This is a genomic window from Paraburkholderia sp. OAS925, assembly GCF_040543975.1.
In the GTDB taxonomy this organism is placed as follows: domain Bacteria; phylum Pseudomonadota; class Gammaproteobacteria; order Burkholderiales; family Burkholderiaceae; genus Paraburkholderia; species Paraburkholderia graminis.
This window is the reverse complement of the sequence record NZ_JBEUNO010000001.1, coordinates 749731-805628: the sequence shown is the minus strand read 5'-3', so window position 1 is coordinate 805628 and position 55898 is coordinate 749731. Positions and strand designations below refer to the sequence as shown.

Genomic DNA, 55898 nt, shown 5'->3' with positions numbered 1-55898 from the left:
CGGATTTTGTCTGTCATTGTTTTCTTGACTTATCGACTGGCTGCCCAATACGAGATGTACTTCCCCAGGCAACGCCAATCCATTTTTTGTTCGCCGCGCCGGCCCGGCGCGACGTCCACTTGTAGCTATCGGTGCGTTAACGGCCTTCGGTGTGCGTCTCCGACACCACGCCATGCTCGACCGCAAACCGGAACAGTTCCGCGTCGCTATTTAACGAAAGCTTGCGCATGGCCGTACATTTCTGAGCGCTGATCGTCTTGACGCTGCGCCCGAGCCGGCCCGCAATTTCGGTGACGCCGAGCCCCGACGCGTACTGAGTGAATACTTCCAGCTCGCGCCGCGACAACACCGAACGCACGAAGTCGAGCCGCTGCATCGCCGCTGCCTTGGTAATGAGCGTGCGCACCGCCGGTCCCAGATAGCATTCGCCCGCGAGCGCCGTGACGATTGCCACGTGGATCAGATCGATACGGTCGCGCTTGCTGATCAGCGCGTCCACGCCGAGCGAGATCACGCTTTGCAGCGCTGCGGCCTCGGTCTCCATGGTGAGCACGATGAGCGCGACGTCAGGATAGCGCCTCCTGAACTGCCGCACGGCCTCGACTCCGCTGCCGTCTGCGCCGCCTGGCATGTACAGATCCATGAGCACGAGGTCACAGCCTGTGCGGTCGACCTCGGCAAAGAGCTCGGTCGCGTCGGCCGCGCGGCCGACGACCTCCATGCTCGGGTAGCCGCCTATCAGATTTTCGATCGCCAGCAGGACGAGCGGATGATCGTCCGCGATGATCGCCCGGACCGGTGTGCTTATTGCAGCGGTGTCGCCCATCGTCTACCTCTTCTCCATGTTCTGACTCCCGTCACCGTGTCCCGCGCAACCGGTCCCGCTTGATCATCAAGCATTACGATGGCCTTAAACATAAGATCGGTCCGAAACAACTTCAAAAACCGGATCGATTAATTGCTTAGCTATGCGATCCACTCTTAAGAATTTCGCTGGACCTGATGCACGAGAATAAACCAGGATCGTTAGTAACGCCAAGTTTTGTCATTGCTTCACGCTTTCGCCGAATAACAGTGCGGCGATGACATCCGAGAGCAGCGGCAATTTCCGCAATTGAGTGGCCTTCTACGAACATCCTGACGACCGTCGTCTGCATTCCCGACAGCGGAAGCGCCATCTTCCGATCGCAACCCGTCTCCGGTCTTGCGAGAAGTCTCGCAATCGAACTTCCGATATATCGCGCGCCGCTTGCAGGTTCGTCGATCGCGCGCCACAGTTCGCGCGTCGACTCGCTCTTGCTTAGCAAGCTCACAGCGCCGTCCGCTGCAAGCGCGTGGAGAAGCGCAGGGTTGGTTGTCGTCGACATGACGACGATGCGCAGGCCCGGCCACTCGGCCTGGATATGGCGGATGAGGTGCAATTCATCTTCGATGAGGCCGGCGGGATCGGGCATCGACAGATCCGTAACCAGCACGTCGCACGGCGTGCGCCGCAGCAGTTCGATCAATGTCGTGGGACTGCCAGCCTGCCCGACGATCGCGACGCCGGCACGCGTCTCAAGCATGCTTCTGACACCAAGCAGAACGAACGGATGATCGTCGGCAAGAACAATTCGAATGTTCACTAGGATTTTCTCGCGCTGAATGTAGGAATAGTTATCAGATACGCAGAACAGATTAAGACGCTCCACGCGTGTCCCGCCGCGGACACATTTGAATGTGAGCGCGCGGCACGACCATAAAATCACCACCCCGCGCAAAACTAAAATCGGAGCGCTCCTAATCCTGTAGTGAATCGAACCGCCAAAGGCTTAAATACCCAAAGTGAATAATTCGCGAAGGTCTACGCGGGGGAGATTGGCGCGCAAACCAGGCGCCATTAACACCGTCTTGCACACCGGCTTGCGCGGCGTCCAGATAAACGTCGCGCGAAATGGAAATACGCTGTGTGAAAATTCTTAACCCACGTCAACAGGTTTGCGTCACGCGCGCCGAATCCATGCGCGCAGCGCGCGGGAAAACCGGCAGCGCGAGCAACGCGCTCACACTCGCGACCGCCCACACCATCGGCCACGATCCGAGCGAGAGCAGCGGCGGAATCGCAAGCGGCGTCAGAAAAAAGCGTGAGGAAAACGCAGGTATTGCCGATCGCGAGCGCAGTACCTGCGCGGTTCGTGCCGGCGAGCGTCGCGAGCTCGGTGAACGCGACGCCATGCCATGCGGACGCGCTCACGCCGCCGAGCACGATCATCGACGCGAGGATCAGCGTGACCGGCATGGTCGCGGCGTGCTGCATGCCGGCGACGCTGGTCGCGAGGGCAAGCGCGGCGAACAGTACGGCCGTCAGCAGACTGCAGCCGCGCATGTAGGCGCGGCGATTGCCGCGCCGATCCGTCCATCTGCCGCTGCAGACGCGCGCGATCGCCGCGCCGGCCTGCACCGCCGCCATCGCCACGCTGATCGTCAGAACGTCGGCGTGACCGAAGTCATGCAGAAACACGGTTCCGAACGTGACGACGGCAAGCTGCGGCACGCAAAGCGCGCCCGCTCCGAGCGCGACGCGCCAGATGCCGATTTCGCGCAGCGGCGAGGGTGTTTTGGTTTGGCTGGCGTTGGCACCGTTTGCGTTGGCGCCGTTGGTGTTGGCATGCACGGCACGTCCGCCGCCCGCCGCATCGGCTGCTCGTACTGCACGTCCGCCACGCACCGCACGCGCACCTTGCGCGGCACCGTCAGCACGTACGATACCCACCGCGTCTACGGCACGCTGACCATTCGCATCGCCCGCAGCCTCTGCCGCATCCTCTGTCCTCGCACGATGCGCCGCGCCTCCATACGCCGCGCCCGCATCGCCGTCCACAACATGCGCCGGTTCATGCAGCCATCGCCATGCGAACCCCGCCGTTATCGCGCAACCCAGCGCCAGCACCGCATAAACGCTCACGAAGCCGAACCTCGACGCCAGCGCCGGCAACAGCAGCGCGCCAAGTCCACCGCCCGCCGGCACCGCCGTTTGACGAATGCTCATGGCCAGTCCGCGCTCGCCTTCACGAAACCACGCCATCACCGCGCGGCCGCTCGATCCGTTGACGCTGCCGCCGAGCAGGCCGACCAGCAGCAAGCCGACCGCCAGCGTCGTGACGTGAGGCACATGCGAGCCGAACGGCGCCGCGAAGAGCGCAAGGCCGGCGAGCGCCGCCGCAGTGGACAACAGTCCCAGCAACAGCACGCGACGGTCGCCCCAGCGGTCCGTCAAGAGCCCCCACGGCAGTTCGCTGACCGCGATGCCCAAACCGAGCATGCCAAGGACGAGGCCGAGTCCCTCGTTGCCGAGGTGATAACCCGAGCGCAAATAAACAGCCGTCGTAGGAATGCCCGAGAAAGCCGCCGAAAAGCTCGCGTTCGCCGCGAAACCGACGCCCAGCACCTTCCATTTATGGCTCGCCGCACGTCCGCCGATGACCAAGCCGCTTGCCGATAACCCGTTTGCCATGATTCCTCCGCGATGATTTCGGAGGTATCCTACGGCGACGGCTTCCATCGGAAAAGCCGGAAATACAGATGCCATCAATCGGAACAAACGAAACATGAGCCAGCGCGGATTCGACCTGACGCAACTGCGCACCTTCGTCGCCGTCGCGGAATCGGGCAGCGTGTCGGCAGGGGCGGAGCGCGTTTTCCTGTCGCAATCGTCGGTTAGCGAGCAGCTGAAAAAACTCGAGGAACGCGTCGGCCAGCCGCTCTTCGTACGCAGCAAGCAAGGCGTGAGCGCGACGCCTGCGGGCAGCCGCCTGCTCGAACACGCGCGGCGCATCATCGCAATGAGCGAAGCGGCGTTCGAAGACCTGCAAGGCCGCTCGCTTGACGGCGAGTTGCGCATCGCGATCACCGACTATTACCGCCCGCACGACATCGCCCGCATCCTCAAGACGTTTTCCGAGCAGCATCCGCGTCTGAAGCTGCATGTCACCGTCTTGCCGAGCGCCGTGATCGACAGCCACGCCGCCGACGACGCCTCGTTCGACATCGGCCTCTCGTTGCGGCTCGTCACCGGCAACTCGCGAGCGGGCGTCCGGCGCGGCGCTGCACAAAGTACCGTGGTCAGGCGTGAGAAGCTGCTGTGGGTCAGCGCCGCCGATGCGAGTCCGCGGCCCGCCTCGCCGTATCAACTGGTGCTGCTGCCGTCGAGTTGCCAGTTGCAGCGCTTCGTCGTCAAACTGCTCGACGAAAACAAGGTGCCCTATGTGGTGTCCCACTCGGCTTCGGGCGTGGCCGGATTGCAGCTCGCGTTAAAGGCGGGGCTCGGCATCTCGTGCCTGAATGAATCGTCGATTGGCGCGGGCGTGATCGCGTGCCCGCCCGGCATCGGCTTGCCCGCATTGCCTGCCGTCGAATTCCATCTATTGCCGGGCCGAATTGGCGAAAGCGAACGCGTGAGCAATGCGCGCCTAGCCTTGATGCGGCTCTTCAGTTAAGCACATCCGACTGTCACATTCGCCCGCTGTGGAATTTGCGTGCAGTGCGAATTGAAGCATTGAAAGCGCTTTGAAGCGCATCTATGATGGTCAGAGACGAATCAACGAGCCGCCGTCTTCGGCACATACACGCGCTTGCTTGATTTGAATCAAGCAATTGCATCGCAATGGCGAATCAACTTTATTGTCCAGAATAAGCTTCCCTTCGCAGTCTGTGCTGTCGTAAGAGAGAAAGTGATAGACCCGCTGTGCGTGGCCATAGGCAGACTGGAAAGCAGCCCAGTCGCGAATGCGGGCGAAGCAAGCCGACAAAAAAACGTTTCCCAGCGAGGCCCGACGTGCATCGTAGAGCTTGGGGATTTGCCATTGTGTTTATGCTCCATCTCTTATGGAGCGGCGCCGCGCTAGCGGCCGGCAATGCAGCCGGCGCAATGCCTTCGGCCATGGACGAGCGCGTGCGCGCCTGCACCTCTTGTCATGGCGTGCAAGGTCAGGGCCTCAATAACGACTACTTCCCGCGCATCGCCGGCAAGCCCGCCGACTATCTGTTCAATCAACTCATCGCATTCCGCGACGGCGGCCGTACCTATCCGCCGATGGGTTACCTGGTCGCATTTCTGCCCGACGAGTATTTGCACAAGATCAGCGAGTACTTCGCCGATCTTCAGCCGCCCTATCCGAATGCCGATCACTCCGACGTCTCGCCCGCGGTGCTCGCCGCCGGTCAGCGGCTCGTGACGCAAGGCGATCCGGCGCGCAAGATTCCCGCGTGCATCGCGTGTCATGGCGCGCGCATGACCGGCCAGCAGCCGGGCATTCCCGGCCTGCTCGGTTTGCACGCGAGCTATATCGCGGGGCAGATGGGCACCTGGCGTTCGGGCACACGCCACGCGCTCGCGCCGGATTGCATGCACTCGATCGCCGTGAAGCTGACCGACAAGGACATCACCGCAGTATCCACGTGGCTCGCGCGCCAACCGCGTCCAGCCGATCCGCGGCCCGCGCCGGCATCGGCGGAGCGCTTGCCTCTCGCATGCGGGAGCCAACCGCAATGAAACCGACACTTCGTCCGCCTCGCACGCCGATGCGCCGCCGTTTCGCGCTGCTCGCCGCCGCGGCGCTCGTGTGCGGCAGCGCGATGCTTGCGCGCATGGCCGTGCCGTTGCCGCTCGTCGTCGCCGAAGCTCGTGCCGCGGAAAGCGCAGCAGTTCAACCCGGCGCAGCCGCCGACACGCGTCCCGACATCGTCAAGCGCGGCGAATACCTGGCGCGCGCGGGCGACTGCGTGGCCTGCCACACGGCGCCGCGCGGCAGGCTGTTTGCGGGCGGCCTCGCGATGGAAACGCCGTTCGGCACGCTCTATTCGCCGAACATCACGCCGGACGCGCAATACGGCATCGGCACATGGAGCGAGGACGCGTTCTTCCGGATGATGCGCACCGGCATCACGCCCGAAGGCAAGCTGCTTTATCCGGCGATGCCGATTGCGCAGTACACCAAAGTCACGCGCGAGGACTCGGACGCGATCTTCGCTTATCTGAAGTCCGTCGAACCGGTGCGCGAGGCGAACCACAAGCACACGCTGCGCTTTCCGTTCAATCAGCGCAAATTGCTATACGGCTGGCGCACGCTGTATTTCCGCGAAGGCGAGTTCAAGCCGGATCCGACTCGTTCGGTCGAATGGAATCGCGGCGCGTATCTGGTCGAAGGACTCGGGCACTGCACGATGTGCCACACCAAGATCAACATGCTCGGCGGCTCGTCGCAAAGCGAGCAGTTTGCCGGCGGGCTGATTCCGGTGCAGAACTGGTATGCGCCCTCGCTCACCTCCGACAAGGACGGCGGCCTCGGCGACTGGAGCATCAAGGACATCGTCGATCTGCTGCAAGCGGGTATCTCGGACCGCGGCGCGGTGTATGGCCCGATGGCCGAGGTCACCTACCACAGCCTGCAATACATGACCGACGAAGACGCCAAGGCCATGGCCGCGTATCTGAAGACGCTGCCGGACAATCGCGGCCGCAAGTCGGGGCCGTCGGCGGCGACCAACACCAACGTATTCGCGCTCGGCGAAAAGATCTACGCCGACAAGTGCGCGCTGTGCCACGGCGCAAAAGGCGAAGGCAAGCTGCAGCACTATCCGCCGCTCGCTGCGAACCAGTCGATCGAAATGGACTCCGCGGTGAACCCGATCCGCATCGTGCTGAACGGCGGCTTCCCGCCTGGCACGCGACGCAACCCGGAGCCCTACGGCATGCCGCCTTTCGCGCAGGAGTTGAACGACACCGAAGCCGCCGCCGTCGTGACGTATATCCGCACCGCGTGGGGCAACCACGGCAAGCCCGTGACCGCACGCGAAGTCAACGAACTGCGCAAGGCGCCGCTGCATTAGCGCGGCATGTCCCGTAGCGGCAGCAGCCGCGATTGAACCGCCGCATCGGAAACTGGAGAAGCCCTTGATGGAAGCGAACGATACCCGCACCGCGGGCCCATCCACGGATGAAGACGTCGAACGCGTGGTGGCCGCCGGTCCGCACGGCGCCGTTGCGGTGGCGGGCGTGGCTACGCTGATCGTGATGGCGATCTGGTTCGGCTTCTACTTCCTCGTGTTTCTGCCGCGCGGCGTCGTGCACTGATCATGTCCACCGAACCGCAACCTCAACATCCACCAGGCAGCGGCCACGCGATCGCGCTGCGCGCCGAACGCCGCTGGGCGATCTTCGTCAGCGCGCTGATCGTACTCATGCTCGCCGTGATCGTGTACTCCGGACTGCATTGGGCGATGATGCCGCCGTCGCGCGTGGAAACCATCGACCCGTCACGCCTGCAACTCTCGGGAGAATTCGTCGAAAACAATCTCGGCAGCGCGGTCGAGCCGGACGGCTCCGTGATCGTGCGTTTCATCGCGCAGCAGTATTCGTTCACGCCGCAGTGCCTGCTTGTGCCCGCGGACACGCCGATCACGATTCGCACGACAAGCGCCGACGTCGTGCACGGCCTGCTCGTCACCGATACCAACATCAACACGATGGTCGTACCCGGCTACGTGGCGACGCTGAACACGCGCTTCGACGCGCCCGCCGATCACACCATGCCCTGTCACGAGTTCTGCGGCTTCGGTCATCAGGCGATGTGGGCGCATGTGAAGGTGATCGACAAAGCGGCCTTCTTCGAGCAGGCCCGACAAACACGGAGGCTGAGCTGTGTTTCACGCTAAGCGACTCGTTCTCGCGCATTTCTGGCTCGCCTTTATCGCGTTCATCATTGCGCTCTTTCTCGGCGCCTGGCAGATGCTGGTGCGCAGCCCGCTCGCGCCTTGGATCGGCGACCCGGAACTCTACTACCGCTCGGTGACCGCGCACGGGTCCGTCATGGCCTACGTGCTGCCGACGCTGGTGTCGATGGGCTTCGGTTATGCCATCGTCGAGCTTGCGCTCGCGCAGCGCCTCGCCGGCCTCAAGTGGGCATGGGCCGCGTTCATCATGCTGGCGGTCGGCGCGGTGATGGCGATGGTGCCCGTGGCACTCGGCAAAGCCTCGGTGCTCTACACCTTCTATCCGCCGATGATCGGCAGCCCTTTCTATTACCTCGGCGTCGTGCTGGTCGTGGTCGGCTCATGGATCTGGGTCGCGCTGATGCACGTGAATCTGCGCATCTGGAGGCGCGCGAACCCCGGCAAACCGGTGCCGCTTGCGATGTTCGCCAACGTTGCGGGCGCGTACCTGTGGGCGTGGACCGCGGTCGGCGCGGCGCTCGAAATCCTCTTTCAGATTCTGCCGGTCGCGCTCGGCCTCACCAATACGATCGACGCCGGCCTCTCACGCATCCTGTTCTCGTGGACGCTGCACGCGATCGTCTACTTCTGGCTGATTCCCGCATACATCGCGTACTACACGCTGGTGCCGCGAGCCATCGGCGGGCGGCTTTATAGCGATTCGATGGCGCGCGTGTCGTTCATTCTGTTTCTCGTCTTCGCGATGCCGATCGGCATTCACCATCTGTTTGTCGATCCGCAGGTCGGCTCGGGCTTCAAGTTTCTGCACGCGGTGTTCACCGGAATGGTGTCGGTGCCCACGCTGCTGACGGTGTTCACGATTTGCGCGTCGGTGGAAATTGCCGGCAGGCTGCGCGGCGGCAAAGGCGCGTTCGGCTGGCTCACGGCATTGCCCTGGCAGAATCCGATGATGCTCGTCATCGCGTTCTCGTTCGTGATGCTTGGGCTCGGCGGCGCGGGCGGCCTTATCAACATGAGCTATCAGTTGAACTCGACGGTGCACAACACGCAGTGGGTCACCGGCCACTTCCATCTGATTTTCGGCGGCGCGATCGTCATCATGTACTTCGCGATCGCTTATGAATTGTGGCCGCAACTGACGAGCCGCGCGATCGTGTCGGTGAAGCTCGTACGCACGCAGTTGTGGCTATGGTTCATCGGGATGCTGGTGGTCACGCTGCCGTGGCATTACGTCGGCCTGCTCGGCGCGCCGCGCCGCATGGCTTACTACGACTACAAGATGCCGGGTCTCGAATCGCAGGCGTTCTGGGTCGGTGTGTCGGCAGTGGGCGGCCTGATTCTCGCGGTATCGGGCGCGCTCTTCATCTACATTCTCGCGAAGTCGCAGTTCGGGCCCGCGGTTGAGCAGCAACGCTTCCGCTTCGCGAGCGCGGTTCATCCGGTGGAACGCGTGCCGGCCGCGCTGAATACCTTCGGCTTGTGGGTCGCCTTGATGATCGGCCTGACCGTCGTCAATTACAGCGTGCCCATCGTTCAATTGCTCAAACTGCCGCAGACTTCGGTGCCCGCGGTCGTCGTCGGAGCCCAGCGATGAATCAGGAACGCGTCTTCAGCTTGCGCAACCCGTGGTTCACGGTGAGCGTCGGCGGCACGCTCGCGATTGCCGTCATCGCGATACTGATCGGCTTTGTCTGGCTGCCTTCGGCGAATAGCGCGTTCGCGGGCGGCGGCTTGTGGGCAACCATCTGCGGCGCGGCGGGCGCGCCGTCGAGCTGGTATGGCGGCGCGAACGTGGCGGGCCCGGCGCCGAGCGACGTGGTCGTGCTGCCGCCGTTGCGGCGCGTGCGGGCCGACGCGGATTCGATCGGGCGCGGCGCGACGATCGCGACGCAGAACTGCTCGATGTGCCACGGCGTGCTCGGCACCGTGCAGGTCACGGCGCCCGCATTGGCGGGTCAATACGCTGATGTGGTCTACAAGGAGTTGCGCGATTATCAGGAAGGCGTGCGGCAAAACTCGATCATGCAGCCGATCGTCGCGGCCCGCAGCGATCAGGATCTGCACGATCTCGCCGCTTACTATGCGTCGCTGCCGCGAGGTCCGGCGGCGGAAGTCTCGCCCACCGGCAGCACGCCCGATGCGAACGCGGTGCGGCTCGCGATGCAGGGCGATCCGCAGCGCAATATCGCGCCGTGCGCGGCGTGCCACGGACAGCTCGACCGCAAAGGCTCGGCGCCGTGGCTCGGCGGGCAGTCGTCGATTTATCTGGCCGCGCAAATGCGGGCGTTTGCTTCAGGCGCGCGTCGCAACGACATCAATGAGCAGATGCGCAATGTGACGCGGCAGATGACGTCGGCGGAGATAGATAGTCTTGCGAAGTATTATGCGGCTATGCAGTAAGGCGGGCTTGAGAGGACGTGCGTTGTTCGCGGTGCGTTGCTGGCGGTGCGTTGCTGGCGGTGCGTTGTTCGCCGTGCGGTACGGCTCAGCGCGCCGCCACCTGACGCACCCGACCGCGCCTCGCCTCACCCGCCAAACCGCTCACAAACGCATCAAGCCGTGGCGAACTCATCCGCCTCGCTTGCGGCAAACTGAGCCGCAACGCCGTTACCGTTACCGCGCCCCAACGCCGCCGTGACCCGCGACGACGAACCACCCTCCGTCTGAAACACAGCCACCGCCGACGTCAGCCTTCTCGCCTGCTCCTCCAGCGAACTCGCGGCCGCCGCGGCTTGCTCGACGAGCGCGGCATTCTGCTGCGTGACTTCATCCATTTGCGCGACGGCGAGATTCACCTGGTCGATACCCGCGCTCTGCTCGGTTGCCGCTGCCGCGATCTCGCCCATGATCGAGCTCACACGCGAGATCGCCTGCACGATTTCGCTCATCGTCGAGCCCGAGCGCTCGACCAGTTGCGAGCCGTTTTCGACGCGCGCCGTCGACGCGTCGATCAGCGCCTTGATCTCCTTCGCAGCCGCGGCGCTTCGCTGTGCCAACGAACGCACCTCGCTCGCGACGACCGCAAAACCGCGGCCCTGCTCACCGGCACGCGCCGCCTCGACGGCCGCGTTCAGCGCGAGAATGTTGGTCTGGAAAGCGATCCCTTCGATCACGCCGACAATGTCGGCAATGCGCCGCGAGTCGTCGACGATCTCGTGCATCGTGCCGACCACCTTGTCCGCCAGCTCGCCGCCCTGAGCAGCGAGCGTCGATGCGCCTTGGGCGAGCGAACTCGCCTGCTTCGCGTTGTCCGCCGTTTGCTTGACCGTCGACGTAAGCTCTTCGATGCTCGCCGCCGTTTCCTCGAGCGACGCAGCCTGTTCTTCCGTGCGTTGCGACAAATCCGTATTGCCGGCGGCGATTTCGCTCACGCCGCTGTCGATGGATTCCGTGCCTTGCCGCACTGACGTCACCGTCGCGATCAGCGATTCCTGCATCTTGCGCAGCGCCGCGGCGAGGCGCCCCATTTCGTTATTGCTCGTCACGACGATACGGCCGGTCAGGTCGCCATTCGCGATCCGCTGGAACTGCGCGATGGTCGCATCGACCGGAGTCACGATTGCGCGCACCAGCACCGCGCGGCCGATCAGCGAACCGAGCAGCGACACGACGATGCCGACCGCCACCGTCACGCAGATCGCGTAAAACAGGTCTTGTGCGCTCTGATAGCGCTGCGCGCCGTGATCGAGTTGCAACTGTTCGAGCGCGAGCATCGCTTTTTCATAGGCGCTGTACAGCGACGGCAGCTTGCGCGCCTGCAATTGCTGGAACGTGGGATGGTCGCCCGCCTTCAACGCGGCGAACGCCGGTTCCACGCCTTCGTGCAGGAACGTGTCGCGCTTCGTCTGCATGTCCTTGATCAGCCGCTGCTCGGTTTCGTCGGCGCTAGCGCGGCTCAAATAGTGGGCGAGGCGTTCGTCGGACGCTTTCTGGTATTGATCGAAGCGCTTGAGTACGGCGTTCGCGCCGTCCTGGTCGTTCAGATCCACCAGCGACGAATAAGTGGCCAGCGCGAGACGCAGCCGCAGCAACTGGCCGGCACTGCCTTCAAGATCGGCGACGGCGGGCGTATCCACGGTGTACATCTGCTGCAGCGACGCGTTGCTCGAGCGCAGCGACAGAAGCCCGGCCGCGGCGCCCAGCAGCAGCGCGGCGGCAAAGAAGGCGATCATCAAGGTAAGGCAACTGCGAATCGACAGATTTTTCAGCATCGGGCTAGTCTCCATTTGGGCTGCCTGACCGAATACTCAGTGAAAATGTGCCCGGCCACGCGTGCTGCGCCCAAGCCCGTTCGGCATGGTCCGCAACTTTTGTCAGAATTTAAGCGAATGCCACAGATAGGGACTACGGCGAAATAACTGGAAACTTTATGGTGATGACGCAAGCGTTTGCGTCGCATCAAAAATTCCGACGACGGCAAACAGCCTCGAAGCGCCGCATGGCGGGCCCGCCGGGTTCGTGGCACGCTAGCCGGATGCCGCCTGTCGACGCGAGCGCCACTGGGAGCACTTTTATGTCGGAAATAGGCTCGGCTCTGCTGGTTTTCGTTCTGCTGCTGGTGGCGACGGGGTTCGGCGTGTGGCTGCGGCCGCTGCTGCCCGAGGAGCACAAGGCGCACGAAACGGTGCAACTCGTGCAACTAGTGATCGGCATGCTGGTGACGTTCGCGGCGCTGGTGCTCGGTCTGATGACGGCATCGGCGAAATCGAGCTTCGACACAGCCGCGAACGATTTGCGCACCTACGCCGCCGACATCATCGAACTGGACACGACGCTCAGGGAGTACGGCAGCGACACGGACGCGGCGCGCAAGCTGTTGCGCGTCTACACGGCGGCGGCCGTTGCATCGACATGGCCGCGCGAGCCGGCGCCGGCCGGCGATTACCCGAAAAACCTCGGCTCGCCCGACAACTCGCAGAAACTGGAAAACGTGCGGCTCGGAGATTTGCTGACGTCGGTGGGCCGCCAATTGCGGCAACTGCGCGCGCATGACCCGCTGCAACAACACGCACTCGACGACAGCCTCACGCAGTTTCGCCGCGTCGTGGACGCGCGCTGGAAAATTATCGAGGAAGCGCATAGCTCGATTTCGCAGCCGTTCTTCAAGACGCTGACGTTCTGGCTTTGCGTGATCTTCCTGAGCTTCGGGTTGATCGCGCCGCGCAATGCACTGGCGCTAGTGACGATTACGCTCGGGGCTGTGTCGATTGCGTCGGCTATTTATGTGATCGTGGATCTCGATACGCCGCTGACCGGGCCGATCATGATTTCGAGTGCGCCGATGCGGGATGCGTTGGCGCATTTGGGGCGGTGACGACGGCTGAAAAGAAAAAACCCCGCTGAGGAAGCGGGGTTTTGCTGGCTTTGCGCTACGGGCCGATCAGAACGGAATATCGTCATCCATCTCATCGAACCCACCGCCGGCCGGCGCGCTCGGACGGCTGGAACCACCACCGCCGCCGCCAGCACCAGCGCCACCGCCGCTGCCGCCACGCGAACCGCCGCCCGACATCGCACGGCCGCCGCCACCGCCACCACCGCTGCGCTCCGACGGCTCGCCGCGGCTATAGCCGCCTTCATCGCCGCCACCCATCGAGCCGCCGCGGCCGCCCAGCATTTGCATCTGCTCGGCGACGATTTCCGTCGAGTAACGGTCGGTGCCGTCCTGCGCCTGCCACTTGCGGGTGCGAATACGTCCTTCCAGATAGACCGACGAGCCTTTCTTCAAATATTCGGACACGATCTCCGCGAGGCGGCCGAAGAACGACACGCGATGCCATTCGGTGGCTTCCTTCATCTCGCCGGATGCCTTGTCCTTGTACCGATCCGTCGTGGCAAGGCGGATATTCGCCACTGCGTCGCCGCTCGGAAGATAACGGACTTCCGGATCGGCTCCGAGATTGCCGACGAGAATGACCTTGTTCACGGATGCCATGAGTTTCTCCTGTTGATTCCATGTCGGGCGGCGCGGCAATTCGCGGTTCGCGTCTCATGGCCTGCGGGCCGTGGATCGGAATGCGCCTCTGCCCGCCGCCGGGTGAGTTCTGGGTGATGCCGGGATAGGCCCCGAATATGCTGCGTGCGCCGCGAAATTCTTCAGGCCTTGCGCGGCGGCTGTTTCATCTTTGCGGCGATTATAAGCCAGCATAAGACGAGCCCCGAGCACGCAAAAAACACCGTGCTGGGGCCATCCACTTTCAACAGCCAGCCGCCGATCATGCCGCCCAACGCGAGACCGATGGACTGCGTCGTGTTGTACACGCCGGCAGCCGCGCCCTTGCGGTTGCCCGGCGCCAGTTTCGACACCAGCGAAGGCTGCGACGCCTCGAGAATATTAAAGCCGAGAAAGTACACAAAGAGGATGGCCGCCACACTCAGAATCGTATGCGGAGCGACGCCCAATAACAACTGTCCGAACAGGATAAGAGCGATCGCAGAGAGCAGCACGGTTTTCATCTGTCCGCGCTTTTCCGCGGCGATGATCGCCGGCACCATCATCACGAACGACAGTCCCATGACCGGCAAATACACCTTCCAGTGCGACGCGACCGGCAGGCCGCCGGCTTCCAGAATGCGCGGCACGACGAGGAACAATGCCGTTTGAGTGGCGTGCAAAACGAGCACGCCGAAATTCAGGCGCAGCAGTTCGACGTTGTGCAGCACTTCGGCGAACGGCGCGCGCACATGCACGGGCTTCGGCGCATCGGGCACGACCCACAGCACGACGCCCACGGCCAGGATCGAAAACACGCCGACCAGCGTGAACAGCCCGCTCATGCCGACCCAATGAAAGACGATCGGCGCGCCGACAATCGCGACCGCGAACGACATGCCGATGCTGCCGCCGACCATCGCCATCGCCTTCGTGCGGTGCTCTTCGGCGGTGAGGTCGGCGATAAAAGCAATCACCGCCGACGACACCGCGCCCATGCCCTGAATCACCCGGCCGACGATGATCCACGTCATGTCGTGCGCGCCCGCCGCGACGAAGCTGCCAAGCGCGAAGATCAGGAGCCCCGTCGCGATGACCGGCTTGCGGCCCACCTTGTCGGAGACCCAGCCGTAGAAGATATACAGCATCGACTGCGTGACGCCGTACGCGCCGAGCGCGATGCCGACGAGCAGCACGTTGTCACCGCCGGGAATCGTCTTCGCGTAGATGGAGAACACCGGCATGATCATGAAGAGACCGAGCATGCGCAGCGCGAAGATGGCGGCAAGCGACACGGTCGCGCGCAGTTCAGGCGCGCTCATGCGTGAAGATGTGGCGGACGGATTGGACATCGGAAGCGTTCTTTGAATGAGCTGGTCGCGGACCGGGCAGCACGGCCGGACGGCTTTCCCGGGAGACGCCTTGCACTGACGGAAAACGGCCCCAGTTAGATTTTTGCCGCAGCGCCTGGCCGCAGTCTTACAGCACGCCTAAGGTCTTGTTGAGGCCGTCAGGAAGCCGTAACGGCGGCCTTGAAAAGTCGTTATAGTAGCAGGTTTAGCCTCTTCCTCTTTCCGCAGTTCATGGAATAAATCCGTGGAACAAATCCGTATTCGTGGGGCTCGCACCCACAACCTGAAGAACGTCAATCTCGACCTACCACGTCACAAGCTCGTCGTTATTACCGGTCTTTCCGGCTCGGGGAAATCGTCGCTCGCGTTCGACACGCTCTACGCGGAAGGACAGCGGCGCTACGTCGAAAGCCTGTCGGCCTACGCGCGTCAATTCCTGCAATTGATGGAAAAGCCCGATGTCGATCTGATCGAGGGCCTGTCGCCGGCCATCTCGATCGAGCAGAAGGCCACCTCGCATAACCCGCGTTCGACGGTCGGCACCGTCACCGAGATTCACGACTACCTGCGGCTATTGTTCGCACGCGTCGGCACGCCCTATTGCCCGGACCACGAAATCCCGCTCGAGGCGCAAAGCGTGTCGCAAATGGTCGACGCGGCGCTCGCGTTGCCCGACGAAACGAAGCTGATGATCCTCGCGCCGGTCGTGGCCGACCGCAAGGGCGAGCACGTCGAACTGTTCGAGGAAATGCAGGCGCAGGGCTTCATCCGTTTCCGTGTGCGCTCGGGCGGCGGCACGGCCAACGAAGGCGCCGCGAAGATCTACGACGTCGACTCGCTGCCGAAGCTGAAGAAGAACGACAAGCACACCATCGACGTGGTCGTGGACCGCCTGAAGGTGCGTCCCGACATGAAGCAGCGTCTCGCGGAATCGTTCGAAACCGCGCTGCGTCTCGCCGACGGCCGCGCGATCGCGCTCGAAATGGACACGGACAAGCAGCATCTGTTCAGTTCCAAGTTCGCGTGCCCGATCTGCTCGTATTCGCTTCAGGAACTGGAGCCGCGGCTCTTCTCGTTCAACAATCCGATGGGCGCGTGCCCCGAATGCGACGGCCTCGGCCAGATTACTTTCTTCGATCCGAAGCGGGTGGTCGCGCATCCGTCGCTGTCGCTTGCGGCTGGCGCGGTGAAGGGCTGGGACCGGCGCAACCAGTTCTACTTCCAGATGCTGCAAAGCCTCGCGGCGTTCTACGATTTCGACATCGACACTGCCGTCGAAGACCTGCCGGAAAAGGTCCGCAAGATCCTGCTGTTCGGCTCGGGCAAGCAGGAAATTCCGTTCTCGTACATCAACGAGCGCGGGCGCGCGTCGGTCCGCGAGCATGTGTTCGAAGGCATCATTCCGAATCTGGAGCGGCGTTACCGCGAAACGGATTCGGCCGCGGTGCGCGAGGAACTCGCCAAGTACCAGAACAATCAGCCCTGCCCCGCGTGCGCGGGCACGCGGCTGCGCCGCGAAGCGCGCTTCGTGCGGATCGGCGCGGACGGCGACGCGCGCGGCATCTACGAAATCAGCGGTTGGCCGTTGCGCGATGCGCTCGGCTACTTCCAGACGCTGCGCCTCGAAGGCTCGAAGCGCGAGATCGCCGACAAGGTCATCAAGGAAATCGTCGCGCGGCTCATGTTCCTGAACAACGTCGGGCTCGATTATCTGTCGCTCGAACGCAGCGCCGAAACGCTGTCGGGCGGCGAGGCGCAGCGCATTCGCCTCGCGTCGCAGATCGGCTCCGGCCTCACCGGCGTGATGTACGTGCTCGACGAGCCGTCCATCGGACTGCATCAGCGCGACAACGACCGGCTGATCTCCACGCTCAAGCATCTGCGCGATCTGGGCAACTCGGTGATCGTGGTCGAGCACGACGAAGACATGATCCGCATGGCCGACTACGTGGTCGACATGGGTCCGGGCGCGGGCGAGCATGGCGGCATGGTGATCGCCGAGGGCACGCCGAAGCAGGTGCAGGCCAATGCGGCTTCGATGACGGGGCAGTACATGTCCGGCGCGCGCACCATCGAGTATCCGGACGAGCGCAAGGACCCGGACGAGCGGCATCTGCGCATCGTCGAGGCGCACGGCAACAATCTGCGGCACGTCACGCTCGATCTGCCGGTCGGGCTGCTGACGTGCGTGACCGGCGTGTCGGGCTCGGGCAAGTCGACGCTCATCAACGACACGCTGTATCAGGCGGTCGCGCATCACCTTTATGGGTCGTCCACGGAGCCTGCGCCGTACGAGTCGATCGAGGGACTGGAGCATTTCGACAAGGTGATCAACGTCGACCAGTCGCCGATCGGCCGCACGCCGCGCTCCAATCCGGCCACTTACACGGGCCTCTTCACGCCGATCCGCGAACTGTTCGCGGGCGTCCCCGCCGCCAAGGAGCGCGGCTACGACCCGGGGCGTTTCTCGTTCAACGTGAAGGGCGGCCGCTGCGAGTCCTGTCAGGGCGATGGCGTGCTGAAGGTCGAAATGCACTTTCTGCCGGACGTGTACGTGCCTTGCGACGTCTGCCACGGCAAGCGCTACAACCGCGAAACGCTCGACGTGCAGTACAAAGGCAAGAACATCAGCGAAGTGCTCGACATGACCGTCGAGCACGCGTACGAGTTCTTCAGGCCGGTGCCGGTCGTCGCGCGCAAGCTGAAAACCTTGCTCGACGTGGGCCTCGGCTATATCCGGCTGGGGCAGTCCGCGACCACGCTGTCGGGCGGCGAGGCGCAGCGCGTCAAACTATCCCTGGAACTGAGCAAGCGTGATACCGGTCGCACGCTATACATTCTCGACGAACCCACGACCGGGTTGCACTTTCATGACATTGCGCTGCTGCTGGAAGTTATTCATCGGTTACGCGACCAGGGTAATACCGTCGTGATCATCGAGCATAATCTCGATGTAATCAAAACTGCCGACTGGGTCATCGACATGGGTCCGGAAGGCGGCGCGGGCGGCGGCCAGATCATCGCGCAAGGCACGCCCGAGCAGATCGCGAAGTCCAAAGCAAGTTTTACCGGTAGATACCTGGCGCCTTTGCTGAAACGCGCGGCCAGTAAAAAGTAACGCTGCACAACACGGGTTGGAGACGGATAAGCCATGGCCAAGCGGAATCAGGCGAGCGAAGAAGGGCAAGTGCAGGACCTGCGCCCACGCCCGGTCAGGCTGACCAGCAATATGAGCCTGCCGAAACTCTCGGCGGTCGAGATCGGCAGCTATGTGCTGATGCTGTTCGGCATGTGGGCGGTGATCCAGCTCCGGCTGCTCGGCGCGCTGCTCGCCGGGCTGCTGGTGTTCCAGCTCGTGCATACCATCGCGCCGCGCATCGAGCGGCATATGTCGAGCGGGCGGGCGCGCTGGCTGGCGGTCGTGATTCTCTCGACGGTGATCGTGGGCGCGCTCACGGGCCTGACGCTCGGCGTCATCGAGCACTTCGAGAACGACGTGCCGAGCGTGCAGAAGCTGCTCGACCAGGCGATGCAACTGATCGATCAGGCGCGCGGCCGGATTCCGCAATTCATCGCGAGCTCTCTGCCGGTCGACACCGAGCAGATGAAAGCCAAGGCCGGCGAACTCATGCAGACGCACGCGAACATGCTGCAACAAAGCGGCAAGACGGCGGCGCGCGCGTTCACGCACATTCTGATCGGCATGATCATCGGCGCGATTATCGCGGTCAGCGCGCAGAAGCATATGCAGCGGCTGCCGCTGTCCACGGCGTTCGTCACGCGCGTGACGCGTTTCGCCGACGCGTTTCGCCGCATTGTTTTCGCGCAAGTGAAAATCTCCGCGATCAACGCGGTATTCACCGGCATCTTCCTGCTGGTCGTGCTGCCGATGTTTCACGACCAGTTGCCGCTGTCGAAAACGCTGGTGCTGATTACGTTCATCGTCGGCTTGCTGCCGGTCATCGGCAATCTGATTTCGAACACGATTATCGTGGCGGTCGCGCTGTCGGTCAGCTTTCCTGCCGCGGTCATGTCGCTCGCGTTTCTGATCCTGATCCACAAGCTCGAGTACTTCCTGAACGCGCGGATCGTCGGCGGACAGATCGAGGCGCGCGCGTGGGAACTGCTCGTGGCGATGCTCGTCATGGAAGCCGCGTTCGGTCTGCCGGGCGTGGTCGCCGCGCCGATCTTCTATGCGTATATCAAGCGTGAGCTGATTTATCTGAGGCTGGTTTAGGTTCGTTGCGCGCCGCTCGGCTCGCAGGCAAGGAAAACGGCACCGCGGTGCCGTTTTTTTTCATCGTCAGAAGTCGATGCGCGCGTTCAGTGACAGCGTGCGCGGATCGCCCGGCGTCACGTAATCCGCGTACTGGTATTCCCAGTAACGGCGGTTGAGCAGGTTGTCGATGGCCGCGCGGAACGTCACGTCATAGCCGCCGATTCGCGTCGCATAGCTCGCGCCGAGGTTCACGAGCATATAGCCCGGCGCGTTCAGATTCGACGACGGCCGCACGTTCGTATTGCCCGTGAACTTGGCGTCCGCGCCGATGCGCAGACCCGGCACGTACGGCACCGAGTAAGTCGCATGACCGGCGACGACGAACTGCGGCGCGCCCGCCACGCGATTGCCGTTGTTGGCCGCGCCACGCTCGTACTTCGTATTGATCCACATGAGATCGCCGCCGACATTCCAGTGGCTGCCGAGACGCACGTCGCCGCCCATCTCGATGCCCTGGAAGATCGACTCGCCGTCCTGCGTGTAGACGTTCGCGCTGTTCGCGTAAGCCGCGCCGCGTTCGATGCGGAACAGCGCGGCCGTCGCGCTCCAGCGTCCCTGCTCCGTCTTGATGCCGACTTCGTACTGCTTGCTGCGCAACGGCTTGAGCAGCTCGCCGCGGTTTGCATACGTGTCGCCGACCACCGTGCCCGCTTCCAGTGACTCCACGTAGCTCGTGTAAAGCGTCGTGGTCGGCGCGAGCTTGAACATCACCGCGACGGTCGGCGTGACCACGCCGTTCTGGCTGTACGTCGACGTTGTGGCGCCGCTGGTCGAGTAGCCGTGCTGCTCGTAGTTCGTGTACCGCACGCCGCCGAGCACCGACCAACGCTGCGTCAACTGGATGGTGTCGCTCGCGAACAGCGCCTTCTGCGTGATGTCGCTGTCGCGATACGTGTAGTAGTTCGACGCGCCGCCGAACGTGTTCGTATTCGGCTGATAGATGTTGCCCGTGCCGATCTGCCCGAAGAAGCTGTTCGCGCCGTAGTCGTTCGTCTGCCGCTGATACGCGGCGCCGAATACGAGTTGATGCTGCAGCGGTCCGGTCTTCACCTGGCCTTCCGCGGACACCTGCCACAAGCTCAGCTGATGCCCTTCCTTGCCGGCGAAACGGCTGTCGGTGTAATCGCCCGCGCCGTTCAGCAGGTAGTACGTGCTTTCGTTGCGATCGCGCGAGCTCTTGCTGTAGCTGTAGCTCGCATTGAGCGTCCAGTTCTCGCCGAGGTTGTACTGAAGCCCCGCCGTGTAGAGCTGCAGGTTCGTATTCAGATGCTGGTCGGGACCGGACAGGTCGCCGGTGCCGCCGCTGATCGTATGCGGGAGCGACGTGCCGGTGTATTGCGCCGTCGAAATCGAACCGGTGATGCCGGTGGAATGGCGCTCCTGATACAGCGCGCCGAAGGTGGCCTTGAGGTCGCGCGTGATGCGGGCGTCGAGCGCGACCGAAACCGAATCGCGCCGCACGTTGCCGTCGTTATAGGTTTTGCCTTCCTCGTGCGTCGCGTTCAGGCGATAGCCGAACATACCGTTGGGGCCGACGCGGCCGCCGAGGTCCGCGTGCTCGGTCCAGACGCCGTCCGTGTAATAGCCGACGTCGACGCTGCGCACGGGCGTCGTCGAGACCGGCGGCTTCTTCGTCACGTAGTTGACGACGCCGCCCGGCGCGCCGAAGCCGTACATGAAGCCGGTCAGGCCTTTCAGCAACTCGACTTTTTCGAGCTGCTCGTACGGCATCGTGATGCCATAGCTGTTGAACGGCATGCCGTCGATTTTGAAACCCGACTGCCAGTCGAGCTGCATGCCGCGCACCGTCAGATACGTGGCCCACGCGTTGTACGCGTTGCCGTTGTCGGACACGGAGGCGTCGGTGGCGAACACGTCGCCGAGTTTCGACGGCTGGCGATCCTGCAACTCCTCGCTCGTCACGACGGTCGTCGAAAACGGCGTATCGAGTTGCGAACGCGTGCCGAGCGCTCCGCTGCCGACGTCCTCTTTCAGATGCTGCGTGGTGTCCTGCGCCGCAGTGACTTTGACCGTCGGCAGCGCCTTGTCTTCGCTATCCGCCGATGCCGATGGCGACGCTGGTGTCGACGCCGGCGGCACTGACTGTGCGAGCGCCGCCTGAGTGGCCGTCAGCGCCAGGCACGCGGCCCAGTGCAATCGACGCTTCGTGCGCGTTTTCTGTGGACGCGCTTCCCCGTTATGTTTGTTCATTCCCTTTCCCGTCGTCGGTGATTCACTTAACGAATGAGAATCATTCCCATTACACGGGACGGGATGATGCCGAAAAACTATGCGGATTGTAAGCCCCTTCATGCGACATTTTGCCGCACTTGGCACGCGCGGACGGTGGGCCAAGCCTTATGCAGCGGGACTTCAACGGGTTTTGACGCGTCGCAGCAACTATCGCCTTAGCAAACCTTTCAGAGAACTTGCCGCCGACAACGTGCGTCGCTTAAGATGCGAACAATTCCCATTTACGCGCCGACTCTCGCAGTGACACGTCCCCCGGATTTTTTCTTGCTTTCGTTGGCCCGCTCATGAGGCGCCAGTTCGTTCGCCTGCATCGCTGGTTCGGCGTGGCCACGGCGCTGTTCCTGTTCGTCGCGGGATTGACCGGCGCGGTGATCGCGTGGGATCACGAACTCGACGCCGCGCTCAACCCGTCCTTCTTCGAGGCGCGCACGCCAGGGCCGGCGTTGTCGGGGCTGGAACTCGCGCGGCGCGTCGAGGCTGCCGATCCGCGCGTGCAAGTGACGTATCTGCCGCTCGCGGCCGAGCCCGGCCATACGTTGCAGATGATGGTGCTGCCGCGCATCGACCCGGCCACGCGAGCGCCGTACAAGCTGGACTTCAACCAGATCGCCGTCGATCCGGCCACCGGCGACGTGCAGGGGCGCCGCGAATGGGGCGCCTTTTCCCTGTCGCGCATCAACCTGATTCCGTTCATTTACAAGCTGCACTACACGCTGCATTTGCCGTTTACCGGCGGCGTCGATGCCGGCGTCTGGCTGATGGGCGTGGTCGGCATCGTCTGGCTGTTCGACAGCGTCATTGCGCTCGGCCTGTCGTTTCCGAGTCTCAAGGCGTGGCGCAAGTCGCTCGCGTTCCGCTTCGGGCGCGGCGGCTATGCGCTCACCTTCGACCTGCATCGCTCGGGCGGCGTGTGGATCTGGGGCCTGCTCATGATCGTCGCGCTGACGTCGGTGTCGATGAACCTCGCCGCACCCGTTGTGCGCCCCATCGTGTCGATGTTTTCGACGCTGACGCCGGACCCGATCAACAACCCGGAGATCGTCCGCGCGCCCAAGCCCAGCCACGGCGTGCTGAGTCGCGAGCGCATCGTGCAACTCGCCGAAGAAGCCGGCAAGGCGCAGCACATCGCCGTGCCGCCGGGCGGCATGTACTACGCGGAGTTCCTGCACACCTACGGCGTGGGCTTCTACGAGACGGGCAACGATCACGGCGACATGGGCCTCGGCAACCCGTGGATGTACTGGGACGCGGCCACCGGCAAACTGCTCGGCAAGCAGATTCCCGGCAAGGGCACGGCCGGCGACATCTTCATGCAGGTTCAATTTCCGCTGCACTCGGGTCGTATTCTCGGTGTCGGCGGACGGATATTGATTAGCGCGGTCGGCATCGCAGTGGCCGTGCTGAGCGCGACTGGATTGCTGATCTGGCTAAGGAAGCTGAATGCGCGCCGAGGGGCGGCGGTAAAGGCGAGGAAGGCTCAGAGCGTGGAGGAAACTCAGAGAGCGCCAGTCGCGCGCAACGCCGACCGGATGCCGGAGCGGTCACGGGAAGAGGTGGCGTCGGAATAAGGCGGCGGGAGGAGAGCAATTCATCGCGGCGGCATCTTCAAGCGCCACGCCTTGGCACTGCGCATCGTTAACACGTTCGTACGCATTGTGCGAAACGCACCGGCTTCATTTGAATTACAACGAAGGTGCGCCGCCGCGACGCTCAACATCACGCCGAGCCGCGGCAGCGGCCCCAACCTCCTACCGAAACACCACCGTCTTACTCCCGTTCAACACCACCCGATGCTCGACGTGCCACTTCACCGCGCGCGCGAGCGTCACGCATTCGACGTCGCGGCCAATCGCCGTCAACTGCTCCGGCGTCATGCTGTGGTCCACGCGCTCCACTTCCTGCTCGATGATCGGACCTTCGTCCAGATCGGTCGTCACGTAGTGCGCGGTTGCGCCGATCAGCTTCACGCCGCGGTCGAACGCCTGGTAATACGGCTTCGCGCCCTTGAAGCTCGGCAGGAACGAGTGATGAATGTTGATCGCGCGTCCGGCGAGCGCTTCGCACAGCTTCGGCGACAAAATCTGCATGTAGCGCGCGAGCACGACGAGATCCGCCTGATGCTCGTCGATCACTTCGAGCGCGCGCGCTTCCTGCGCCGCCTTGGCCTCGGGCGTGCCGCCCAGCAGCGGAAAATGATGGAACGGAATGTCGTAGCTGGCGGCGAGCTGATAGAACTCCTTGTGATTCGAGATGATCGCCGGAATCTCGATGTTCAACTGACCGGTGCGGTAGCGGAACAGCAGGTCGTTCAGGCAATGGCCGATCTTCGACACCATTATCACGACGCGCGGCTTCACCGATGCATCGTGCAACTCCCAGTTCATACCGAAGTGCTCGGCAAGCGCCGCGAATGACACGCGCAATGCGTCGAGCCCCGGATCGCCGCCCACCTGCTGGAAATGCACGCGCATGAAGAACTCGCCGGTGCGGCTGTCGCCGAACTGCGCGGAGTCGAGAATATTGCTGCCGCGCTCGAACAGAAAGCCCGACACGGCGTGGACGATGCCGGGCCGATCGGCGCACGACAGTTTGAGGATAAAGCTGTGATCGGTCGACATGACCTGGGTGACTCCCTTCTTCAATGCGTGGTTTGTTCGGTGTAGCTGGTTTCAACGTTAGGCATCTCGCGCCGCGCTGCTATCACCCGCCGCTGTCAACCAGTTACGGGCGGCGTAAACAGCGCCTCTATTCCCTGGCACGCCTCTTCGTCGATCCAGCGGCGACGCAGCAGGCAATCGAGCGTGGCGAGACTCGCGTCGACGGTCATCGCACCTTCCTCGATCCAGCGCGCCACTTCGTCGATGCGGGCAAGGCGATGCTCACCGACTTCGCCGTCCTGATTACGCGGCGCAAAATCGGCCGGCAGCGCGAGGTCGTAGATGAAAATCTGCTCGGCCTGCGTGCCTTCCGGCAACGATTGCAGCACATAAGCGGTGCGCCCCGCCACGGCGCGCACGGCGATTTCCTCGGGAATGCCGGCTTCTTCCCAGCATTCCTTGACGATCGTCGTCTCGACGCTGAAACCCCAACCGATTCCGCCCGCCACGACATTGTCGAGCATGCCCGGATCGGTCGCCTTGGTGTCGCTGCGGCGCGCGATCCACAATCCCGGCGCGCCGCCGTCCGCATATTCTACGACGCCGTTCAGATGCACCGCGTACGTCGTCGTGCCGAAGAAGCGCGACGCCGCGCGCTCGATGTACGCGAGCGGCCGCGCGTCGAACGCGTTGCGGATCGCGTAGGTCTCGTTGCGCCAGCCTGGAATGCGCCCGTCGGCGGCAAGAGCGCCGATCACCGAACCGAGCGCCGCGCTGCGCAGATCGACTGTGTTGAAGGCCGGCGCGAGCTTCACGCGCGCATCGTCGATCTCGAACACGTCGGGCCAGCGCGCGAGCAAACGTACGTCGTCCGAACGAATCCAGCCGACCTGCTCGGCGTCGATCCAGAGCGGCAGATGCGCGTGAGCATCGAAGCGGCGCGCGGCAACGAGGCAAGGCAAACTCATTCGACACTCCACATTTTTTCCAGCGAGGCTGGACGACAAGTGCGGCACGTCGTCAGCCGCGTAGCTGATTAGTCGCGCAACGTGACGCGAATTCCCAGTGCAATAAACGTAGCGCCCGCAAGACGGTCGAGCCACACACCCACGCGCGGCCGCCGCCTCAGCCATCCGCCGATCATTCCCGCGCACACGCCGAACAGCGAAAACACCACGAGCGTCTGCAACATGAAAAGCGCGCCGAGTTCCAGCATCTGCACCGTGACGCTTTGTGCACCGTTTTGTGCACCGCCGGTCTGCACGAATTGCGGCAGGAACACGACAAAGAACAGCGTCACTTTCGGATTGAGCAGATTGCCGAGCACGCTTTGACGGAACACGGTCATCAACGGTTGCGGCGCGCGTTCGTGAGCGGTCGCGAGGCCCTGGCTGCGCAGCGCCTTGATGCCGATCCACACGAGATACGCGGCGCCGGCCAGTTTGATGGCCTCAAACGCGAGCGGCGACGAGCGCAGCAACGCAGCCACGCCGAGCGCGGCCAGTGTCGTGTGGAACGTGATGCCCGTCGCAAAGCCGAGCGCCGCGACGAGACCCGCGGCGCGGCCCTGCGAGATGCCGCGCGCGAGCACTTGCAGATTGTCGGGACCGGGCGCCATCGTGATCGCAATCGATGTGGCGAGGAACAAGGCGAAGTTGGGCATCGTTCTTACCTACCTTTCTTTATGCGGACAGCAAGGCGCACACAGCGGCGTGGCGCCGCGCTCAATGACCGTCGAAACTCGTCACGGTATAAAGCGGCAGGCCGCCGCCCGCGAGCAGCTTCGAGCCGCCAAGCTCGGGCAAGTCGATAATCGCCGCGCCTTCAACGACCACTGCGCCGAGCCGCTCGAGCAGAATCTTGCCGGCCATCATCGTGCCGCCGGTCGCGATCAGATCGTCGACGATCAACACGCGGTCGCCCGGCTTGCACGCGTCCTCGTGAATTTCCACGGTGGCCGTGCCGTATTCGAGCTCGTACGATTGCGACGCGCGCTTGTAGGGCAGTTTGCCCTCCTTACGGATCGGAATGAAGCCGAGGTTCAGCTCGTACGCGAGAATCGGCCCGATGATGAAACCGCGCGCGTCGAGCCCGGCGATGTAGTCGAGCTTCGCATCGATATAACGCTGCACGAAGAGGTCGATCAGCACCCGCAGCGACCTCGGCTCACGCAACAGCGGCGTGATGTCGCGAAACTGCACGCCGGCCTGCGGCCAGTCCTGAACCGTGCGAATGTGGCTCTTGATGTAGTCGGCCGCGTCGAGCGGCGCGCTCGCAAGCGCGTTTGACATGATGTCTCCGGATGGACCGCGTAAGGCCCAATGAAAAGCTGAATCGATGCTGGACGCGCGGACCGTGCCGCGCATTCGCTATGCCGCGGCGGCGCCCGCGCGGCGGTGTTTCGAGAGCCGCTCCTCGGCCTGCGCCAGTTGCTCCGGCAAGCCGCGCAACACGACGATGTCGCTCGCGCGCAGCTTGGTCGACGGATCGGGCTCCACACCGCGAATGCCGTGCCGGCGAATCGCCGTGACTTCGACACCGAGTTCGTAAAGGCCCAGCTCCGCCAGCGTGCGGCCGACCGCGTCGGCATTCGTATCGACCGGGACCGATTGTAGCCGCACCTGTTCGTGACCGTCGTCGTCGTCCATGTCGTCGGCGCCGTGGAAATAGCCGCGCAGCAGCGCATAGCGCTCGTCGCGCATTTCCTCGACGCGGCGCACCACGCGGCGCATCGGCACGCCCATCACCACCAGCGTGTGCGATGCGAGCATCAGACTGCCTTCGACAATCTCCGGAATCACCTCGGTTGCGCCTGCGGCCAGCAGCTTTTCCAGATCGGCGTCGTCGACGGTACGAACGATGACCGGCAAGGTCGGCTCAAGTTCATGAATGTTGTGCAGCACGCGCAATGCCGACGGCGTGTTCGCATACGTGATCGCGATCGCCGCGGCGCGGTGAATGCCGGCCGCGAGCAGCGACTCGCGCCGCCCGGCATCGCCGAACACGACCGATTCGCCCGCCGTCGCCGCCGCTTGCACGCGATCCGGGTCGAGGTCCAGCGCGACGTACGAAAGACCTTCATGTTCGAGCATGCGCGCAAGGTTCTGCCCCGCGCGGCCGTAGCCGCAAATGATCACGTGGCCGCTTTGCTTCAGGCTCTGCGTGGCGATGCGCGTCATCTGCAGCGACTGCATCATCCATTCGGTCGAAGACAGGCGCAGCACGATGCGGTCCGCGTTCTGGATCAGGAACGGCGCGGCGAGCATCGAGAGCAACATCGCGGCGAGAATGGCCTGCAACAGCGTGGCGTCGACGAGATGTTTGTCGAGAATCAGATTCAGCAGCACGAAGCCGAATTCGCCGGCTTGCGCGAGGCCGAGACCCGTGCGCATGGCGACGCCCGGCGACGCGCCGAACAGACGCGAAAGCCCGGTGATCATCACCGCCTTCAGCAAGGTCGGCCCGATCAGGAAGCCGAGCACGATCAGCGGATGCTCCCAGATCACACGCGGATTCAGCAGCATGCCGGTCGTGACGAAGAAGAGCCCGAGCAGCACGTCGCGAAACGGCTTGATGTCTTCTTCCACCTGATGACGATACGGCGTCTCCGCGATCAGCATGCCGGCGATAAACGCGCCGAGCGCAAGCGAAAGACCGAACTTGTCCGTGATGAACGCGGAGCCGAGCGTGACGAGCAACAGATTGAGAATGAACAGTTCCTGCGAGCGCCGCCGCGCGACCACGTTGAACCAGCGCGTCATGAACTTCTGACCGACGATCAACAGCAGCGACAACGCGACGACGATCTTGATCGCCGCGATGCCGAGCGCGTTCATCAGGTCTTTCGAATCGCCGCCCAGCGCCGAGATGATGATGAGGAGCGGCACCACCGCGAGATCCTGAAACAGCAGCACGCCGAAGATATTGCGGCCGTGCTCGGTCTCGATCTCGAGGCGCTCCGCGAGCATCTTGCTGACAATGGCCGTCGACGACATCGCGAGCGCGCCGCCGAGTGCAATGCTCGCCTGCCACTTGATATGCACCCAGCGCTCGAACGCGAAACCGAGCGAGACCGCGACCACGATCGTGCCGAGCACCTGCAACAGGCCGAGCCCGAAGACGAGGCGGCGCATCGAGCGCAGCTTCGCAAGCGAGAACTCGAGGCCGATGGAAAACATCAGGAACACGACGCCGAATTCGGCGAGATTCTGCGCGCCGACCGAATCGGGAACGAGACCGAGCGCATTCGGCCCGACAAGAATGCCGACGGTCAGATAGCCGAGCATCGGCGGAAGATTCAGAAAGCGAAAAACCACCACGCCCGCCACTGATGCCAGCAGCAGGAACAGCGTCATCTCCAGCGGGGAAATCATCGGCAAAAACGCATGGGTAAAGCGTCCTCGTTCGTCAGCGGAACCGCGCACGGAACACGCCGTGCGACAAGGTTGAGGGGCCGTTATACAGGGCGATAAAGCGGGCAATGGAGGCAGCGGCTTTGCACAGCAGGCCCGGCGCGGCGAACAGGCGCCTTTGCTATACTTCGCGAATGATAGCGAAAATCAATGGCGACCGGGCACTCGCGCTCGCTCGCGACGTGCTCGACATCGAAGCGGACGCCGTGCGCGCGCTTCGCGATCAGCTCGACGACGCGTTCGTCGGCGCGGTCGACTTCATCCTGGGTTGCCGTGGGCGCGTGGTGGTCTCGGGCATCGGCAAGTCGGGACATGTGGCGCGCAAGCTCGCGGCCACGCTCGCGAGCACGGGTACGCCGGCTTTCTTCGTGCATCCGGCAGAAGCAAGCCACGGCGATCTCGGCATGGTCACCGCCGACGACGTCTTCCTCGCGCTGTCCAATTCCGGTGAAACCGAAGAACTCGTGGCGATTCTGCCGCTCATCAAACGGATCGGCGCGAAGCTGATTGCGATGACCGGCCGGCCGTCGTCGAGTCTGGCGAAACTGGCCGACGTGCATCTGAATTCCGGCGTCGCGAAAGAAGCGTGTCCGATGAATCTTGCGCCCACCGCGAGCACCACCGCAGCGCTTGCGCTCGGCGACGCGCTCGCCGTCGCGGTGCTCGACGCGCGGGGTTTCGGCCGCGACGATTTCGCGCGCTCGCATCCGGGCGGCGCGCTCGGCCGCCGCCTGCTCACGTATGTCAGCGACGTCATGCGCACCGGCGACCAGGTGCCGAAGGTCACGCCTGAAGCCACCGTGCGCGACGCGCTGTTCCAGTTGACCGCGAAGCGCATGGGCATGACCGCGATTGTCGATCAGGAAGACCGCGTAAAAGGCATTTTCACCGACGGCGATTTGCGCCGCGTGCTGGAGCGCGACGGCGATTTCCGCGCGCTGTCCATCGCCGCCGTCATGACCGCCGATCCGCGCACCATCGGTCCAGATCATCTCGCGGTCGAAGCCGTGGAACTGATGGAGCGCCATCGCATCAATCAGATGCTGGTCGTCGACGAAGCGGGCAAGCTGATCGGCGCGCTCAACATGCACGACCTGTTCTCGAAGAAGGTGATCTGATGGCCGTCGCGCCCCCTACCGCTACCGAACGCGCGAGCCGCGTGAAGCTGATGATTTTCGACGTCGACGGCGTGCTGACCGACGGCGGCCTGCTTTTCACGGCGGAAGGCGACACGATGAAAGCCTTCAATTCCATGGACGGCCACGGCATGAAGCTGCTGCGCCAGGCCGGCATTGAAACGGCGATCATCACCGGCCGCAAGTCGGGCATCGTCGCGGCGCGCGCGAAGGAAATGCACATCACGCATGTGTATCAGGGCATCGACAACAAGCCGCAGGCATTCGCCGATCTGCTCGAAGCAACCGGCATGAGCGCCGACGAATGCGGCTACATGGGCGACGACTGGGTCGATCTCGGCGTGATGCTGAAGGTCGGCTTCGCGGCGGCGCCCGCCAATTCGCATCCTGAAGTGATCGCGCGGGCGCATTGGGTCAGCGAGGCGCGCGGCGGTCACGGCGCGGCACGCGAAGTCTGCGACACCCTACTGCGCGCCCAGCACAAGTACGAGGCGCTGCTCGCGGCCGCCTGCAGCGGCGAAACGCGAGGCCTCGTGGGATGAACAACCAGTTTCGCCTGACTTCGCTGATTCCGCTCGTCGCGATGGCCGCGCTCGCGGGCATCACGTGGTGGCTTTTGCAGGCCACGTTGCCGCGGCAAAACGAAGGCGTGGTGCGTCCCAAGGAGCACACGCCGGACTACTTCGCCGACAACTTCTCGGTGTCCGAACTCGACCAGTCGGGCTCGACGCAATATCGCCTGACCGCGCAGTCGCTGATTCATTACGAAGACGACGAACTGAGCGATCTCGTGAAGCCCGCGATGCGCGCGTTCCAGCCCGGCAAGCCGGTTGTGACCGCGACCGGCGACACGGGCAAGGTGAACGGCGACGCGTCCATCGTCGATCTGTACGGCAACGCCCGCATTCTGCGCTCCGCAGGCTACGGCGATCCGCAGATGCAGGCCGATTCCGAGCATTTCCGCGTGCTCGTCAACGACGATGTGATCGAGACAGAAAAGCCGGTTAAACTTCAGCGCGGCGTGTCCGTGATGACCGCCAGCGGCATGAACTACAACAACGTCACCCGGGTGATGAAGCTCTTCGGCAACGTAAAAGGCGCGATCGCCGCGTCCGACGCCGGCGGCAGCTCGCCCAAGCAACCCGGGTAAATCCATTCCAGGCGTGACTGCATGAACGAATCGTTCCCCCGTTTTGATACCGGCCGCTCGCGCGCCGTGTCGGCGTGCCGCGCCGGACTCGCTGCGCTCCTGGTCGCCTTGCCGCTCGCCGGCTTCGCGCCGCTCGCGCACGCGGACCGCGCCGACAAGGACAAGCCGCTCAACATCGAAGCGGACAACATGACTTACGACGACCTGAAGCAGGTCAACATCTTCACCGGCCATGTGGTCGCCACCAAGGGCACGATCGTGATCAAGGCCGATCGCGTCGAAGTGACGCAAGACCCGCAGGGCTATCAGTACGCGACCGGCACGTCGAGCGGCGGCAATCTGTCGTACTTCCGCCAGAAGCGCGAAGGTCTGGACGAATACATCGAAGGCACGGCTATTCGTATCGACTACGACGGCAAGCAGGATCTGACCACGCTTACCACGAATGCGACCGTCAAGCGCCTGCAGGGTCTGTCCACCGTGATCGATCAGGTGCACGGCAGCGTCATCACGTATGACGGCCAGAAAGACTTCTATACCGCGAAGGCGGGCAAGGACGTCGCCGGCCCGGGCAATCCGAGCGGCCGCGTGCGCGCGATGCTGTCGCCGCGCAACGGCGGCGCTGCGCCGCTGAACGGCGCATCGGCCACGCTCGCGCCGTCCACCACGATTCAGGGAGCGCCGAATCAGTGAGCACCTCCGCGTCCCTACCCAATCGCAAGCCCGCAGGTACGAGTAGTTCGCTGGTCGTACGGAATCTGAAAAAGCGCTACGGTTCGCGCACGGTCGTCAAAGACGTTTCGCTCGATGTGAAAAGCGGCGAAGTGGTCGGCCTGCTCGGTCCGAACGGCGCGGGCAAGACCACGTCGTTCTATATGATCGTCGGCCTCGTGCCGCTCGATGCCGGCGAAATCGACCTGGACGGCAAGTCGATCAGCCTCTTGCCCATCCACAAGCGCGCTTCGCTCGGGCTGTCGTATCTGCCGCAGGAAGCCTCGGTGTTCCGCAAGCTTTCCGTCGAGGAAAATATTCGCGCGGTGCTCGAACTGCAGCACGAGGACAACGGCAAGCGCCTGTCCAAAGACGCCATCACGAACCGCACTGAAGCGCTGCTGGACGAACTGCAAATCGCGCATTTGCGTGAAAATCCGGCGCTTTCGCTGTCGGGCGGCGAGCGCCGCCGCGTGGAAATCGCGCGGGCGCTCGCCACGAATCCGAGCTTTATTCTGCTCGACGAACCGTTCGCGGGCGTCGACCCGATCGCGGTGCTGGAAATCCAGAAGATCGTTAAATTTCTGAAGCAGCGCAATATTGGCGTGCTAATCACCGATCACAACGTGCGTGAAACGCTCGGCATCTGCGACCACGCTTACATCATCAGCGACGGCAGCGTGCTCGCCGCCGGCGCGCCAAGCGAAATCATCGAAAACGAAAGCGTGCGGCGCGTCTATCTGGGCGAGCATTTCCGCATGTAAAGGCGCAGGGAACCGGCGGCGCCGCGCGCGTTGTCGGCCCCTTGCGTTGTTTCCGGCTCGTTTTCGAGCTGGGCGGCTCGCGTCGGGCGCCGTCGAAAGCGGACGCATTGGTAATTGCGAATTCGCAAGGTATCGCGGTCGTGGCAAACTCTCTACAATGAATCTGAACTTGCCATGAAAGCCAGCCTCCAACTCCGCCTATCGCAGCATCTTGCGTTGACCCCGCAACTGCAGCAGTCCATCCGGCTGCTTCAGCTGTCCACGCTCGAACTGCAGCAGGAAGTGGCAACGGCGATCTCGCAGAATCCGCTCCTCGAGAACGAGGACGACTGGATCGCGAGCCCGCTGCGCGTGGCGTCCGACGGCTCTCTGATCACGCAGGCGCCCAGTTCGTCCGCGCCGCCCGAGCAGATGGGCGGCAATGGCTCGTCGTCCAGCAGCAGTGAGCGCTCGGAGAACGGCGAGCCGCAAGGCGTGGACGAATACAACGGCCTCTCGGGCGACGGCAACGGCGACGCGTCGCAATGGAATCTCGACGACTACGGCCGCTCCGGCAACGCCTCCGACGACGACGATTTGCCGCCGCTGCAAATTCACGAATCGAGTACTTCGCTGCGCGATCACCTGATGGCGCAACTGCGCGTCACGCAGGCCGGTCAGCGCGACCGCGCGCTCGTCACCTTCCTGATCGAGTCGCTCGACGACGACGGCTATCTTGCCGCCACGCTTGAAGAAGTGCTCGCCGACTTGCCCGAAGAACTCGAAGTCGACCTGGACGAAATGAATGCGGCGCTCGCGCTGCTGCACAGTTTCGACCCCGCGGGCGTCGGCGCGCGTTCCGCGTCCGAATGCCTGAAGCTGCAATTGTTGCGGCTCGAACCCTCGCCTACGCGGGCGCTTGCGCTCGACATCGTCAGCCATTATCTGGAACTGCTTGCGGCGCGCGATTTCACGCGTCTGCGCAAGCATCTGAAGGCAAACGACGACGATCTGCGCGACGCGCACATGCTGATCCGCTCGCTCGAACCGTTTCCCGGCGCAGCGTATGGCAAGGCCGAAGCGGATTACGTGGTGCCGGACATCATGGTGCGCAAAACCGCCCAGGGCTGGCAGGCCGAACTCAATCCCGAGGTCGTGCCGAAGCTGCGCATCAACCACCTGTACGCCAACATTTTGCGCAATAACCGGGGCGATCCGGGCAGCGGTTCGTTGCGCCAGCAACTGCAGGAAGCGCGCTGGCTGATCAAGAATATCCAGCAGCGTTTCGAGACGATCCTGCGGGTCGCGCAAGCCATTGTCGAGCGTCAAAAGAGCTTTTTTGTGCACGGCGAAATTGCCATGCGCCCCTTGGTTTTGCGGGAAATTGCTGATACGCTGGGCCTACACGAGTCGACTGTCTCGCGTGTGACAACCGGTAAGTACATGCTCACCCCGTTCGGGACGCTCGAGTTCAAATACTTCTTCGGTTCGCATGTTTCGACAGATACGGGCGGCGCGGCGTCTTCAACCGCCATTCGCGCGCTCATCAAGCAACTGATAGGAGCGGAAAACGCAAAAACGCCTCTCTCAGACAGCCGCATAGCCGAACTGCTGGCGGAACAGGGCTTCGTGGTCGCACGGCGCACCGTGGCGAAATATCGCGAAGCGCTCAGAATCCCGGCAGTCAACCTGCGCAAGTCTCTGTAGCCCGTCGCCTTCCGTGGCGGGCATTTACCGGCCGCTCCGCAAGTTGGCGGACAGGCCGGCCGATGCGACCTGCCAGAAGTCAGTCACCGGGGGGCGACTCAGGCAAGCCGACAGATCGACCGGACCTACGTCATCGTGCGGACCAAGCGGCCACTAGCTTGGAGAAGCACTATGAATCTGCAGATCAGTGGACACCACCTCGAAGTTACGCCTGCGTTGCGCGAATACGTGATCTCCAAATTGGATAGGGTGCTAAGACATTTCGATCAGGTCATCGACGGCAGTGTGGTCCTCTCGGTCGACAACCACAAGGAAAAGGAAAAGCGGCAAAAGGTTGAAATCAACCTGCATCTGAAGGGCAAGGACATTTTTGTCGAGAGCTGTGACAGCGACCTTTACGCTGCGATCGATCTGATGATCGACAAGCTCGACCGGCAAGTGATACGCCACAAGGATCGCCTGCAAGGCCATCAGCACGAAGCGATCAAGTATCAACCGGCACCGCAACTGGACGTGCCGCCGCAGTAAGCGAATCCGCAAGCACTGCTTCAGTTCGCTCACCGAAACCGCCCGCAATCGGGCGGTTTTTTGTTGGGGCTTTGGTTGCGTTGTTCGTTGGGTTTTTCATTGCGTTTTTCGTTTGCACCCACGCCGGCCAATCCGAAGAAAGAACCTATTGCGCATTGATGGCGCGCCGCACCATACGCTGCTACCCTGTTCTATAATGTTCCGGTTACCATCGGGGTCTAGCTCGCATGCAGGCGGTGTGCCGGAGTCCTGTGCTTTCGGACTCCAACGTACGTCGCCGTGAGCATCAAACGAATGGAACACCAATCAATCGCCCCAGCGAGGAGAACCCAGGCCACGTTTTCGCCTGTCAACATGAATCGTTTAGCCAAATTTCTTCCCCTCGAGAACGTCGTCGTCGGACTATCGGTCACCAGCAAAAAGCGCGTGTTCGAGCAAGCGGGCCTCATCTTCGAGAACCAGAACGGCATCGCCCGCAGCACGGTCACAGACAATCTGTTTGCGCGCGAGCGCCTCGGATCGACGGGGCTCGGCGAAGGCGTCGCGATTCCGCACGGCCGGATCAAAGGACTCAAGCAGCCGCTCGCCGCGTTTGTCCGCCTGGCCGAGGCCATTCCTTTCGAGTCGCCCGACGGTCAGCCGGTCTCTCTGCTCATCTTCCTGCTCGTGCCCGAACAGGCCACGCAGCAGCACCTCGAAATTCTTTCGGAAATCGCGCAACTGCTGTCCGACCGCGAGGCCCGCGAGCGCCTGCACACGGAAGAAGACCGCGAATCATTGCATCGTCTGCTCACTCAGTGGCAACCTTGATGCAGCGGCGGTCATCCGCACGCCGCCTATCCGCACGCCCAACCGCCCGCGTGCGGATATCGCCAGGCCCGGCTCACGGCGCGCGTTAGCGCGGCCCGCGCTGTGCCCGGCAAGCGGCCAACACTGGAGTCACTGACTCATGGACACGTCCAGCATCAACGCCCAGAGCATTTTCGACGATAACGCCGCCACGCTGAAACTGAGCTGGCTGACAGGGCATGAAGGCTGGGAACGCGGCTTTTCTTCGGAATCGGTCGCGAATGCCACGTCGAGCGCCGACCTCGTCGGCCACTTGAACCTGATCCATCCGAACCGGATCCAGGTGCTCGGCGACGCCGAAATCGACTACTACAAACGCCAGACCGACGAAGACCGCTCGCGCCACATGGCCGAGCTGATCGCGCTGGAACCGCCGTTCCTCGTGGTGGCGGGCGGCGTTGCCGCGCCGCCGGAACTGGTGCTGCGCTGCACGCGCTCGTCCACGCCGCTTTTCACCACGCCGATGTCGGCGGCCGCGGTAATCGACAGCCTGCGCCTTTACATGTCGCGCATTCTTGCGCCGCGCGCCACGTTGCACGGCGTGTTCATGGACATCCTCGGCATGGGCGTGCTGCTCACCGGCGATTCGGGCCTCGGTAAGAGCGAGCTTGGTCTCGAACTGATCAGCCGCGGTCACGGCCTCGTCGCTGACGACGCAGTGGATTTCGTGCGCCTCGGCCCGGACTTCGTCGAAGGACGCTGCCCGCCGCTTTTGCAAAACCTGCTGGAAGTGCGCGGCCTGGGCCTGCTCGACATCAAGACGATTTTCGGCGAAACCGCCGTGCGCCGCAAAATGAAGCTGAAGCTCATCGTGCAACTGGTACGCCGTCCTGACGGCGAGTTCCAGCGGCTGCCGCTGGAAAGCCAAACCGTCGACGTGCTCGGCCTGCCGATCAGCAAGGTGACGATCCAGGTGGCGGCCGGCCGCAACCTCGCGGTGCTGGTCGAAGCGGCCGTGCGCAACACGATCCTGCAACTGCGCGGCATCGACACGTTGCGCGATTTCATGGACCGCCAGCGTCTCGCCATGCAGGACCCGGATAGCCAGTTTCCCGGCAAACTGATTTAAGTCGGCGGGCATGTCGACCCGGTTGACGCCGCAGCCCGCGGCTGTCCGCGGGTACGCGCGAAAGGGCTCAGATGCTATGATGAAACGGACCGATTTCACGACTTCATGCGCATAATCCTCATCACCGGCATATCCGGCTCAGGCAAATCCGTCGCGCTAAACGCGCTCGAAGACGCAGGTTATTACTGCGTCGACAATCTGCCGCCGCGCTTTCTGCCCGAGCTCGCCTCTTACCTTGCCGAAGACGGACACGACCGCCTCGCGGTCGCGATCGACGCGCGTTCGAGCGCATCGCTCGACGACATGCCCGCCATGATCCGCGATCTGTCGCGCGCTCACGACGTGCGCGTGCTGTTCCTCAACGCGAGCACGCAGTCGCTGATTCAGCGCTTTTCCGAAACGCGCCGCCGCCACCCGCTGTCGGGCTCCACCGCGCATGATGCCGACGTCGGTTTGCTGACGTCGCTCGCCGAAGCGATCGAACGCGAGCGTGAACTTGTCGCGGGCCTTGCCGAGTTCGGCCATCAGATCGACACGAGCAATCTGCGCGCGAACGTGCTGCGGCAATGGGTGAAGCGCTTTATCGAACAGGAGCATGCGGGACTCGTGCTGATGTTCGAGTCGTTCGGCTTCAAACGCGGCGTGCCGCTCGACGCCGATCTGGTGTTCGACGTCCGCACGCTGCCGAACCCGTACTACGATCATGAATTGCGCCCGCTCACGGGCCTCGACAAACCGGTGATCGATTTTCTGGACGCGCTGCCGGTCGTGCATGAAATGATCGACGACATTGAGAAGTTTCTCGCTAAATGGCTCCCGCATTTCCGCGACGACAACCGTAGTTATCTGACAGTCGCGATTGGTTGCACGGGTGGCCAGCACCGCTCGGTGTTCATTGCCGAGACGCTCGCCGCGCGTCTCGCCAATGCAGCGAATGTAATCGTGCGGCACCGCGACGCACCGGTCGACGCCGGCGCGTCTTCGAAGTTAGTGGCTTAACCGGCCGCATCGCGCGGCCTTAACTCGAAGCGTTGCGCCATGTCCTCTACTTCCACTGTGCTCGCCGATGTGCCGCTGTTCCCGTTGCACACGGTTCTGTTTCCCGGCGGAATTCTGCCGCTGAAAATTTTCGAAGCGCGCTACCTCGACATGGCGCGCGACTGTCTGCGCGAAAAGACGCCGTTCGGCGTGTGTCTGCTGAAAAGCGGCGCCGAAGTCGCGCGGGAAAATGAGCCTTCAGTACCCGAATCAATTGGCTGTCTCGCCGAAATCGACGAATGCGACGTCGAAGCGTTCGGCATGCTGCTGATCCGCGCACGCGGCACGCGGCGCTTCCGGCTGCTGTCGCATCGCGTGGAAAGCAGCGGTTTGCTGGTCGGCATGGCCGAGCCGCTCGGGGAAGACGAGCCGCTCGAAGGCAATCAGCAGTTGGCAAAATTCGGCGCGTGCGCGGAGGTGCTCGAACGGATTATCGCGACAATCCGCGAGCGCGATCCGGAAAGCTTGCCGTTTGCCGAGCCGTTCCGACTCGAGGACCCGTCGTGGGTATCGAACCGTCTCGCCGAAGTACTGCCGATCGCGCTGCGTGCGCGCCAGAAACTGATGGAGATGCAGGACGCCGGCGCGCGCATCGAAGTGGTTCATCGCTATATGCAGCAGCATCAACTGCTCTAGCTATTACTGAAGACACGCCGACGCGATTCGTCAGATCAGCGAACCTTGCAGACCATCCAGCAGTTTCCGCACGGGCGCGGGCACGCCGAACGAATCGAGATCGCTTAATGCGACCCAGGCGGTGTCCGCATCGCCCAACGCGGCGAGCGCGCCGACGCCTCGCTCCAGTTCCGCGAGCCGCGGCTCAATGTCCAGCTTGAAGTGCGTGAAAACGTGCGTGAGCGGTGCAAGCGGCGCAAGCGATGAAACACCGGCGCCGCCGCCGAACTCGCGCGCACGAGTCGCGAGCGCGGCTTCGTCAGCCGCTTCCGGCAAGCTCCACAAACCGCCCCAGATACCCGAGGGCGGACGCTTTTCGAGCATCACCGCATTGCCGTCGCGCAGCACGAGCATCCACGTGCGGCGGGTCGGCACGGCTTTCTTCGGACGCGCCGTCGGCAGTTCACGCTGACGCCCCGTTACGTTAGCGACGCAATCGGCGGCGAACGGACAGCGCAAGCAGTCGGGCTTGCCGCGCACGCACAATGTGGCGCCGAGGTCCATCAACCCTTGCGTGTACGCGCTGACTTCGTCGTCCGATGCATTCGACGGCAATAGCGATTCCGCCAGCGTCCACATTGCATTCTCGACCTTCTTCTCGCCCGGAAAACCTTCGACGCCGAACACTCGCGCGAGCACGCGCTTCACGTTGCCGTCGAGAATCGTCGCGCGCGCGCCGAATGCAAACGACGCAATCGCCGCCGCCGTCGAGCGGCCGATGCCCGGCAATTCCGCGAGTTCGTCGACGGAAGCCGGGAACGCGCCGCCATGCTGCTCGACCACCACCTGCGCGCAGCGGTGCAAATTGCGCGCGCGCGTGTAGTAGCCGAGGCCGGCCCACAAGGCCATCACGTCATCGACGGGCGCGGCGGCCAGTGCGGCGACATCCGGAAAACGCGCGAGAAATTTCGCGTAGTACGGAATCACCGTCGACACCTGCGTCTGCTGCAACATGATTTCCGACAGCCAGATCCGATACGCATCGCGCGTGTTCTGCCACGGCAGGTCATGGCGGCCATGCTTGCGCTGCCACGCGACCAGCCGCGAGGAAAAATCGGACGTGAGCGAAGAGGCGGATGCTGCGGGCGCGGCCGACGGCGACGAACGCTCGGCGGAGCGCGGAGTTAAGCGGGAGGGCATTGAAATTTAGCGCTGGCAGGTGGGACAAAAGTAAGTGGAGCGCTGACCTTGCACGATCTGTCTGATCGGCGTACCGCACACGCGGCAAGGCTGCCCCGCGCGATCATAAACGAAGTAATCGAGCTGAAAGTAGCCGCTTTCTCCGTTGCTGCCGACAAAATCGCGCAGCGTGCTGCCGCCTTTTTCTATCGCCGCGGCAAGCGTGACGCGCACGGCGTCGGCCAGCAGTCCATAGCGCACGAGCGAAACGCGGCCCGCTGCGGTCGTCGGCCGAATGCCCGCGCGAAAAAGGCTCTCCGATGCATAGATATTTCCCACGCCGACCACGATTTCGCCCGCCAGCAGCGCCTGCTTCACCGAGACCTTGCGCCCGCGCGTGAGCCGGTGCATCAGCGCGCCGGAGAAGGCCGGCGAGAACGGCTCGACGCCGAGGCTCGCGAGCAGCGGATGCCCGAGCACGTCACCGGCTTCACGCGGATGCCATAGCACCGCGCCGAAGCGCCGCGGATCGCGAAAGCGCAAAATGAACTCGTCGAAGATCCAGTCGACGTGGTCGTGCTTCGCCGCGGCCGGCGGATGCGGCACGTGACGCAGCACGCGCAGCGTGCCGGTCATGCCAAGATGCACGATGAACCACCCTGCGTCGGTTTCGAACAGCAGATACTTGCCGCGCCGCTCGACGTTGCGCACCACATGGCCGCGCAAAGTCTTCGCGAGATCCGCCGGAATCGGCCACCGCAGCGCGGGCGTGCGGACATCGACGCGCTCGACCTTGCGGCCGGACACATACGGTTCGATTCCTCGTCGGGTAACCTCTACTTCTGGCAACTCTGGCATGTCTGACTGGTCTGCAACTTGCGTGAGTGGTTGTGCGCGTATTGTAGCGAGCGCGTTACAATCGTCCGAAACATTGAACGGATTTCCATGAACTTGTCCTTCGTGAAGCTGTTTTTGAAGCGCCCGGCTAGCGCATTGCGTGTGCCGCAGGCAGTGTCCGCCCGGCGCGTGCTCGGTACTGCCGCGCTCGCGCTGTGGGCGTTCGCCGCGGCGCCCGCGCACGCGCAGGACCCGTCGCCCGACTCGGACGATACCTCCGTCACGCTGAGCGATCCGCTCGGGCCGCCGTCGGCGGAAGAACAGAAATCGCTGCCGAGCGTGCAGCTGACGAGCCAGATCGTATTCCAGGTACTCGCCGCCGAAGTCGCGTTGCAACGCAATCAGCCGGCGCCCGCGTATCAGACGTACCTCGCGCTCGCGCGTGACACACATGATCCGCGCATGGCGCAGCGCGCCACCGAAATCGCGCTGGCCGCGCAAAGTCCATCGGACGCACTGGCTGCCGCGCAATTGTGGCAGCAGTATGCGCCGAGTTCGGAGCGCGCCGCGCAGCTGGACGCGTCGCTGCTCGTGCTGTCGGGCAAGCCGGACGACGCGCAGCCGCTGCTCGAGCGCGAACTCGCGAAGGTGCCGGCGGACAATCGCGGCAACGCGATCCTCGCGCTGCAGTTGCTGCTCTCGCGCGGACCGAACCGGATCGGCGGCCTGCATGTGTTGCAGGAGATGTTGAAGAACGACATGAACCGGCCGGAAGCGCAACTGGCCGTCGCACGTCAGCAACTGGTCGCGAACGACGCACCCGGCGCGCGCAAGTCGCTCGAACAGGCGCTGGCGCTCAAGCCCGACTATTTGCCGGCCGCGCTGACGCTTTCGCAAATGGGCCCGGAAGAGCGCAAGGAAGGCATCGCGTCGCTCGAAAAATACGTGCAGCAGAATCCGAAGTCGCATGACGCGCGTCTCGCGCTCGCGCAAATGTATCTGGCGAGCGACCGTCTGGACGACGCGCAAAAGCAGTTCGAGATCATGCACAAGGCGAACGCGAACGACCTGACGCCGCTCATGGCGCTCGCGCTCATCAGAATCCAGCAGAAGAGTTTCAACGACGCGCAGGCTTACCTCACGCAATACGCGCAGCAAGCCGAGAAAACGCCCGGCGCCGATCCTGGCCAGGCGTACATCTACCTTGCGCAGTTGTCGCTCGAACAGAAGAACGAAGCGGCTGCCGCCGACTGGCTCGACAAGATTTCGCCGTCCAGCCAGCAGTACTTGCCGGCGCAGATTACGCGCGCGCAACTGCTCGCCAAGCAGGGCAAGCCCGACGACGCGCGCCGGCAACTCGCCAGGCTGCGCCCCGCCGATCCGCGCGATCAGGCGGTGGTCGTGCGCACCGACGCAGCGATTCTGTTCGACGCGAAGCGCTATGGCGAAGCCGAAACGCGCCTGCAGGAAGCCACGGCGGCGTTCCCGGACGACCCCGATCTGACGTATGACTACGCGATGGCCGCCGAAAAGAACGGCCACTTCGACACGATGGAAGCGCAATTGCGCAAGCTGATCCAGACGCAGCCGGACAATCCGCAGGCGTATAACGCGCTCGGCTACTCGCTGGCCGATCGCAATCAGCGTCTCGCGGAAGCCGACAAGCTGGTCGAGAAGGCATCGTCGCTCGCGCCGAACGACGCCTTCATCATGGACAGCGTCGGCTGGGTCAAGTACCGCATGGGCGACACGACAGACGCGATCAAGGTGCTGCGCAAGGCTTACGACATTCAGCCGAACGCCGAAATCGGCGCGCACCTCGGCGAAGTGCTGTGGAAATCCGGCAATCAGGACCAGGCTCGCGCCGCTTTCCGCGAAGCGCGCAAGCTCGAACCGGACAACGAAACGCTCGTCAAAACGCTGCAACGTCTTCAGGTAAACGATCTTTGATGCGTCTTTCCCGTCTTGATACTCACTCCCTTGCGACGCGTCGTGCGGCGCTCGGGCTCGCGGCGGCAGCCCGTCGTCGCACTGGCCGGCTGCGCGTCGGTGAAACCGCAAGGGCCGTCCACGTCGAATGCCGCAACCGCGGTGACCGCGCAAACCAGCCGCGCTTACCAGGGCCGCTTCGCCGTCCAGTACAACGATCAGAATGGCCAGCAGCGCAATGCGTACGGCAATTTCTCGTGGCAGGAAACCGGCGACACCGTCACGCTGCAGTTGCGCAATCCGTTTGGCCAGACGCTCGCAATCGTGACGTCGTCGCCGGCTTCGGCGACGCTCGAACTGCCGAACCGCCAGCCGCTCACCGCGGACAACGTGTCAACGCTGATGCAGAATGCGCTGGGCTTCGCGTTGCCCGTCGAAGGCTTGCGCTACTGGCTGCAGCCTTCGCCCGCGCCGACTTCGCGCGCAAAGACTGAAAAAGACCCGGAGCAACCGTCGCGTTTCAAGGAAATCACCCAGGACGGCTGGACGATCGACTATCTGGCCTACGCCGATGCGCCGGCCACCGGCGTGAAGCGTGTGAATCTGACGCGCTCGGAACCTCCGCTCGACATCAAGCTTGTGCTGGACCAGTAAGAACAACGGCGTGCCTTGCGCGCTGTTGTTTCGCATGCACTTGCCGCTTATTCGGCGCCTGTTTGGCGCATGTAGCCCCGTAGCCCCGACCCATGATCGAAACAACCCACTCGCTGCGCGATTGCCTCGCGCCAGCGAAGCTCAATCTCTTCCTGCACATCACCGGGCGCCGGCCGGACGGCTATCACACGCTGCAAACGGTCTTTCAGCTACTCGACTGGGGCGACACGCTGCATTTCACACTGCGTGACGACGGTCTCGTCACCCGCAGCACCGAAATCGCCGACGTGCCGCCGGAACACGACCTCACCGTGCGCGCAGCCAATCTGTTGAAAGCGCATACGGGCTCGCCGGAAGGCGTCGACATCGAGATCGAAAAGCGTCTGCCGATGGGCGCGGGGCTCGGCGGCGGCAGTTCCGACGCGGCGACCACGCTGCTCGCGCTAAACCGTCTGTGGAAGCTGAAGCTGCCGCGGCTCGAATTGCAGGCGCTGGCACTGAAACTCGGCGCCGACGTGCCGTTCTTCGTCTTCGGAAAAAATGCGTTCGCCCAGGGTGTTGGAGAAACGTTAGACGTTGTACAATTGCCGCCGCGTCATTTCCTGGTAGTGACGCCGAGGGTTCATGTGCCGACTGCAGCGATTTTCTCCGAAAAATCGTTGACAAGAGATTCAAAAGCCCTCACAATTACGGACTTTCCTGCAGAACTTAGCTGCAACACTGAATGGCCAGACAGTTTTGGCCGCAATGACATGCAGCCGGTTGTCGTAGGAAAGTACGCGGAAGTAGCGCAAGTGCTGCGATGGTTTGAAAATATCGCGCCGGCGCGGATGTCCGGATCTGGTGCAAGTGTCTTTGCAGCGTTCCGTAGCAAAGCTGAAGCAGAAGCGGCACAAGCCAAACTGCCGAGCGAATGGAACAGCGCAGTGGCCGCCAGTCTGACGCAGCATCCACTCTTTGCTTTCGCGTCATAGGTTTTGCATCGTCGAACGAAACTCCACGTTCGGCGGGGCTCAAAGTTAGTGTAGGGGAGTCGCCAAGCTGGTTAAGGCACCGGATTTTGATTCCGGCATGCAAAGGTTCGAATCCTTTCTCCCCTGCCAAAAATTCTCGCATTTCCCCTCGCCCCCAGCCTGAAGCAGGTGCACGATGAGCAGCCATGACGGCCTGATGGTTTTTACTGGCAACGCAAATCCCGCGCTTGCACAGGAAGTCGTCAAAATCCTCGGTATTCCCCTCGGCAAAGCAATGGTGAGCCGTTTCTCGGACGGTGAAATCCAGGTCGAGATTCAGGAAAACGTGCGCGGCAAAGACGTCTTTGTTCTGCAGTCCACGTGCGCACCGGCGAACGACAACCTGATGGAACTGATGATCATGGTCGACGCGCTCAAGCGCGCATCGGCCGGCCGGATCACCGCAGCCATCCCCTACTTCGGTTATGCACGCCAGGATCGCCGCCCTCGTTCGGCGCGCGTCGCCATCTCGGCGAAAATCGTGGCGAACATGCTGGAAATCGCGGGCGTCGAGCGGATCATCACAATGGATCTGCACGCCGACCAGATTCAGGGTTTCTTCGACATTCCGGTCGACAACATCTACGCTACGCCCGTGCTGCTCGGCGATCTGCGCAAGCAGAACTACGAGAACCTGCTGGTCGTTTCACCGGACGTCGGCGGCGTGGTGCGTGCCCGGGCTTTGGCGAAGCAGCTCAACTGCGACCTCGCAATCATCGACAAACGCCGCCCGAAGGCGAACGTTGCCGAAGTGATGAACATCATCGGTGAAGTCGAAGGCCGGACCTGCGTGATCATGGACGACATGGTCGACACCGCCGGCACGCTTTGCAAGGCAGCACAGGTTTTGAAGGAACGTGGCGCGAAGCAGGTCTTCGCTTACGCCACGCACCCCGTTCTGTCGGGCGGCGCGGGCGAGCGTATCGCCGCTTCCGCGCTCGACGAACTGGTCGTCACGGACACGATCCCGCTCGGTGAAGAAGCCCGCTCGTGCGCGAAGATCCGTTCGCTGACGAGCGCCGGTCTGCTGGCCGAAACGTTCTCGCGCATCCGCCGCGGCGATTCGGTCATGTCGCTGTTCGCTGAAAGTTAAGTATTTGCGAAGGCGCGGCGTATTGCTACAAGGCAACGCCGCGCTTTTGCACAATCGGCGTGAACGAACGAAGGTTCATGCCGCAGCTCTGGGGCCTCAGCCATAACGGCTTGCGGGCCCCGTTTTTACTGCCTGGTCGCGGGCAGTGCATTGGAGATTCAAGATGAAAGTTGTCGCTTTCGAGCGTTCTTTGCAAGGTACGGGTGCGAGCCGCCGCCTGCGTAACTCGGGCAAGACCCCGGGCATCGTATATGGCGCTGGTGCTGAAACGCAATTGGTCGAACTGGACCACAACGCGCTGTGGCACGCGCTGAAGAAAGAAGTTTTCCACTCGTCGATTCTCGATCTGGAAGTCGGTGGCAAGTCGCAACAGGTTCTGCTGCGCGACGTGCAATACCATCCGTTCCGTCAGCTCGTGCTGCACGTGGACTTCCAGCGTGTCGACGCAACGAAGAAGCTGCACACCAAGGTGCCGCTGCACTTCATGAACCAGGAATCGAACCCGGCAGTCAAGCTGGCGAGCGCGGTGATCTCGCACGTCATCAATGAAATCGAAGTCGAGTGCCTGCCGTCGGCACTGCCCGAATTCATCGAAGTCGATCTGGCGAAGATCGAAGCGGGTCAATCGGTTCACGCGAAAGATATTCCGCTGCCGGCAGGCGTGTCGCTGGTTGCTCACGTCGACGCTGAAAACCCGGTCGTCGCTTCGGCAACGATCCCGGCTGGCGCAGTGTCGGAAAGCGACGCTGCTTCCGCTGAAGGCGAAACGCCGGCTGCTTAAGCGCCGTTCGCGCATTGAGCAAGCAATCCTCTCGATCCGTTTCAATGAAACGGTCGACGTGACCCGCCGAGGTTCGCCCCGGCGGGTTTTTTTTCGGTTTTTTTCGGCTCGGCCGCGCGCTGCTTCCGGGCCAGATGGACCCACGCAATCATGATCAAGCTGATCGTCGGGCTCGGCAATCCGGGCGCCGAATACACCGCGACGCGCCACAACGCAGGTTTCTGGCTGGTCGATCAACTGGCGCGCGACGCAGGCACGACCCTGCGCGACGAGCGGCGCTTCCACGGTTTCTACGCGAAGGCACGGCTTCACGGCGAGGAAGTGCATCTGCTCGAGCCGCAGACTTATATGAACCGCTCGGGTCAGTCGGTCGTCGCGGTGGCGCAGTTCTTCAAGATTCTTCCCGACGAGATTCTCGTCGCGCACGACGAACTCGACATGCCGCCCGGCAGTGTCAAGCTGAAGCTCGGCGGCGGCAGCGGCGGTCATAATGGTTTGAAGGACATCACCGCACATCTGTCGTCGCAGCAGTATTGGCGGCTGCGCATCGGCATCGGCCATCCGCGGGATTTGATTCCTGAAAGCGCGCGCGCCGGCGCGAAGCCGGACGTCGCCAACTATGTGCTGAAACCGCCGCGCCGCGAGGAGCAGGACGCGATCGACGCGGCCATGGAGCGTGGGCTGGCAGTGATGCCGCAGATCATCAAAGGCGAGCTTGAACGCGCGATGATGCAACTGCATCGGAATTCGTAAGCGCAATTCGTAAGCGCTGTTGTTTTGCGCGGGACGGCCCCGCTGCGTTGCGTGCAACCGGCGCGTTCTGCCGGCCGTGCGCTTAACAACACAAGCTGATCATCGCATTGACTTAGAACCCGCCGCGCCAGATCGACCGCTTTGCATCGGAGAACCCTTTGAGCCGCTATTGGAGTGACATCGTTCACCGTCTGACGCCGTATGTGCCGGGCGAACAGCCCGCGCTCGCGCATCCGGTGAAGCTGAATACCAACGAGAATCCCTACCCGCCTTCGCCGCGCGTGCTCGAGGCAATCCGCGAGGAACTGGGCGATGCCGGCGAATCGTTGCGCCGCTACCCGGACCCGACCGCGCTCAAGCTGCGTGAAACCGTGGCTGCGTACCACGGCATCCGCGCCGATCAGGTTTTCGCCGGTAATGGCTCGGATGAGGTGCTCGCGCTCACCTTCCAGGCCTTGCTCAAGCACGACAAGCCGCTGCTGTTTCCTGACATCACGTACAGCTTTTATCCGACTTATGCGCGGCTTTTCGACGTTGACTATCGGACGATTCCGCTCGACGACGCCTTTGCGATCCACGTCGACGACTACGCGGTTCCCAACGGCGGCATCCTGTTTCCGAATCCGAACGCGCCGACGGGACGTCCGCTGCCGCTTGCGGACATCGAGCGCTTGCTCGCAACAAACGCCGATTCGGTCGTGGTGATCGACGAAGCGTATGTGGATTTCGGCGCGGAATCGGCGATCGGGTTGATCGACCGCTATCCGAACCTGCTCGTCGTGCAGACGGTGTCGAAGTCGCGCTCGCTGGCGGGCATGCGCGTCGGCTTCGCGTTTGGCAACGCGGAACTGATCGACGCGCTGAATCGCGTGAAAGACAGCTTCAACTCGTATCCGCTGGACCGCCTCGCGCAAGCCGCGGCCCGCGCGGCGTATCAGGACGAAGCGTGGTTCCGCGACACTTGCGCCAAAGTGATCGCGAGCCGCGAACGGCTGGCTGCGGGCCTGACGGCGCTCGGTTTCGATGTCGTGCCGTCGGCGGCCAATCTGCTGTTTGCGCGCCACCCCGGATACGACGCGGCGGCGCTGGTGTCGCGGCTTCGTGAGAAGGAAATTTTCGTACGCCACTTCAAGGCGCCGAGAATCGATCAGCACCTGCGCATCTCGGTCGGAACCGACGCCGAGTGCGACATGCTGCTCGACGCCTTGCGCGACATTTTCAGCGCCTACGTGAGCTAGTCAGCTAATCAGCTAGTCGGCGCGCAGCAAAAAAAACGGCGAGGCCCGCGCCTCGCCGTTTTCAATTCCATTGACCACAACCTCACGCGCTCTTTGCCGCCTGTAACGCGTGATACTTCGCCATCAAGCCTTCCGGCGTTTCCAGATGCTCGGGATCGCGCGGAATGCACTCGACGGGACACACCTGAATGCACTGCGGCTCGTCGAAATGGCCGACGCACTCCGTGCACTTTTTCGGGTCGATCACATAGATTTCCGGGCCCATCGAAATCGCGTCGTTCGGGCACTCGGGCTCGCACACGTCGCAATTGATGCACTCGTCGGTAATCATCAAGGCCATACTTCTCTCACTTCATGCCGGCCGCAGCCAGCTTCGTTCCGTCAAACCGATAGTTTACGCCGGTTACGGCTGCGCCGCCGAAGCGCCGTTGTCCGCGTCCAATGCCGCGACCTTTTCCTTCAGCCATTTTTCGACCGACGGGAACACGAACTTGCTGACGTCGCCGCCCAGTTGCGCGATCTCCCGGACAATCGTGCCCGAGATGAACTGGTACTGGTCGGACGGCGTCATGAACATGGTCTCCACGTCCGGCAACAGATAGCGGTTCATGCCAGCCATCTGGAACTCGTATTCGAAGTCCGACACGGCGCGCAGCCCGCGCACGATCACGCGTGCGTTATTGGTCCGCACGAAGTCCTTCAGCAGCCCCTTGAAGCTCATGACCTGCACGTTCGGATAATGGCCGAGCACTTCATGAGCGATGTCGAGACGCTCTTTCAGCGTGAAAAACGGCTTCTTGTTGCGGCTGTCGGCAACGCCGACCACCAGCGTGTCGAAGATGCTCGACGCGCGCCGCACGAGGTCTTCGTGACCGCGTGTGAGCGGATCGAACGTGCCCGGATACACGGCGACTACCATGAGATTTCTCCTCTCTTCAGACAGATGGGCACGTCAAAGCGTCCACGCGACGCATTTGGCACCGGCCGCGCGCGTGACGTGAAATCGTCCGGCGCTTGTTTTGGAAGGCGCATTATTCCTCATTTTCGCGCTGCAGCAAATGGAAGTGGACAGCGCCGGCTTTCCCTTCCCGCACGATTTTCCACCCGGCCAGCGCTTCGTTTGCGTCGACGTCCAGAGCCGCGCCGGCCTCCACATACAGAAACCCGTCTTCGCTGACGAGCGGCGCGGCCAGCGCCAGCGCTTTGTCCAGCAGATCGTCGCCGAAAGGCGGGTCGAGAAACACGACGTCGAACGAAGCGGGCGGCAGGCTTGCAGCAAGCCGCAAGCCGTCGGCCTCGACAATTTCGATCGTGCGCGCGGCGAGGCGCTCCTGATTCGCCCGCAACTGGGCGGCCGCTCGCGCGTTGCGCTCGACCATCAGCACGCGCGCGGCGCCGCGCGACGCTGCCTCGAAACCGAGCGCGCCGCTGCCCGCGAACAGATCGAGACAGAGCTCGCCGTCAAGGCGTTGCCCGAGCCAGTTGAACAGCGTCTCGCGGACGCGGTCCGGCGTCGGCCGCAGACCGTCGAGGTCGAGCACCGGCAGCGGCGTGCGTTTCCAGTCGCCGCCGATAATCCGGATCGCGTGCGGCTTGCGGCTTTTGGAGGAAGCGCCGTGGGCGCGTGAAGGAGCAGAACGGGGCATGCAGTTTCGATTACGTTTGTGGAAAGCGTCCGCCACATCGACGCGAAGCGCCATACGAGCGGACTGGAGCGCCAACGTTACCACAGGGGCGCCGCGCGTCCACCCTGGCCATTCGGCCGATACGACGCACGACGGCGCGCCTGATAAAATGTGCGGCTTCCAGCGCCCTGCATCCCGCATTGCAACGCTGCCTGCCGCTCCCGCCGGCGCTGTGCCGGCTGCGCGCTTCGGCGCGCGCTCTCACCACGCCAGATCATGTTCAGCTTTTTCAAACGATTCAAGGGTTCGAAAGAGTCCGAAAACGCGCCAGACGAATCGCAGACCGCGCCTGACGATCTTCTCGACGAGCCGCCTGCGGTAGAAGCACCGGCCGCGCCGCGTGCCGATGCGCCCGGCAGCATCGCGACACCGCCTGCAGCCGCTGAGCCCCAATTTGTGCCGCAAGCCCAGCCAGAAACCGACGTCGAAGAAGCGTCGTTAGAAACGGTAGAGATCGTGCCGCCGCCGGTTCCGGACGAGAGCGCGAAACGCTCATGGCTGACTCGCCTGAAGACCGGCTTGTCGAAAACGAGTTCGAGCATCACCGGCATTTTCGTCGGCGCAAAGATCGACGAAGATCTTTACGAAGAGCTCGAAACCGCGCTGCTGATGTCGGACGCAGGCGTCGACGCCACCGAATTCCTGCTCGAAGCGCTGCGCGAGAAAGTGCGCGCCGAGCGTCTCACGGAGCCGCAGCAGGTCAAGGCCGCCCTGCGCACGCTGCTCGTCGACCTTCTGAGGCCGCTCGAAAAATCGCTGATGCTCGGGCGCGCCAAGCCGCTCGTCATGATGATCGCCGGCGTCAACGGCGCGGGCAAAACGACCAGCATCGGCAAGCTCGCCAAGCATCTGCAGAGCTTCGACCAGTCGGTGCTGCTGGCCGCCGGCGACACGTTCCGCGCGGCCGCGCGCGAGCAGTTGGCCATCTGGGGCCAGCGCAACAACGTGACCGTAGTCGCGCAGGAAAGCGGCGACCCGGCCGCCGTGATTTTCGACGCGGTCGGCGCCGCGCGGGCGCGCAAGATCGACGTGATGATGGCCGACACGGCCGGCCGTCTGCCGACCCAACTGCATCTGATGGAAGAGCTGCGCAAGGTCAAGCGCGTGATTGGCAAGGCGCAGGACGGCGCGCCGCACGAGGTGCTGCTCGTGATCGATGCCAATACCGGGCAGAACGCGCTCGCACAGGTCAAGGCTTTCGACGACGCGCTCGGCCTCACCGGCCTCATCGTCACCAAGCTCGACGGCACGGCGAAGGGCGGCATTCTCGCGGCAATCGCGCGGCAAAGGCCAATTCCGGTTTACTTCATCGGCGTCGGCGAGAAGGTCGAGGATTTGCAGCCCTTCAGCGCCGAGGAGTTTTCGGACGCGTTGCTCGGCGGCTGAACGCCAGCACAGGCAGACGAAGGGAACCGAAGGGAAACGAAGCCAAACGAAAAAGGGCACTCCGCGGAGTGCCCTTTTCGCATTCACCGTAGCAAGCCTATTCAGCGTCCGGCTGCGCGCCCGGCGCCGCACGCGCGAACGCATCGATTTGCATCGCGTGATCGTAGATGCGCTGGATCGTCGGAAATTTCGCCGTATCGACCTTGAAGCGCTGAGCGTTGAAGACCTGCGGAATCAGGCAGGCGTCGGCGAGCGTCGGCACGTCGCCAAAGCACAACTTGCCCGTGCGTGCGTCGCTCGCGAGGTGCGTCTCGAGCGCCGCAAAACCGGCTTCCACCCAATGCCGATACCACGCGTCTTTGGCATCGTCGTCGACACAAAGCGTGTGTTTCAGATACCTGAGCACCCGCAGATTGTTCAGCGGATGAATTTCGCACGCCACCTGCAACGCCACCGAACGCACATACGCGCGATCGAGCGGCGCTTTGGGCAGAAGCGGCGGCTCCGGATGCGTTTCCTCCAGATACTCGATGATCGCGAGCGATTGCGGCATGACCTCGTGGCCGTCCACCAGAGTCGGCACGATGCCGTCGGCGTTCAGCTTGCGGTACTCGGGCTTCAACTGCTCGCCGCCGTCCCGCACGAGATGCACGGGCGCATACTCGTACGGCAGATTCTTCACGTTGAGCGCGATGCGCACGCGATACGACGCCGAACTGCGGAAATAGCTGTAGAGCTTCATGTTGTTGTCTCCTCCCCATCCCCGCGTCAAACGACGCGCACGCTCAACTCGCCGAGCCGGTCCACGCCGCCTTTCATCAGATCGCCCGGCACGACCGCGCCGACACCTTCCGGCGTGCCCGTGAAGATGAGATCGCCGGGTTGCAGCTCGAAGAGCGTCGACAGATAAGCGATAGTTTCGCCGACCGACCAGATGAGCTGCGACACGTCCGAACGCTGCTTGTCCTCACCGTTGACGGACAACCAGATCGCGCCTTCTCCGACGTGGCCGACCGTCGAAACCGGATGGATCGGCCCAAGCGGCGCCGAGTGATCGAAGCCCTTTGCGGTGTCCCACGGACGCCCGAGCTTCTTCGCCTCGGCCTGCAGATCGCGGCGCGTCATATCGAGGCCGAGCGCGTAGCCGTAGACGTGATCCAGCGCGCGGTCGGCCGGAATGTCCTTGCCGCCTTTGCCGATCGCCGCGACCAGTTCCATTTCGAAGTGCACGTTTTTCGACTGCGACGGATATGGGAATTCGCCCGTCTCGCCCGGCGGCACATACAGAACGGCATCCGCGGGCTTGGCGAAGAAAAACGGCGGCTCGCGATCCGGATCGTGTCCCATCTCACGGGCATGCGCCTCGTAATTGCGGCCGACGCAGTAAATGCGACGCACAGGGAACTGCTCGCTAGACCCGACAACCGGCACTGCAACTACCGGTGCCGGTGCAAATACGTAACTCATCCGGTTCTCCGTTGTTAGACAGACAGAAGCCGCGGCGCGGCGATAGACAGACAAACAGACAGCCAGTTTAACGCGCGGCAACAGGCGGCGCGCGTCAGTCCGGCAGCCGTTCGCGACAGCGCCGCGCCATTGCCACGCCGTTGCCAGGATCTCGCCGCAGCGCCATAGATGCGATACTCACACCAGACAACGTCCCTTGAATACCGTGGCGGCCGGCTCAAAGTCGGCGCGCCAGCAAGTCCATTGCCCTCATGACAGACTCCGCCGACACCGCCAACCCGTTCCCTTGCGCCCGCTTCATCAAGGAGATTGGCCGCGGGCCGAACGGCGCCCGCGCGCTCACCGCCGACGACACCCGCGCGCTCTACACCGCCATGCTCGACGGCCGCGTCGGCGAACTCGAGCTCGGCGCGATCCTGCTCGCCTACCGCGTGAAAGGCGAAACCGCCGACGAACTCGCCGCGATGCTCGCCGGCGCTCATGCGTCGTTCGAGCCGGTTCATCTGCCGCCGGGCGAGTTCAGCCCGGTGTCGATCCCGAGCTACAACGGCGCGCGCAAGCAGCCGAATCTCGTGCCGCTCCTCGCACTGCTGCTCGCGCGCGAGGGCGTGCCGGTTCTGGTGCACGGCGTCACCGACGATCCCGGCCGCGTGACGAGCGCCGAAATTTTCACGCATCTGCGGATTCCGCACGCAAGCTCGCACGACGATATCGAAGACGGCCTCGCCGAGCGGCGCGTGGCCTTTGCGTCCATCGATGTTCTCGCGCCGAAGCTCGCGCGTCTGCTCGCGCTGCGCCGGCGCATGGGCGTGCGCAACTCGACGCACACGCTGGTGAAAATTCTGCAGCCGTTCGCGCCCGCCGGTTTGCGGCTCGTGAACTACACGCATCCACCGTATCGGGACAGCCTGACCCAGCTATTCAGCGCGCATCCCGAGGCGGCGCAGGGCGGCGCGCTGCTCGCGCGCGGCACCGAAGGTGAAGCGGTGGCCGACACGCGGCGTCAGGTGCAGATCGACTGGCTGCACGACGGCATCTGCGAGACGCGGGTGCCGCATGAGCGCTCGTCGCGAGACGCGCCGGAGGTCGAATTACCCGAAGCGCGCGACGCCGCGACGACCGCGGCGTGGATCAGCGCCGTGCTGCGCGGCGAGGCGCCGGTGCCCGGCGCGATCGAGCGGCAAGTCGAACTGATCGTGGATGTCGCCAGAACGCCGTCGTAAGCTCACTCGATTGCGCAGCGCGTTGCCTGCCACGCAATGAGGCGCCACTGGCCCTCTTCCTGCGTATGGATCGCCGTGTAGGCAATGGGGAAAAGCAGCGCGCCGTTATTCGCTTCCATCTCGATCAGCGCGCGGCCCGTCACGACGCAGGTTTCCCGCCCGACCGGCAGCACGTCCTGCGTCTGCACTTCGATCTGCCGGTAGCGGCGGCGTCCGCCCGTAATGCCGTCGATGAACTGCTGCTTCGTTTCGCGCTTGCCGTTCGTGTGGACGTAGCTCAGGTTGTCGGCGAGCAGCGCGTCGAGCGACTGCCCGTCGCCGTCGACCATTGCGCGAAAGCGTTCCCGCTCCAGCCCGCGAATCGCCTCGATTGTCTTTGCCGCCATTGCTCAGCCCCTTGTACCGGTGAGCCGTAGCGGCCACGGTCAGAAGTTATATTGCAGATATAGCTGGTGGAAATTTATACCAGGATTCGGCTCTTTGATACCGCCGTTCGACACATGCTGGAAGCGGTAGCCGGCCTGGTACTGCTGACGGCCGCCGAATTGCACGCCGACGCCCGCCATATCGGCGAACTGGAACGCCGTGGAAAGCGTGAAGGTCGAAGAGATTCTCGGGCTCGACAGAAGCCGCACGCCCGCGCCGGCCTCGACGAAAGGCCGGATCGTTCCCGATCCTTTGATGAAGCGAATGATAGGCGTCACACCGATTTCGCCGATGTTCTCGTGCACATTGCCTTCGTTCGTATGCCACCAGGCCACGTGCGCCTCGCCGATCAGCGCGAAATGCCAGTCGCCGATCTGCCACCACGTGAGATTCGGGTCCCACACAAAGCCGAGATCCAGCTTCTTGACATGATGATCGCCGAGGCCGCCGGCGACCTGGATTCCGAACTGATCCGCCGCGGCGACGCCTGAAAGGCCAAACAGCAGGGCCGCGCAGACGCTTTTTAGAGCCAGTCCACGCACGACATTCTTTTTGTTGTTCATCTGACACCCGAGCTCAACAGGTTGAACGATCTGTAACAGTCTTGCTTATTCTAAAGAGAATCCGAAGTCGGCGGATCATCTTAAGAAACTTAAATTTTCGCAATTACTGACGTTAAAAAGTGAAAAAATCGGTCGAAAGTGATAAATGAAGGCGCTTTGTCAGGTAATTAATACGTCTCTGCATTGCGCTTTGAAGGGGCGTATCATGGCTATTGAAGCTTTGATGTCGATAGGAATTTACGGAACTTGGAAGCCCCTACGGCCTCTAAGTATTAGCACTCGGAAAACGAGAGTGCTAACATCCAACGCTGGAGTCGTTACCTGAACAAGCTTTTGCCTGATTCCAAAGGAGTTTTCCACGTGAGCCATGCATTGACCCTTCCGAGTACTCTGAGCCCGTCGTCGGCTAAGGCCGCTCCGGCAGGTGCGCTGGCGCTCTCGCATTCCTCCCTGCTGCCCGGTCAACTGGGCAACATCGACGCCTACATCCAGGCCGTAAATCGGATTCCGATGCTGACGCCGGCAGAAGAACGCCAGTTCGCCACAGAATTCCGCGAGCACGACAACCTCGAGGCCGCGCGCCGGCTCGTGCTGTCGCACCTGCGGCTGGTCGTTTCGATCGCGCGCAACTATCTCGGCTACGGGCTGCCGCACGCCGACCTGATCCAGGAAGGCAACATCGGCCTGATGAAGGCCGTGAAGCGCTTCGATCCCGAACAGAACGTGCGTCTGGTGTCGTACGCGATGCACTGGATCAAGGCCGAGATCCACGAATACATTCTGCGCAACTGGCGCATGGTGAAGGTCGCCACGACCAAGGCGCAGCGCAAGCTGTTCTTCAATCTGCGCAGCCACAAGCAGGGCCTGGGCTCGTTCACGCCGGACGAGATCGAAGGTCTCGCCAAGGAACTGAACGTCAAGCGCGAAGAAGTAGCGGAAATGGAAACGCGCCTGTCGGGCGGCGACATCGCGCTGGAAGGCCAGGTTGAAGACGGCGAAGAGTCGTACGCGCCCATTGCGTATCTCGCCGACTCGCACAGCGAGCCGACCGCCGTGCTGGCCTCTCGTCAGCGCGACAAGCTGCAGAGCGACGGTATCGCGACGGCACTGGAGGCACTCGATGCCCGCAGCCGCCGCATCATCGAAGCCCGCTGGCTGAAGGTGCAGGACGACGGTTCGGGCGGCTCGACGCTGCACGAACTGGCGGACGAGTTCGGCGTGTCGGCGGAACGTATTCGCCAGATCGAAGCCAGCGCGATGAAGAAGATGCGCGGCGCGCTGACCGAGTACGCGTAACGTTCGTTTCGAATAAACGCTGTAAGTGAAAAACCCTGCCGTCTCACGACGGCAGGGTTTTTTTATACGCGCTGTGATCTCTCAGCGCGAAGAGAGCGGCGGCAGCCTGGCTGCCGCCTTCATCCAATCACGCAGGCAGAGGCGCCGCTCCGCCGCTCGCCGGCATGCGGGTTGCCAGCGTTTCGGCGTAACGCCGCGCGGCATCGCCGACGACGATATGGAACGTGTCCGCCGACACCCACGCGGTATCGAGCGTGGCGAGACGCTGACGATCCACCGCCGACGGATCGCGCA

The 55898-nt window shown here is 63.1% G+C and carries 54 protein-coding genes, 1 tRNA gene and 1 pseudogene (2 of these 56 only partly in view); 33 read left to right on the top strand and 23 right to left on the bottom strand.

Translation table 11 applies throughout. The features are described from left to right. From ABIE53_RS03615 to ABIE53_RS03600, 4 genes are all read right to left on the bottom strand, one after another. Nucleotides 1–17, bottom strand: the 5' end (the start) of a protein-coding gene (locus ABIE53_RS03615; protein WP_114155775.1) for a response regulator. Its footprint begins 628 nt before the window's first position; the window shows 17 of its 645 coding nt (coding positions 1–17); the start codon lies at nt 15–17; its stop codon lies off the left edge, out of view. Nucleotides 18–136: 119 nt separating this feature from the next. Further along, nucleotides 137–826: a response regulator gene (locus ABIE53_RS03610; protein WP_006047997.1), complete on the bottom strand. Its 690-nt coding sequence runs from the start codon at nt 824–826 to the stop codon at nt 137–139. Between the two features lie 136 nt (nt 827–962). Next, the gene (locus tag ABIE53_RS03605) at nt 963–1691 is read right to left on the bottom strand and encodes a response regulator (RefSeq protein WP_310074012.1); all 729 of its coding nucleotides are present in this window, start codon (nt 1689–1691) and stop codon (nt 963–965) included. Nucleotides 1692–1879: 188 nt separating this feature from the next. Beyond that, nucleotides 1880–3493 (bottom strand): MFS transporter, encoded by a 1614-nt coding sequence (locus ABIE53_RS03600; protein ID WP_376914624.1) that lies wholly within the window; start codon nt 3491–3493, stop codon nt 1880–1882. Between the two features lie 94 nt (nt 3494–3587). Here ABIE53_RS03600 and ABIE53_RS03595 point away from each other — a divergent pair, with 94 nt between their 5' ends. From ABIE53_RS03595 to ABIE53_RS03565, 7 genes are all read left to right on the top strand, one after another. Then, entirely contained in the window at nt 3588–4475 is an 888-nt protein-coding gene (locus ABIE53_RS03595) for a LysR family transcriptional regulator (protein ID WP_029970501.1), read from the top strand. Between the two features lie 374 nt (nt 4476–4849). Next, on the top strand, nt 4850–5530 hold the full coding sequence (locus tag ABIE53_RS03590; protein ID WP_216649265.1) for a c-type cytochrome: 681 nt from the start codon (nt 4850–4852) through the stop codon (nt 5528–5530). Beyond that, entirely contained in the window at nt 5527–6867 is a 1341-nt protein-coding gene (locus tag ABIE53_RS03585; RefSeq protein WP_029970504.1) for a c-type cytochrome, read from the top strand. The genes ABIE53_RS03590 and ABIE53_RS03585 overlap by 4 nt, the downstream gene beginning before the upstream one ends. A 67-nt stretch (nt 6868–6934) precedes the next feature. Further along, complete coding sequence (locus tag ABIE53_RS03580; RefSeq protein ID WP_165919865.1) at nt 6935–7111, top strand: hypothetical protein; 177 nt, start codon at nt 6935–6937, stop codon at nt 7109–7111. Nucleotides 7112–7113: 2 nt separating this feature from the next. After that, nucleotides 7114–7692, top strand: coding sequence for a cupredoxin domain-containing protein (locus ABIE53_RS03575; RefSeq protein ID WP_114155772.1), 579 nt, complete (start codon nt 7114–7116; stop codon nt 7690–7692). Beyond that, on the top strand, nt 7679–9304 hold the full coding sequence (locus ABIE53_RS03570; RefSeq protein WP_006048005.1) for a b(o/a)3-type cytochrome-c oxidase subunit 1: 1626 nt from the start codon (nt 7679–7681) through the stop codon (nt 9302–9304). Before ABIE53_RS03575 ends, ABIE53_RS03570 begins: the two co-directional genes overlap by 14 nt. Then, nucleotides 9301–10110 (top strand): c-type cytochrome, encoded by an 810-nt coding sequence (locus ABIE53_RS03565; protein ID WP_192700008.1) that lies wholly within the window; start codon nt 9301–9303, stop codon nt 10108–10110. The genes ABIE53_RS03570 and ABIE53_RS03565 overlap by 4 nt, the downstream gene beginning before the upstream one ends. Before the next feature lie 152 nt (nt 10111–10262). Here the strand turns inward: ABIE53_RS03565 and ABIE53_RS03560 are convergent, their stop codons facing one another. Continuing rightward, nucleotides 10263–11921: a methyl-accepting chemotaxis protein gene (locus tag ABIE53_RS03560; RefSeq protein WP_053857489.1), complete on the bottom strand. Its 1659-nt coding sequence runs from the start codon at nt 11919–11921 to the stop codon at nt 10263–10265. Nucleotides 11922–12223: 302 nt separating this feature from the next. On the opposite strand from ABIE53_RS03560, the gene ABIE53_RS03555 reads away from it, so the two are divergent. Beyond that, on the top strand, nt 12224–13024 hold the full coding sequence (locus ABIE53_RS03555; RefSeq protein WP_006048008.1) for a bestrophin-like domain: 801 nt from the start codon (nt 12224–12226) through the stop codon (nt 13022–13024). 66 nt (nt 13025–13090) lie between these two features. Here the strand turns inward: ABIE53_RS03555 and ABIE53_RS03550 are convergent, their stop codons facing one another. Both ABIE53_RS03550 and ABIE53_RS03545 read right to left on the bottom strand, forming a co-directional pair. Further along, on the bottom strand, nt 13091–13645 hold the full coding sequence (locus tag ABIE53_RS03550) for a single-stranded DNA-binding protein (protein ID WP_006048009.1): 555 nt from the start codon (nt 13643–13645) through the stop codon (nt 13091–13093). Nucleotides 13646–13806: 161 nt separating this feature from the next. Further along, nucleotides 13807–14994: an MFS transporter gene (locus ABIE53_RS03545; RefSeq protein ID WP_029969720.1), complete on the bottom strand. Its 1188-nt coding sequence runs from the start codon at nt 14992–14994 to the stop codon at nt 13807–13809. A 244-nt stretch (nt 14995–15238) separates the two neighbouring features. Here ABIE53_RS03545 and uvrA point away from each other — a divergent pair, with 244 nt between their 5' ends. Together uvrA and ABIE53_RS03535 are read left to right on the top strand one after the other, a co-directional pair. Further along, complete coding sequence (gene uvrA, locus ABIE53_RS03540; RefSeq protein ID WP_006048011.1) at nt 15239–18112, top strand: excinuclease ABC subunit UvrA; 2874 nt, start codon at nt 15239–15241, stop codon at nt 18110–18112. Between the two features lie 33 nt (nt 18113–18145). Next, on the top strand, nt 18146–19231 hold the full coding sequence (locus ABIE53_RS03535) for an AI-2E family transporter (RefSeq protein ID WP_006048012.1): 1086 nt from the start codon (nt 18146–18148) through the stop codon (nt 19229–19231). 66 nt (nt 19232–19297) lie between these two features. Here the strand turns inward: ABIE53_RS03535 and ABIE53_RS03530 are convergent, their stop codons facing one another. After that, complete coding sequence (locus tag ABIE53_RS03530) at nt 19298–21484, bottom strand: TonB-dependent siderophore receptor (protein WP_029969715.1); 2187 nt, start codon at nt 21482–21484, stop codon at nt 19298–19300. A gap of 326 nt (nt 21485–21810) precedes the next feature. Here ABIE53_RS03530 and ABIE53_RS03525 point away from each other — a divergent pair, with 326 nt between their 5' ends. After that, nucleotides 21811–23094 carry a PepSY-associated TM helix domain-containing protein gene (locus tag ABIE53_RS03525; protein WP_114155770.1) on the top strand — a complete coding sequence of 428 codons (1284 nt, stop codon included), beginning with the start codon at nt 21811–21813 and terminating at the stop codon, nt 23092–23094. A 180-nt stretch (nt 23095–23274) separates the two neighbouring features. Here ABIE53_RS03525 and purU read toward each other — a convergent pair whose 3' ends face one another. The 5 genes from purU to ABIE53_RS03500 form a co-directional block, all read right to left on the bottom strand. Then, a complete protein-coding gene (gene purU / locus ABIE53_RS03520; protein WP_114155769.1) occupies nt 23275–24144 on the bottom strand; it encodes a formyltetrahydrofolate deformylase in 870 nt (289 codons plus the stop codon). A gap of 95 nt (nt 24145–24239) precedes the next feature. Further along, nucleotides 24240–25091, bottom strand: a complete 852-nt coding sequence (locus ABIE53_RS03515) for an NUDIX hydrolase (protein ID WP_192700007.1) — start codon at nt 25089–25091, stop codon at nt 24240–24242. A gap of 68 nt (nt 25092–25159) precedes the next feature. Further along, a complete protein-coding gene (locus ABIE53_RS03510; protein ID WP_107710490.1) occupies nt 25160–25786 on the bottom strand; it encodes a LysE family translocator in 627 nt (208 codons plus the stop codon). A gap of 61 nt (nt 25787–25847) precedes the next feature. Continuing rightward, on the bottom strand, nt 25848–26414 hold the full coding sequence (locus ABIE53_RS03505; protein WP_006048019.1) for an adenine phosphoribosyltransferase: 567 nt from the start codon (nt 26412–26414) through the stop codon (nt 25848–25850). 78 nt (nt 26415–26492) lie between these two features. Beyond that, nucleotides 26493–28496 (bottom strand): monovalent cation:proton antiporter family protein, encoded by a 2004-nt coding sequence (locus tag ABIE53_RS03500; protein WP_006048020.1) that lies wholly within the window; start codon nt 28494–28496, stop codon nt 26493–26495. A 173-nt stretch (nt 28497–28669) separates the two neighbouring features. Here ABIE53_RS03500 and kdsD point away from each other — a divergent pair, with 173 nt between their 5' ends. From kdsD to ABIE53_RS03445, 11 genes are all read left to right on the top strand, one after another. Next, the gene (gene kdsD, locus ABIE53_RS03495; RefSeq protein WP_029969706.1) at nt 28670–29653 is read left to right on the top strand and encodes an arabinose 5-phosphate isomerase KdsD; all 984 of its coding nucleotides are present in this window, start codon (nt 28670–28672) and stop codon (nt 29651–29653) included. Continuing rightward, nucleotides 29653–30213, top strand: coding sequence for a KdsC family phosphatase (locus ABIE53_RS03490; protein WP_006048022.1), 561 nt, complete (start codon nt 29653–29655; stop codon nt 30211–30213). The genes kdsD and ABIE53_RS03490 overlap by 1 nt, the downstream gene beginning before the upstream one ends. After that, nucleotides 30210–30821, top strand: coding sequence for an LPS export ABC transporter periplasmic protein LptC (gene lptC / locus ABIE53_RS03485; protein ID WP_006048023.1), 612 nt, complete (start codon nt 30210–30212; stop codon nt 30819–30821). Before ABIE53_RS03490 ends, lptC begins: the two co-directional genes overlap by 4 nt. 21 nt (nt 30822–30842) lie before the next feature. After that, a complete protein-coding gene (gene lptA / locus ABIE53_RS03480; RefSeq protein ID WP_006048024.1) occupies nt 30843–31514 on the top strand; it encodes a lipopolysaccharide transport periplasmic protein LptA in 672 nt (223 codons plus the stop codon). Continuing rightward, nucleotides 31511–32296, top strand: a complete 786-nt coding sequence (gene lptB / locus ABIE53_RS03475; protein ID WP_029969704.1) for an LPS export ABC transporter ATP-binding protein — start codon at nt 31511–31513, stop codon at nt 32294–32296. The genes lptA and lptB overlap by 4 nt, the downstream gene beginning before the upstream one ends. Nucleotides 32297–32470: 174 nt before the next feature. Continuing rightward, complete coding sequence (locus tag ABIE53_RS03470; RefSeq protein ID WP_006048026.1) at nt 32471–33982, top strand: RNA polymerase factor sigma-54; 1512 nt, start codon at nt 32471–32473, stop codon at nt 33980–33982. Between the two features lie 171 nt (nt 33983–34153). Then, nucleotides 34154–34510: a ribosome hibernation-promoting factor, HPF/YfiA family gene (gene hpf, locus ABIE53_RS03465; protein WP_006048027.1), complete on the top strand. Its 357-nt coding sequence runs from the start codon at nt 34154–34156 to the stop codon at nt 34508–34510. A gap of 294 nt (nt 34511–34804) precedes the next feature. Continuing rightward, nucleotides 34805–35320 (top strand): PTS sugar transporter subunit IIA, encoded by a 516-nt coding sequence (locus tag ABIE53_RS03460; protein WP_006048028.1) that lies wholly within the window; start codon nt 34805–34807, stop codon nt 35318–35320. A 139-nt stretch (nt 35321–35459) separates the two neighbouring features. Then, nucleotides 35460–36428, top strand: coding sequence for an HPr(Ser) kinase/phosphatase (gene hprK, locus ABIE53_RS03455; RefSeq protein ID WP_006048029.1), 969 nt, complete (start codon nt 35460–35462; stop codon nt 36426–36428). A 105-nt stretch (nt 36429–36533) separates the two neighbouring features. Then, nucleotides 36534–37427 carry an RNase adapter RapZ gene (gene rapZ, locus ABIE53_RS03450; protein ID WP_006048030.1) on the top strand — a complete coding sequence of 298 codons (894 nt, stop codon included), beginning with the start codon at nt 36534–36536 and terminating at the stop codon, nt 37425–37427. A gap of 39 nt (nt 37428–37466) precedes the next feature. After that, complete coding sequence (locus ABIE53_RS03445) at nt 37467–38102, top strand: LON peptidase substrate-binding domain-containing protein (RefSeq protein ID WP_006048031.1); 636 nt, start codon at nt 37467–37469, stop codon at nt 38100–38102. A gap of 30 nt (nt 38103–38132) precedes the next feature. On the opposite strand, the gene mutY is transcribed toward ABIE53_RS03445, so the two are convergent. Further along, entirely contained in the window at nt 38133–39281 is a 1149-nt protein-coding gene (gene mutY, locus ABIE53_RS03440) for an A/G-specific adenine glycosylase (protein WP_181324950.1), read from the bottom strand. Nucleotides 39282–39287: 6 nt separating this feature from the next. Beyond that, on the bottom strand, nt 39288–40118 hold the full coding sequence (mutM, locus tag ABIE53_RS03435; RefSeq protein ID WP_006048033.1) for a bifunctional DNA-formamidopyrimidine glycosylase/DNA-(apurinic or apyrimidinic site) lyase: 831 nt from the start codon (nt 40116–40118) through the stop codon (nt 39288–39290). An 87-nt stretch (nt 40119–40205) separates the two neighbouring features. On the opposite strand from mutM, the gene ABIE53_RS03430 reads away from it, so the two are divergent. The 8 genes and pseudogenes from ABIE53_RS03430 (at nt 40206) to hisC (ending at nt 47558) form a co-directional block, all read left to right on the top strand. Further along, nucleotides 40206–42047, top strand: a complete 1842-nt coding sequence (locus ABIE53_RS03430) for a tetratricopeptide repeat protein (RefSeq protein ID WP_192700006.1) — start codon at nt 40206–40208, stop codon at nt 42045–42047. After that, nucleotides 42047–42680: pseudogene (lolB, locus tag ABIE53_RS03425) on the top strand (lipoprotein insertase outer membrane protein LolB). The gene ABIE53_RS03430 and the pseudogene lolB overlap by 1 nt, the downstream one beginning before the upstream one ends. Nucleotides 42681–42772: 92 nt before the next feature. Beyond that, nucleotides 42773–43654, top strand: a complete 882-nt coding sequence (gene ispE / locus ABIE53_RS03420; RefSeq protein WP_114155765.1) for a 4-(cytidine 5'-diphospho)-2-C-methyl-D-erythritol kinase — start codon at nt 42773–42775, stop codon at nt 43652–43654. A gap of 52 nt (nt 43655–43706) precedes the next feature. Further along, nucleotides 43707–43783 (top strand) — tRNA-Gln (locus tag ABIE53_RS03415). A 46-nt stretch (nt 43784–43829) separates the two neighbouring features. Further along, nucleotides 43830–44786 (top strand): ribose-phosphate pyrophosphokinase, encoded by a 957-nt coding sequence (locus tag ABIE53_RS03410; RefSeq protein ID WP_006048037.1) that lies wholly within the window; start codon nt 43830–43832, stop codon nt 44784–44786. A gap of 163 nt (nt 44787–44949) precedes the next feature. Further along, entirely contained in the window at nt 44950–45567 is a 618-nt protein-coding gene (locus tag ABIE53_RS03405; protein ID WP_006048038.1) for a 50S ribosomal protein L25/general stress protein Ctc, read from the top strand. A gap of 150 nt (nt 45568–45717) precedes the next feature. Continuing rightward, nucleotides 45718–46320 carry an aminoacyl-tRNA hydrolase gene (pth, locus tag ABIE53_RS03400; RefSeq protein ID WP_053857477.1) on the top strand — a complete coding sequence of 201 codons (603 nt, stop codon included), beginning with the start codon at nt 45718–45720 and terminating at the stop codon, nt 46318–46320. A gap of 158 nt (nt 46321–46478) precedes the next feature. Then, on the top strand, nt 46479–47558 hold the full coding sequence (gene hisC, locus ABIE53_RS03395) for a histidinol-phosphate transaminase (RefSeq protein ID WP_107710494.1): 1080 nt from the start codon (nt 46479–46481) through the stop codon (nt 47556–47558). An 82-nt stretch (nt 47559–47640) separates the two neighbouring features. On the opposite strand, the gene ABIE53_RS03390 is transcribed toward hisC, so the two are convergent. From ABIE53_RS03390 to rsmD, 3 genes are all read right to left on the bottom strand, one after another. Next, nucleotides 47641–47898 (bottom strand): YfhL family 4Fe-4S dicluster ferredoxin, encoded by a 258-nt coding sequence (locus ABIE53_RS03390; RefSeq protein WP_013337947.1) that lies wholly within the window; start codon nt 47896–47898, stop codon nt 47641–47643. 63 nt (nt 47899–47961) lie between these two features. Further along, nucleotides 47962–48477 (bottom strand): pantetheine-phosphate adenylyltransferase, encoded by a 516-nt coding sequence (coaD, locus tag ABIE53_RS03385; RefSeq protein WP_006048042.1) that lies wholly within the window; start codon nt 48475–48477, stop codon nt 47962–47964. Nucleotides 48478–48589: 112 nt separating this feature from the next. Continuing rightward, entirely contained in the window at nt 48590–49204 is a 615-nt protein-coding gene (rsmD, locus tag ABIE53_RS03380) for a 16S rRNA (guanine(966)-N(2))-methyltransferase RsmD (protein ID WP_107710495.1), read from the bottom strand. A gap of 255 nt (nt 49205–49459) precedes the next feature. Here rsmD and ftsY point away from each other — a divergent pair, with 255 nt between their 5' ends. Beyond that, the gene (ftsY, locus tag ABIE53_RS03375) at nt 49460–50629 is read left to right on the top strand and encodes a signal recognition particle-docking protein FtsY (protein WP_107710496.1); all 1170 of its coding nucleotides are present in this window, start codon (nt 49460–49462) and stop codon (nt 50627–50629) included. Between the two features lie 97 nt (nt 50630–50726). Here ftsY and maiA read toward each other — a convergent pair whose 3' ends face one another. Together maiA and ABIE53_RS03365 are read right to left on the bottom strand one after the other, a co-directional pair. Next, nucleotides 50727–51371 carry a maleylacetoacetate isomerase gene (maiA, locus tag ABIE53_RS03370; RefSeq protein ID WP_006048045.1) on the bottom strand — a complete coding sequence of 215 codons (645 nt, stop codon included), beginning with the start codon at nt 51369–51371 and terminating at the stop codon, nt 50727–50729. Between the two features lie 26 nt (nt 51372–51397). After that, a complete protein-coding gene (locus ABIE53_RS03365; protein WP_053857473.1) occupies nt 51398–52096 on the bottom strand; it encodes a fumarylacetoacetate hydrolase family protein in 699 nt (232 codons plus the stop codon). Between the two features lie 251 nt (nt 52097–52347). Between ABIE53_RS03365 and ybiB the strand changes: the two genes are divergently transcribed. Further along, complete coding sequence (gene ybiB / locus ABIE53_RS03360; protein WP_107710497.1) at nt 52348–53319, top strand: DNA-binding protein YbiB; 972 nt, start codon at nt 52348–52350, stop codon at nt 53317–53319. Nucleotides 53320–53321: 2 nt separating this feature from the next. Here the strand turns inward: ybiB and ABIE53_RS03355 are convergent, their stop codons facing one another. Then, a complete protein-coding gene (locus tag ABIE53_RS03355; protein ID WP_006048048.1) occupies nt 53322–53705 on the bottom strand; it encodes a nuclear transport factor 2 family protein in 384 nt (127 codons plus the stop codon). Nucleotides 53706–53744: 39 nt separating this feature from the next. Then, nucleotides 53745–54308, bottom strand: a complete 564-nt coding sequence (locus tag ABIE53_RS03350; protein WP_006048049.1) for an acyloxyacyl hydrolase — start codon at nt 54306–54308, stop codon at nt 53745–53747. Between the two features lie 360 nt (nt 54309–54668). Between ABIE53_RS03350 and rpoH the strand changes: the two genes are divergently transcribed. Further along, the gene (gene rpoH, locus ABIE53_RS03345) at nt 54669–55604 is read left to right on the top strand and encodes an RNA polymerase sigma factor RpoH (RefSeq protein ID WP_006048050.1); all 936 of its coding nucleotides are present in this window, start codon (nt 54669–54671) and stop codon (nt 55602–55604) included. Between the two features lie 127 nt (nt 55605–55731). On the opposite strand, the gene nagE is transcribed toward rpoH, so the two are convergent. Further along, nucleotides 55732–55898, bottom strand: the end of a protein-coding gene (nagE, locus tag ABIE53_RS03340) for an N-acetylglucosamine-specific PTS transporter subunit IIBC (protein WP_114155763.1). It continues 1609 nt past the right edge of the window; the window shows 167 of its 1776 coding nt (coding positions 1610–1776); the start codon falls outside the window, past its right edge; it ends in the stop codon at nt 55732–55734.

What these genes read in the sequence shown, in the direction of transcription:
- ABIE53_RS03610 (WP_006047997.1), bottom strand. Translation starts at nt 826, where the DNA reads ATGGGCGACACCGCTGCAATAAGCACACCGGTCCGGGCGATCATCGCG.
- ABIE53_RS03600 (WP_376914624.1), bottom strand. Translation starts at nt 3,493, where the DNA reads ATGGCAAACGGGTTATCGGCAAGCGGCTTGGTCATCGGCGGACGTGCG.
- ABIE53_RS03595 (WP_029970501.1), top strand. Translation starts at nt 3,588, where the DNA reads ATGAGCCAGCGCGGATTCGACCTGACGCAACTGCGCACCTTCGTCGCC.
- ABIE53_RS03590 (WP_216649265.1), top strand. Translation starts at nt 4,850, where the DNA reads ATGCTCCATCTCTTATGGAGCGGCGCCGCGCTAGCGGCCGGCAATGCA.
- ABIE53_RS03585 (WP_029970504.1), top strand. Translation starts at nt 5,527, where the DNA reads ATGAAACCGACACTTCGTCCGCCTCGCACGCCGATGCGCCGCCGTTTC.
- ABIE53_RS03580 (WP_165919865.1), top strand. Translation starts at nt 6,935, where the DNA reads ATGGAAGCGAACGATACCCGCACCGCGGGCCCATCCACGGATGAAGAC.
- ABIE53_RS03575 (WP_114155772.1), top strand. Translation starts at nt 7,114, where the DNA reads ATGTCCACCGAACCGCAACCTCAACATCCACCAGGCAGCGGCCACGCG.
- ABIE53_RS03565 (WP_192700008.1), top strand. Translation starts at nt 9,301, where the DNA reads ATGAATCAGGAACGCGTCTTCAGCTTGCGCAACCCGTGGTTCACGGTG.
- ABIE53_RS03560 (WP_053857489.1), bottom strand. Translation starts at nt 11,921, where the DNA reads ATGCTGAAAAATCTGTCGATTCGCAGTTGCCTTACCTTGATGATCGCC.
- ABIE53_RS03555 (WP_006048008.1), top strand. Translation starts at nt 12,224, where the DNA reads ATGTCGGAAATAGGCTCGGCTCTGCTGGTTTTCGTTCTGCTGCTGGTG.
- ABIE53_RS03550 (WP_006048009.1), bottom strand. Translation starts at nt 13,645, where the DNA reads ATGGCATCCGTGAACAAGGTCATTCTCGTCGGCAATCTCGGAGCCGAT.
- ABIE53_RS03545 (WP_029969720.1), bottom strand. Translation starts at nt 14,994, where the DNA reads ATGTCCAATCCGTCCGCCACATCTTCACGCATGAGCGCGCCTGAACTG.
- ABIE53_RS03535 (WP_006048012.1), top strand. Translation starts at nt 18,146, where the DNA reads ATGGCCAAGCGGAATCAGGCGAGCGAAGAAGGGCAAGTGCAGGACCTG.
- ABIE53_RS03530 (WP_029969715.1), bottom strand. Translation starts at nt 21,484, where the DNA reads ATGAACAAACATAACGGGGAAGCGCGTCCACAGAAAACGCGCACGAAG.
- ABIE53_RS03525 (WP_114155770.1), top strand. Translation starts at nt 21,811, where the DNA reads ATGAGGCGCCAGTTCGTTCGCCTGCATCGCTGGTTCGGCGTGGCCACG.
- purU (WP_114155769.1), bottom strand. Translation starts at nt 24,144, where the DNA reads ATGTCGACCGATCACAGCTTTATCCTCAAACTGTCGTGCGCCGATCGG.
- ABIE53_RS03515 (WP_192700007.1), bottom strand. Translation starts at nt 25,091, where the DNA reads ATGAGTTTGCCTTGCCTCGTTGCCGCGCGCCGCTTCGATGCTCACGCG.
- ABIE53_RS03510 (WP_107710490.1), bottom strand. Translation starts at nt 25,786, where the DNA reads ATGCCCAACTTCGCCTTGTTCCTCGCCACATCGATTGCGATCACGATG.
- ABIE53_RS03505 (WP_006048019.1), bottom strand. Translation starts at nt 26,414, where the DNA reads ATGTCAAACGCGCTTGCGAGCGCGCCGCTCGACGCGGCCGACTACATC.
- ABIE53_RS03500 (WP_006048020.1), bottom strand. Translation starts at nt 28,496, where the DNA reads ATGATTTCCCCGCTGGAGATGACGCTGTTCCTGCTGCTGGCATCAGTG.
- kdsD (WP_029969706.1), top strand. Translation starts at nt 28,670, where the DNA reads ATGATAGCGAAAATCAATGGCGACCGGGCACTCGCGCTCGCTCGCGAC.
- ABIE53_RS03490 (WP_006048022.1), top strand. Translation starts at nt 29,653, where the DNA reads ATGGCCGTCGCGCCCCCTACCGCTACCGAACGCGCGAGCCGCGTGAAG.
- lptC (WP_006048023.1), top strand. Translation starts at nt 30,210, where the DNA reads ATGAACAACCAGTTTCGCCTGACTTCGCTGATTCCGCTCGTCGCGATG.
- lptA (WP_006048024.1), top strand. Translation starts at nt 30,843, where the DNA reads ATGAACGAATCGTTCCCCCGTTTTGATACCGGCCGCTCGCGCGCCGTG.
- ABIE53_RS03470 (WP_006048026.1), top strand. Translation starts at nt 32,471, where the DNA reads ATGAAAGCCAGCCTCCAACTCCGCCTATCGCAGCATCTTGCGTTGACC.
- hpf (WP_006048027.1), top strand. Translation starts at nt 34,154, where the DNA reads ATGAATCTGCAGATCAGTGGACACCACCTCGAAGTTACGCCTGCGTTG.
- ABIE53_RS03460 (WP_006048028.1), top strand. Translation starts at nt 34,805, where the DNA reads ATGGAACACCAATCAATCGCCCCAGCGAGGAGAACCCAGGCCACGTTT.
- hprK (WP_006048029.1), top strand. Translation starts at nt 35,460, where the DNA reads ATGGACACGTCCAGCATCAACGCCCAGAGCATTTTCGACGATAACGCC.
- rapZ (WP_006048030.1), top strand. Translation starts at nt 36,534, where the DNA reads ATGCGCATAATCCTCATCACCGGCATATCCGGCTCAGGCAAATCCGTC.
- ABIE53_RS03445 (WP_006048031.1), top strand. Translation starts at nt 37,467, where the DNA reads ATGTCCTCTACTTCCACTGTGCTCGCCGATGTGCCGCTGTTCCCGTTG.
- mutY (WP_181324950.1), bottom strand. Translation starts at nt 39,281, where the DNA reads ATGCCCTCCCGCTTAACTCCGCGCTCCGCCGAGCGTTCGTCGCCGTCG.
- mutM (WP_006048033.1), bottom strand. Translation starts at nt 40,118, where the DNA reads ATGCCAGAGTTGCCAGAAGTAGAGGTTACCCGACGAGGAATCGAACCG.
- ABIE53_RS03430 (WP_192700006.1), top strand. Translation starts at nt 40,206, where the DNA reads ATGAACTTGTCCTTCGTGAAGCTGTTTTTGAAGCGCCCGGCTAGCGCA.
- ispE (WP_114155765.1), top strand. Translation starts at nt 42,773, where the DNA reads ATGATCGAAACAACCCACTCGCTGCGCGATTGCCTCGCGCCAGCGAAG.
- ABIE53_RS03410 (WP_006048037.1), top strand. Translation starts at nt 43,830, where the DNA reads ATGAGCAGCCATGACGGCCTGATGGTTTTTACTGGCAACGCAAATCCC.
- ABIE53_RS03405 (WP_006048038.1), top strand. Translation starts at nt 44,950, where the DNA reads ATGAAAGTTGTCGCTTTCGAGCGTTCTTTGCAAGGTACGGGTGCGAGC.
- pth (WP_053857477.1), top strand. Translation starts at nt 45,718, where the DNA reads ATGATCAAGCTGATCGTCGGGCTCGGCAATCCGGGCGCCGAATACACC.
- ABIE53_RS03390 (WP_013337947.1), bottom strand. Translation starts at nt 47,898, where the DNA reads ATGGCCTTGATGATTACCGACGAGTGCATCAATTGCGACGTGTGCGAG.
- coaD (WP_006048042.1), bottom strand. Translation starts at nt 48,477, where the DNA reads ATGGTAGTCGCCGTGTATCCGGGCACGTTCGATCCGCTCACACGCGGT.
- rsmD (WP_107710495.1), bottom strand. Translation starts at nt 49,204, where the DNA reads ATGCCCCGTTCTGCTCCTTCACGCGCCCACGGCGCTTCCTCCAAAAGC.
- ftsY (WP_107710496.1), top strand. Translation starts at nt 49,460, where the DNA reads ATGTTCAGCTTTTTCAAACGATTCAAGGGTTCGAAAGAGTCCGAAAAC.
- maiA (WP_006048045.1), bottom strand. Translation starts at nt 51,371, where the DNA reads ATGAAGCTCTACAGCTATTTCCGCAGTTCGGCGTCGTATCGCGTGCGC.
- ABIE53_RS03365 (WP_053857473.1), bottom strand. Translation starts at nt 52,096, where the DNA reads ATGAGTTACGTATTTGCACCGGCACCGGTAGTTGCAGTGCCGGTTGTC.
- ybiB (WP_107710497.1), top strand. Translation starts at nt 52,348, where the DNA reads ATGACAGACTCCGCCGACACCGCCAACCCGTTCCCTTGCGCCCGCTTC.
- ABIE53_RS03355 (WP_006048048.1), bottom strand. Translation starts at nt 53,705, where the DNA reads ATGGCGGCAAAGACAATCGAGGCGATTCGCGGGCTGGAGCGGGAACGC.
- ABIE53_RS03350 (WP_006048049.1), bottom strand. Translation starts at nt 54,308, where the DNA reads ATGAACAACAAAAAGAATGTCGTGCGTGGACTGGCTCTAAAAAGCGTC.